This is a genomic window from Herbaspirillum sp. ST 5-3, assembly GCF_004804275.1.
Classification (GTDB): Bacteria; Pseudomonadota; Gammaproteobacteria; order Burkholderiales; family Burkholderiaceae_D; genus Noviherbaspirillum.
In genome coordinates, this window is the sequence record NZ_STGI01000015.1 from 1 (window position 1) to 55,937 (window position 55,937).

58 protein-coding genes (1 of these 58 running past the window's edge) are annotated in these 55,937 nt (G+C 59.6%); 29 read left to right on the top strand and 29 right to left on the bottom strand.

The genetic code is table 11. The features are described 5' to 3' along the window. Positions 1–382: 382 nt before the first annotated feature. The gene (locus E6W33_RS22490) at positions 383–601 is read right to left on the bottom strand and encodes a hypothetical protein (protein ID WP_136419615.1); all 219 of its coding nucleotides are present in this window, start codon (positions 599–601) and stop codon (positions 383–385) included. Between the two features lie 233 nt (positions 602–834). Between E6W33_RS22490 and E6W33_RS22495 the strand changes: the two genes are divergently transcribed. Next, a complete protein-coding gene (locus E6W33_RS22495) occupies positions 835–1,671 on the top strand; it encodes a type IV pili methyl-accepting chemotaxis transducer N-terminal domain-containing protein (RefSeq protein WP_168798723.1) in 837 nt (278 codons plus the stop codon). Positions 1,672–1,691: 20 nt separating this feature from the next. Here the strand turns inward: E6W33_RS22495 and E6W33_RS22500 are convergent, their stop codons facing one another. Then, entirely contained in the window at positions 1,692–1,907 is a 216-nt protein-coding gene (locus tag E6W33_RS22500; protein WP_136419617.1) for a hypothetical protein, read from the bottom strand. A 132-nt stretch (positions 1,908–2,039) separates the two neighbouring features. Between E6W33_RS22500 and E6W33_RS22505 the strand changes: the two genes are divergently transcribed. Next, the gene (locus tag E6W33_RS22505) at positions 2,040–2,267 is read left to right on the top strand and encodes a hypothetical protein (protein ID WP_136419618.1); all 228 of its coding nucleotides are present in this window, start codon (positions 2,040–2,042) and stop codon (positions 2,265–2,267) included. Between the two features lie 170 nt (positions 2,268–2,437). On the opposite strand, the gene E6W33_RS22510 is transcribed toward E6W33_RS22505, so the two are convergent. Next, on the bottom strand, positions 2,438–2,671 hold the full coding sequence (locus tag E6W33_RS22510; protein WP_136419619.1) for a hypothetical protein: 234 nt from the start codon (positions 2,669–2,671) through the stop codon (positions 2,438–2,440). 197 nt (positions 2,672–2,868) lie between these two features. Between E6W33_RS22510 and E6W33_RS22515 the strand changes: the two genes are divergently transcribed. Further along, positions 2,869–3,414 carry a YbhB/YbcL family Raf kinase inhibitor-like protein gene (locus tag E6W33_RS22515; RefSeq protein ID WP_136419620.1) on the top strand — a complete coding sequence of 182 codons (546 nt, stop codon included), beginning with the start codon at positions 2,869–2,871 and terminating at the stop codon, positions 3,412–3,414. 169 nt (positions 3,415–3,583) lie between these two features. Beyond that, complete coding sequence (locus tag E6W33_RS27145) at positions 3,584–3,754, top strand: hypothetical protein (RefSeq protein ID WP_168798724.1); 171 nt, start codon at positions 3,584–3,586, stop codon at positions 3,752–3,754. Positions 3,755–3,793: 39 nt separating this feature from the next. Here E6W33_RS27145 and E6W33_RS22520 read toward each other — a convergent pair whose 3' ends face one another. Continuing rightward, on the bottom strand, positions 3,794–4,474 hold the full coding sequence (locus tag E6W33_RS22520; RefSeq protein WP_136419621.1) for a class I SAM-dependent methyltransferase: 681 nt from the start codon (positions 4,472–4,474) through the stop codon (positions 3,794–3,796). A gap of 185 nt (positions 4,475–4,659) precedes the next feature. Between E6W33_RS22520 and E6W33_RS22525 the strand changes: the two genes are divergently transcribed. Together E6W33_RS22525 and E6W33_RS22530 are read left to right on the top strand one after the other, a co-directional pair. Next, a complete protein-coding gene (locus E6W33_RS22525; RefSeq protein WP_211097408.1) occupies positions 4,660–4,878 on the top strand; it encodes a hypothetical protein in 219 nt (72 codons plus the stop codon). 146 nt (positions 4,879–5,024) lie between these two features. Beyond that, positions 5,025–5,309 carry a hypothetical protein gene (locus tag E6W33_RS22530; RefSeq protein WP_136419623.1) on the top strand — a complete coding sequence of 95 codons (285 nt, stop codon included), beginning with the start codon at positions 5,025–5,027 and terminating at the stop codon, positions 5,307–5,309. Positions 5,310–5,323: 14 nt separating this feature from the next. Here the strand turns inward: E6W33_RS22530 and E6W33_RS22535 are convergent, their stop codons facing one another. The 4 genes from E6W33_RS22535 to mprF are packed head-to-tail and all read right to left on the bottom strand — an operon-like array spanning position 5,324 to position 10,683. After that, positions 5,324–6,094, bottom strand: coding sequence for an ABC transporter permease (locus E6W33_RS22535; protein WP_136419624.1), 771 nt, complete (start codon positions 6,092–6,094; stop codon positions 5,324–5,326). A gap of 3 nt (positions 6,095–6,097) precedes the next feature. Beyond that, positions 6,098–6,946 carry an ATP-binding cassette domain-containing protein gene (locus E6W33_RS22540; protein ID WP_211097409.1) on the bottom strand — a complete coding sequence of 283 codons (849 nt, stop codon included), beginning with the start codon at positions 6,944–6,946 and terminating at the stop codon, positions 6,098–6,100. A gap of 21 nt (positions 6,947–6,967) precedes the next feature. Beyond that, on the bottom strand, positions 6,968–8,110 hold the full coding sequence (locus tag E6W33_RS22545; RefSeq protein ID WP_136419625.1) for a metallophosphoesterase: 1,143 nt from the start codon (positions 8,108–8,110) through the stop codon (positions 6,968–6,970). Continuing rightward, complete coding sequence (gene mprF / locus E6W33_RS22550) at positions 8,095–10,683, bottom strand: bifunctional lysylphosphatidylglycerol flippase/synthetase MprF (RefSeq protein WP_168798725.1); 2,589 nt, start codon at positions 10,681–10,683, stop codon at positions 8,095–8,097. Before mprF ends, E6W33_RS22545 begins: the two co-directional genes overlap by 16 nt. Positions 10,684–11,023: 340 nt before the next feature. Here mprF and E6W33_RS22555 point away from each other — a divergent pair, with 340 nt between their 5' ends. Both E6W33_RS22555 and lpxO read left to right on the top strand, forming a co-directional pair. Further along, on the top strand, positions 11,024–11,329 hold the full coding sequence (locus tag E6W33_RS22555; RefSeq protein WP_136419627.1) for a hypothetical protein: 306 nt from the start codon (positions 11,024–11,026) through the stop codon (positions 11,327–11,329). A gap of 121 nt (positions 11,330–11,450) precedes the next feature. Then, positions 11,451–12,350, top strand: coding sequence for a lipid A hydroxylase LpxO (gene lpxO, locus E6W33_RS22560; RefSeq protein WP_136419628.1), 900 nt, complete (start codon positions 11,451–11,453; stop codon positions 12,348–12,350). Between the two features lie 471 nt (positions 12,351–12,821). On the opposite strand, the gene E6W33_RS22565 is transcribed toward lpxO, so the two are convergent. From E6W33_RS22565 to E6W33_RS22580, 4 genes are read right to left on the bottom strand one after another with little or no spacing between them, the layout of a single operon-like run. Further along, on the bottom strand, positions 12,822–13,634 hold the full coding sequence (locus E6W33_RS22565) for a hypothetical protein (protein ID WP_136419629.1): 813 nt from the start codon (positions 13,632–13,634) through the stop codon (positions 12,822–12,824). Positions 13,635–13,663: 29 nt separating this feature from the next. Next, positions 13,664–14,332: a hypothetical protein gene (locus E6W33_RS22570; RefSeq protein WP_136419630.1), complete on the bottom strand. Its 669-nt coding sequence runs from the start codon at positions 14,330–14,332 to the stop codon at positions 13,664–13,666. Further along, a complete protein-coding gene (locus E6W33_RS22575) occupies positions 14,329–16,131 on the bottom strand; it encodes a hypothetical protein (protein ID WP_136419631.1) in 1,803 nt (600 codons plus the stop codon). The genes E6W33_RS22570 and E6W33_RS22575 overlap by 4 nt, the downstream gene beginning before the upstream one ends. Continuing rightward, positions 16,124–19,093, bottom strand: coding sequence for a type VI secretion system Vgr family protein (locus tag E6W33_RS22580; RefSeq protein ID WP_136419632.1), 2,970 nt, complete (start codon positions 19,091–19,093; stop codon positions 16,124–16,126). The genes E6W33_RS22575 and E6W33_RS22580 overlap by 8 nt, the downstream gene beginning before the upstream one ends. A 150-nt stretch (positions 19,094–19,243) precedes the next feature. Here E6W33_RS22580 and E6W33_RS22585 point away from each other — a divergent pair, with 150 nt between their 5' ends. Further along, complete coding sequence (locus E6W33_RS22585; RefSeq protein ID WP_136419633.1) at positions 19,244–19,828, top strand: molybdopterin-dependent oxidoreductase; 585 nt, start codon at positions 19,244–19,246, stop codon at positions 19,826–19,828. A gap of 1 nt (position 19,829) precedes the next feature. Here E6W33_RS22585 and E6W33_RS22590 read toward each other — a convergent pair whose 3' ends face one another. Together E6W33_RS22590 and E6W33_RS22595 are read right to left on the bottom strand one after the other, a co-directional pair. Next, positions 19,830–20,999, bottom strand: a complete 1,170-nt coding sequence (locus tag E6W33_RS22590; protein ID WP_136419634.1) for a zinc-dependent alcohol dehydrogenase — start codon at positions 20,997–20,999, stop codon at positions 19,830–19,832. Then, a complete protein-coding gene (locus tag E6W33_RS22595) occupies positions 20,996–22,039 on the bottom strand; it encodes an SRPBCC family protein (RefSeq protein WP_247869744.1) in 1,044 nt (347 codons plus the stop codon). The genes E6W33_RS22590 and E6W33_RS22595 overlap by 4 nt, the downstream gene beginning before the upstream one ends. Before the next feature lie 311 nt (positions 22,040–22,350). Here E6W33_RS22595 and E6W33_RS22600 point away from each other — a divergent pair, with 311 nt between their 5' ends. Then, positions 22,351–23,844 (top strand): methyl-accepting chemotaxis protein, encoded by a 1,494-nt coding sequence (locus tag E6W33_RS22600; RefSeq protein WP_211097410.1) that lies wholly within the window; start codon positions 22,351–22,353, stop codon positions 23,842–23,844. On the opposite strand, the gene speG is transcribed toward E6W33_RS22600, so the two are convergent. From speG to E6W33_RS22620, 5 genes are all read right to left on the bottom strand, one after another. After that, positions 23,845–24,387 (bottom strand): spermidine N1-acetyltransferase, encoded by a 543-nt coding sequence (speG, locus tag E6W33_RS22605; protein WP_136419636.1) that lies wholly within the window; start codon positions 24,385–24,387, stop codon positions 23,845–23,847. It abuts the gene before it with no gap. A gap of 208 nt (positions 24,388–24,595) precedes the next feature. After that, the gene (locus tag E6W33_RS22610; protein WP_136419637.1) at positions 24,596–25,171 is read right to left on the bottom strand and encodes a hypothetical protein; all 576 of its coding nucleotides are present in this window, start codon (positions 25,169–25,171) and stop codon (positions 24,596–24,598) included. Positions 25,172–25,329: 158 nt separating this feature from the next. After that, positions 25,330–25,632, bottom strand: a complete 303-nt coding sequence (locus E6W33_RS22615) for an antibiotic biosynthesis monooxygenase family protein (RefSeq protein ID WP_136419638.1) — start codon at positions 25,630–25,632, stop codon at positions 25,330–25,332. Positions 25,633–25,718: 86 nt separating this feature from the next. Beyond that, positions 25,719–25,859: a hypothetical protein gene (locus E6W33_RS27150; protein WP_168798726.1), complete on the bottom strand. Its 141-nt coding sequence runs from the start codon at positions 25,857–25,859 to the stop codon at positions 25,719–25,721. Positions 25,860–26,077: 218 nt separating this feature from the next. Continuing rightward, on the bottom strand, positions 26,078–27,214 hold the full coding sequence (locus E6W33_RS22620; RefSeq protein ID WP_247869745.1) for a sensor histidine kinase: 1,137 nt from the start codon (positions 27,212–27,214) through the stop codon (positions 26,078–26,080). A gap of 297 nt (positions 27,215–27,511) precedes the next feature. Between E6W33_RS22620 and E6W33_RS22625 the strand changes: the two genes are divergently transcribed. Then, the gene (locus E6W33_RS22625) at positions 27,512–28,990 is read left to right on the top strand and encodes a diguanylate cyclase (protein ID WP_136419640.1); all 1,479 of its coding nucleotides are present in this window, start codon (positions 27,512–27,514) and stop codon (positions 28,988–28,990) included. Between the two features lie 61 nt (positions 28,991–29,051). Here E6W33_RS22625 and E6W33_RS22630 read toward each other — a convergent pair whose 3' ends face one another. Beyond that, positions 29,052–30,176: a branched-chain amino acid ABC transporter substrate-binding protein gene (locus tag E6W33_RS22630; protein ID WP_136419742.1), complete on the bottom strand. Its 1,125-nt coding sequence runs from the start codon at positions 30,174–30,176 to the stop codon at positions 29,052–29,054. A 249-nt stretch (positions 30,177–30,425) separates the two neighbouring features. On the opposite strand from E6W33_RS22630, the gene E6W33_RS22635 reads away from it, so the two are divergent. The 4 genes from E6W33_RS22635 (at position 30,426) to E6W33_RS22650 (ending at position 34,138) form a co-directional block, all read left to right on the top strand. Next, a complete protein-coding gene (locus E6W33_RS22635) occupies positions 30,426–30,746 on the top strand; it encodes a cupin domain-containing protein (protein ID WP_136419641.1) in 321 nt (106 codons plus the stop codon). 64 nt (positions 30,747–30,810) lie between these two features. Then, positions 30,811–31,692 (top strand): ion transporter, encoded by an 882-nt coding sequence (locus tag E6W33_RS22640; RefSeq protein ID WP_136419642.1) that lies wholly within the window; start codon positions 30,811–30,813, stop codon positions 31,690–31,692. A gap of 24 nt (positions 31,693–31,716) precedes the next feature. Continuing rightward, on the top strand, positions 31,717–33,006 hold the full coding sequence (locus tag E6W33_RS22645) for an amidohydrolase family protein (protein ID WP_136419643.1): 1,290 nt from the start codon (positions 31,717–31,719) through the stop codon (positions 33,004–33,006). Between the two features lie 28 nt (positions 33,007–33,034). Next, positions 33,035–34,138, top strand: a complete 1,104-nt coding sequence (locus tag E6W33_RS22650) for a DUF748 domain-containing protein (RefSeq protein WP_136419644.1) — start codon at positions 33,035–33,037, stop codon at positions 34,136–34,138. A gap of 5 nt (positions 34,139–34,143) precedes the next feature. Here the strand turns inward: E6W33_RS22650 and E6W33_RS22655 are convergent, their stop codons facing one another. After that, entirely contained in the window at positions 34,144–34,812 is a 669-nt protein-coding gene (locus tag E6W33_RS22655; RefSeq protein ID WP_211097411.1) for a hypothetical protein, read from the bottom strand. 248 nt (positions 34,813–35,060) lie between these two features. Between E6W33_RS22655 and E6W33_RS22660 the strand changes: the two genes are divergently transcribed. Continuing rightward, a complete protein-coding gene (locus E6W33_RS22660; protein ID WP_136419645.1) occupies positions 35,061–35,591 on the top strand; it encodes an OmpA family protein in 531 nt (176 codons plus the stop codon). Positions 35,592–35,742: 151 nt separating this feature from the next. Here E6W33_RS22660 and E6W33_RS27325 read toward each other — a convergent pair whose 3' ends face one another. Next, positions 35,743–35,994, bottom strand: coding sequence for a hypothetical protein (locus tag E6W33_RS27325; protein WP_211097412.1), 252 nt, complete (start codon positions 35,992–35,994; stop codon positions 35,743–35,745). A 97-nt stretch (positions 35,995–36,091) separates the two neighbouring features. Between E6W33_RS27325 and E6W33_RS27330 the strand changes: the two genes are divergently transcribed. Further along, positions 36,092–36,547, top strand: a complete 456-nt coding sequence (locus E6W33_RS27330; protein ID WP_211097413.1) for a hypothetical protein — start codon at positions 36,092–36,094, stop codon at positions 36,545–36,547. A gap of 137 nt (positions 36,548–36,684) precedes the next feature. On the opposite strand, the gene E6W33_RS22670 is transcribed toward E6W33_RS27330, so the two are convergent. Beyond that, positions 36,685–37,374, bottom strand: a complete 690-nt coding sequence (locus E6W33_RS22670) for a helix-turn-helix transcriptional regulator (RefSeq protein ID WP_136419646.1) — start codon at positions 37,372–37,374, stop codon at positions 36,685–36,687. Between the two features lie 70 nt (positions 37,375–37,444). Between E6W33_RS22670 and E6W33_RS22675 the strand changes: the two genes are divergently transcribed. Both E6W33_RS22675 and E6W33_RS22680 read left to right on the top strand, forming a co-directional pair. Continuing rightward, the gene (locus E6W33_RS22675) at positions 37,445–38,020 is read left to right on the top strand and encodes an antibiotic biosynthesis monooxygenase (RefSeq protein WP_136419647.1); all 576 of its coding nucleotides are present in this window, start codon (positions 37,445–37,447) and stop codon (positions 38,018–38,020) included. A gap of 6 nt (positions 38,021–38,026) precedes the next feature. Then, entirely contained in the window at positions 38,027–39,160 is a 1,134-nt protein-coding gene (locus E6W33_RS22680) for a cytochrome P450 (protein WP_136419648.1), read from the top strand. On the opposite strand, the gene E6W33_RS22685 is transcribed toward E6W33_RS22680, so the two are convergent. Both E6W33_RS22685 and lon read right to left on the bottom strand, forming a co-directional pair. Continuing rightward, a complete protein-coding gene (locus tag E6W33_RS22685) occupies positions 39,148–39,501 on the bottom strand; it encodes a hypothetical protein (protein WP_136419649.1) in 354 nt (117 codons plus the stop codon). The genes E6W33_RS22680 and E6W33_RS22685 overlap by 13 nt on opposite strands. Next, complete coding sequence (gene lon / locus E6W33_RS22690; protein WP_136419744.1) at positions 39,498–41,849, bottom strand: endopeptidase La; 2,352 nt, start codon at positions 41,847–41,849, stop codon at positions 39,498–39,500. Before lon ends, E6W33_RS22685 begins: the two co-directional genes overlap by 4 nt. A gap of 308 nt (positions 41,850–42,157) precedes the next feature. On the opposite strand from lon, the gene E6W33_RS22695 reads away from it, so the two are divergent. Next, complete coding sequence (locus E6W33_RS22695) at positions 42,158–42,760, top strand: type 1 glutamine amidotransferase domain-containing protein (RefSeq protein WP_136419650.1); 603 nt, start codon at positions 42,158–42,160, stop codon at positions 42,758–42,760. Between the two features lie 99 nt (positions 42,761–42,859). Here the strand turns inward: E6W33_RS22695 and E6W33_RS22700 are convergent, their stop codons facing one another. The 3 genes from E6W33_RS22700 to E6W33_RS22710 form a co-directional block, all read right to left on the bottom strand. Then, the gene (locus tag E6W33_RS22700) at positions 42,860–43,063 is read right to left on the bottom strand and encodes a dodecin family protein (RefSeq protein WP_136419651.1); all 204 of its coding nucleotides are present in this window, start codon (positions 43,061–43,063) and stop codon (positions 42,860–42,862) included. Positions 43,064–43,200: 137 nt separating this feature from the next. Next, positions 43,201–43,944, bottom strand: coding sequence for an MgtC/SapB family protein (locus E6W33_RS22705; protein WP_136419745.1), 744 nt, complete (start codon positions 43,942–43,944; stop codon positions 43,201–43,203). Between the two features lie 67 nt (positions 43,945–44,011). Next, entirely contained in the window at positions 44,012–44,698 is a 687-nt protein-coding gene (locus tag E6W33_RS22710; RefSeq protein ID WP_136419652.1) for a Crp/Fnr family transcriptional regulator, read from the bottom strand. A gap of 220 nt (positions 44,699–44,918) precedes the next feature. Between E6W33_RS22710 and E6W33_RS22715 the strand changes: the two genes are divergently transcribed. From E6W33_RS22715 to E6W33_RS22750, 8 genes are all read left to right on the top strand, one after another. Beyond that, positions 44,919–46,874: an AMP-binding protein gene (locus E6W33_RS22715; RefSeq protein WP_136419653.1), complete on the top strand. Its 1,956-nt coding sequence runs from the start codon at positions 44,919–44,921 to the stop codon at positions 46,872–46,874. A gap of 2 nt (positions 46,875–46,876) precedes the next feature. Then, positions 46,877–47,665 (top strand): ABC transporter ATP-binding protein, encoded by a 789-nt coding sequence (locus E6W33_RS22720; RefSeq protein WP_136419654.1) that lies wholly within the window; start codon positions 46,877–46,879, stop codon positions 47,663–47,665. Between the two features lie 152 nt (positions 47,666–47,817). Further along, positions 47,818–48,720 (top strand): branched-chain amino acid ABC transporter permease, encoded by a 903-nt coding sequence (locus E6W33_RS22725; RefSeq protein ID WP_136419655.1) that lies wholly within the window; start codon positions 47,818–47,820, stop codon positions 48,718–48,720. Between the two features lie 93 nt (positions 48,721–48,813). Beyond that, positions 48,814–49,872, top strand: a complete 1,059-nt coding sequence (locus E6W33_RS22730) for a branched-chain amino acid ABC transporter permease (protein WP_136419656.1) — start codon at positions 48,814–48,816, stop codon at positions 49,870–49,872. A gap of 54 nt (positions 49,873–49,926) precedes the next feature. Continuing rightward, on the top strand, positions 49,927–51,228 hold the full coding sequence (locus E6W33_RS22735) for an ABC transporter substrate-binding protein (RefSeq protein WP_136419657.1): 1,302 nt from the start codon (positions 49,927–49,929) through the stop codon (positions 51,226–51,228). A 125-nt stretch (positions 51,229–51,353) separates the two neighbouring features. Next, complete coding sequence (locus E6W33_RS22740; protein ID WP_136419658.1) at positions 51,354–52,205, top strand: ABC transporter ATP-binding protein; 852 nt, start codon at positions 51,354–51,356, stop codon at positions 52,203–52,205. Between the two features lie 140 nt (positions 52,206–52,345). Next, entirely contained in the window at positions 52,346–53,593 is a 1,248-nt protein-coding gene (locus E6W33_RS22745; protein ID WP_136419659.1) for an AMP-binding protein, read from the top strand. A 142-nt stretch (positions 53,594–53,735) separates the two neighbouring features. Beyond that, entirely contained in the window at positions 53,736–54,191 is a 456-nt protein-coding gene (locus tag E6W33_RS22750; protein WP_136419660.1) for a cache domain-containing protein, read from the top strand. Between the two features lie 82 nt (positions 54,192–54,273). Here the strand turns inward: E6W33_RS22750 and E6W33_RS22755 are convergent, their stop codons facing one another. Then, on the bottom strand, positions 54,274–54,531 hold the full coding sequence (locus E6W33_RS22755) for a hypothetical protein (protein WP_247869746.1): 258 nt from the start codon (positions 54,529–54,531) through the stop codon (positions 54,274–54,276). A 315-nt stretch (positions 54,532–54,846) separates the two neighbouring features. Here E6W33_RS22755 and E6W33_RS22760 point away from each other — a divergent pair, with 315 nt between their 5' ends. Next, on the top strand, positions 54,847–55,937 hold the start of the coding sequence (locus E6W33_RS22760; protein WP_168798728.1) for a PAS domain S-box protein. Its footprint extends 1,399 nt past the window's final position; the window shows 1,091 of its 2,490 coding nt (coding positions 1–1,091); it begins with the start codon at positions 54,847–54,849; its stop codon lies beyond the right edge, outside the window.

Below are 55,937 nucleotides of genomic sequence, written 5' to 3' on the forward strand. Positions count from 1 at the left end.
TAAGTTCGCAATCTCTATTCTGTTTGGATCATGCGGTTTTTACTTGGCAAACGGCGGCGTCCATGTAAGGCTCTTAGGGCAGCCCTCTCGCACAAAGCCGCTGCATCCCTTCGTTCGGGCACTTGTCGCGCCTGCGATGCGCGACAGGAATTCTCGATTGATTGACGCCGGCTGCGCCTTTTGTCTGGGGGCCGTACATGCACAGCACCATCAGTGTTCGGGATTTCCCGATAGGGCAATCTGACCCTCGTCAAGCATCCATGCCGCACTGCGTCTCGCCAGCCAAAGTCGCGGCATGGACGCAACACTTCATGTGCGCCCCGAAGGATTTCCCGTATCTCCTTGCACGCGATTGCAAAAGCGCAATGAGGCCCGCACCGACTCACCACAACTCGCCAAGCATGCGATTGGCCAGCACCTTCGCTTCCACCAGCGCTCCTTCCTGCGTATCGGACACATCGCCCGTCCGATGCACGGCCTGCTCTGAAATCGGCAGCCCTTCATGCAGCAGCAAGACCATGCCCTGGAATTGCCAGCTCGCCAATTCGTCAACCTGAATGTCGGCTCTCCAATGCACTGTGCGATAGGTCGCGGTTTTCATCGTCGCCATTTTGCCCGTGCGTGCCCACGGCCTCGCGTGAGTTCGTGAGTCCGTCTCCGTCATCGGCAGGTAAGCAAGGCCCACAATCCGCCTTGCATCGCTGCCGGGAGGAAATGAATGTGGATCAATGTTCGGACGATTCTGCAATAGTCCAAGCTGCATATGGTCGGCCGCCATGCGATCCGGCACCATACGCTCGCATCATGCCGTCCATACGAAAGGAGAATTCATTTATGTTGCGTCAGGTGGTCAGTGCGCTCTCGCTGGCAGTTTCCTGCTCGTGCGTCTTCGCAGCCAATCCGCCCCCGTCGCCTGTCTCGGTGTCGCCGCGCGCGTCCATGCCGGATGCGGGCGAGCTGATCAATGAAGCGGGGCGGCTTCGGATGCTCGCCGAGCGTATGGGCAAGGCTTATGCACAGCTCGCGCTGAATCTGATGCCGGACAAGGCGCAGGAGCAACTCGTCCAGTCGCAGAAGCGCTTCGAGGAAAACCTGAGCTTCATCAACCGCGGGCCGCTCCCGCCGCTTGCCAAGGTGGCACTCGACGCCATTGCCGCGAGTTACCGCTCCTATGCGAAGGCGCTTGCCCTGCCGCCGAACAAGGCGAATGTGCTGGCCGCCCATCGATTGACAGACAAAATCGTTACCGACGCCGAGAATCTGACTGCCGTGTTCGAGGGACGCGCGCTGTTACAAAATGCCGGCGTGGTCAATGCCTCGGGGCGCCAGCGCATGCTGTCGCAGCGCATGGCCCGTCTGTATTTTTCAGCGGCGCTGGGCAACGGCAAGGCCGGCACCGAGCCGTATCGCGCTGAGTTCAAGAACACGCTGGCGGCATTGGAAGCCTCGCCATTAAGCAATACGCAGATCCGTCGCGAGATCGAACTGGCGAAGACGCAGTGGGTATTTTTCGAGCAGGCGCTGCTCGGCCACGGGGACACGGCGAGCAACCTGAAAAACGTCGCCACCAGCAGCGAGCGCTTGCTGGAGACCATGGACAACCTCACCTCACTCTACAGCAAGGCATTGCGCGCGGTGCTTGGCAATCTGCAACTCGACGCAGCAAACTAGCCTGAACCGGTTTCCGGTGTTCATTCTTCCATGCCGCTGAGCGCCTCGATGTCCGCGATTGCCATGCGCAGCATCAGGTCCGGAGTGGCCTCGTGCGGCGCCATGCCGGACGCCATCGCATCGGGGAAGGATTTCTTCATCTGTCCATCGCGATGAATGAAATATTCCCCTTGATCGTACTCAATAGTGTAGGTGTATTGTTTTCCCGCGCGACGCGTATATTCATAAACTGGCATTTGTTCCCCCGTATGAAACCCTGATTTCCTGCCCTGCTATCAGACTAGCACCGCGCCCGGAAAGGGAATGCGCGTTCCGTCAAGGGGGTGATGAATATCCGCATGTATCCGCATGAATAGCCGGAGGCCGCGATGGCGCAGGAGACGATAGGTGAATTCGACATCGAATATTCGGGTATCCGGCTTGCCGATGTCGAAGGCTGGGGCGCCTATGTGACGATCTACGGGCCGTCTCACAACCCGATGCACAGGAACGAAGTATTTCCGCATCAGCGCGTCGCGGTGGAGACCGTATTCCCGACCGAGCGCGCCGCCGAGGAAGAGGCACGCAAGATCGCGATGACGCTGCTCAAGCACTAAGTACCTGCTCATAAAAAACTGTGAGATGGATGTGGTCCATGTCGAATGCGATGCAAGGCGCCTGACGCGACGCAGTGCGAGCACTGCCAGGGGCGGGCAACGCAGTAGCGCGCCGACTTGGGCCACAGACAATCACCGTGTTTTATGAGCAGGTACTTAGCCTTCGATGTTCAATCGACCACGCCCTGATCGCGCAGCCACGCCACCAGTTTTTGCATGTTCGGCTGATTGATTGAAATCGAGTTCGACACCAGTTCTCCGTCCGACACCTCTTCCTTGATCTGGATATCGACCATGGAATCGTTTCCGGGATGCAGGGTCACGACCAGTTGCTCGTTGTCTATCGCCGTCGTGTTCCGAATCACGGCTTGACCTGAATCGGACGCGTGGAATGTGGATTGCATAGGATTCTCCTGTGAGGATGGCGCGCTTCGGTTCATGCGCCTGAAACAATATTTCGCTGCAAAATGGCGCGGGTGGACTCGCGCATCGCCCTTCATGCATGGTCGAAACCTTTGAGAACAGATTAGCCTTTTTTGAGACGATTGCCAGAACCGCGTCCCGCCCCTGCCGCGGCCGATCAATGTGAAAGGAGCCACGCATGCGATACCTGACCTCTGCTTTTTTTCTGTTCGCTCTCCTGGCCGGCGATGTCCTGGCGCAGGATTTTCATGTTCGCAGCGCAGACATCCGCGACAACGCGACGCTCAAGTCCGACCAGGTTTATCGAGGCAGAGGCTGCGAAGGCGACAACCGTTCGCCGCAGCTTGAATGGTCCAGCGCGCCGTCGAACACCAGGAGCTTCGCAGTGACCATGCATGACCCGGACGCGGCGAACGGCAAGGGTTGGTGGCACTGGATCGTGATCGATATCCCCAACTCGGTGACCCGTCTCGACAACGGCGCCGGCAAGAAGGGCAACCTGCCGGATGGCGCAAGGCATGGCCGCAATGATTTCGGCAGCTTCGATTTCGGCGGCGCCTGCCCGCCAAAGGGCGACAAGCCGCACCACTATGTGCTCACCGTGCACGCGCTCGACATCGACAAGCTGCCTGTCGCCGCCGATGCGCCGCCTGTATCGATCGCATCGGCCTTGCATGCCCATCAAATTGCGGCAGCAACATTGACTGGCATCTATGGCCGCTGATCTCGGAGACCGATGCAAAGGAAACGTACTGCCAACATCAGCGTTTGCGAGCGGAATGCGAATGCGCAGCACCTTTGCGCCACATCACGCGCCGGCCATCTTGCCGATCACATGAGGGAGGTGCGCCGCCTATATTGATACCTCGTTTGACGCACGTTGGAGGCTTGCAATGAAATCACTCATGATCACAGTCACGGTTGCGCTACTGGCCGGTTGCTCCGGCATGGGTATGCATCGCGACACAAGCGGCAGTTCCGGGACGACGGGTGCGCAGTCGGGCGCATCGGGCAATGCGGATTACTATCAACGCGATGATGGGTTCCATTCCTGGATCAATTGATGTTCCGCGCAAATGCATGAGGTCCATGTTGCATTGACCTCAGCTTTTCTCCTTCCGGACCATCAGAAAAAAATGCGCCTTGATGCCGAAGACGCGTTTATGTCCGACATCATGTTCCGGCTTGCCGGGTAGCAGACTGGCAAATTTGTACAGCGCGGCTGCGTCCACCAGGTTGAGTTTCGATGCGGCCGCCGACCTGGTTCTGCCTGTCCACTTCAGCACACGCCACCACCACTTGTGCGGCAGCCAATGCAGGAACGGCAAGCGCGTGTTGAATTCGATCGGATAACGCCGATTCGCGGTCGTCACGAACAAGCCCTTGCCGGATACGCGAGCCAGCTCCTGCACCAGCGCAAACTGTTTCCCGAAGTCGCCCGTGCGCTCGATCACTTCGTTGCACACCACCCAGTCAAACTCGCCGTCGCCATAAGGCAGGCGCATGTCGCCCGACGGTTGCCGCCGAGTGCCGGCCGGCGCACCGAGCTGGAAGGTGGTGATGTTGGCGCGCTGCTGCGGGCCGCTCCAGGCAAACAGATAATCCCCATGATCCGCCGCGTCGTCAGGCAGCGCGATGCGCACGTTCAGTACGCTTCCATTGTTGTCGCCCTGCTTGAAGGCCGTGAAAGCGTCGAACAGCTTGCGCCGCTGTGAAGAGAGGATCTTGTCGATAAATCCGCGCGGCGGCGCGACATCATATTCCGCGTTAATCGCGTTTTTCAATTTGCATCTCCCTCGGCACGTGGAATTGGGATCGTTGCGTATTATTCAATGCGCCGGCACAGTCATGTTTTGTGCGAACACAACTTTCATGTCGGAGGCCTCGCTTTTCCCGTGGCGTAACAGATTTACAGCAGGGAACATTGTCATGCGGAACCTGTCTACCGGGAACAAGGCTTCTCGAGAGGATGGAAATGCGCAAGATACAAGTCGGCGATACGGTGGCGTTCCGGCGCGAGATCGTCATGAAATGCAACGCAAGGGGTATCACCGAGTTTCGCGCCACCGTCACCCAGGCCTGCGACGGATGGCTGTTTCTCAGAGCGGCCGACGGCCGCGAGAAAGTCATGCCGGCAAACAGCATGTGCAAAGTCGGGCGCAACGGCGCGGTCCTCGAACTCGTCTGACCGGCAAATCCTCTCTTGCATCCGCGCTTATTCCACATCAAGAAATTCCGATTTTCCCCATGTCGCGGCTGCGCTCGCGGCCATGCAAAGATGTAATCTTTTCTTGAGCAGAATCGCTCTGCCATGATCTTGCATCCATGGGAACCATGCACACAAGCGCATGCGACGAATGCCTCAAGTTGCCCTCCTTTGACGAGAGCCAGTGTCAACGCTGCCCACTTTTCCTGCTATTGACGCCGGATGCGCAGGACACGGGCACGACACCCAGTCCCACCGCAGCGGGAAAGCTGCGGCCGCTGCTGATCCTTGGCGTCGGCGTGATCAGCGCCGGCATCTGCGCTGCCATGCTCGACCTGGCAATGATCGCAGGCAGCCTGATCACCTTCGGCTTCGGCGCCTGTCTCGCAGACCATCTCCTGCACACGTCCTGAGTACCGGGCACGGATCAGCGAGCCAGCCCCGGATAAAGCCTGGACGCGATGGCCAGAAGCACGGCGAAGGTCAACACCATCACGCTGAAACTCGTGCTTTGGGCGTAGGCACTTCTTCCGCCGACAATCATCACGCCGCGCAATGCGTCCACCAGATAGGTCAGCGGGTTGAATGCGGCAATCGATCTCAGCCAGGCCGGCATCAGCTCCAGCGGATAGATTGCATTCGACGCAAAGAACAAGGGCATCGTGAGCACCTGGCCGATGCCCATAAACCGTTCGCGCGTCTTGACGATGCAGGCGATGACCAGCGAGAACGTCGAGAAAATGCATGACCCAAGAAAAACGGCGGCGGCCATGATAAGTATCTGCTTCAACTCCCAACGTACGGCCACGCTCAGGGCAATCGCCACGAGATAGACCACGGTTGCCTGCACCAGCCCCCTCAAGCCCGCTGCCAGCGCCTTGCCAAGCACCAGCGCGCTGCGGTGCGCCGGGGTCACCAGCAGCTTGTGGACGATGCCCAGATCACGCTCCCAAATGATCGCGATGCCATAGAAGATCGCACTGAAGAGAATGCTTTGCGCAAGAATCCCAGGCGCCATGTAATCCAGGTAGCGCAGGTTCCCGGTCGGTATACCCCTTACCTGGCTGAAGACCTGACCGAAGACAGCCAGCCACAATACCGGTTGCACGGCGCGCGACAGAAGTTCGGTAGGGTCGCGCAACAGCTTGTGCATCTCGGCTTTGGCGATGGCGGCGGTCTCGTAGAGGAAATCGAGCATGTCTTATCCCAGCCGCTGAATGGTGCCGCGGCTTTCACGTATATCGCGGAAGTTGCCGCCCTGATCGATCACGGCGCCGCTGAAATGAACAAACACGTCCTCCAATGTGGCCTGAGGTCCGACCTGCGCCTTGAGCTCGGCAGGTTTGCCCAGGGCCGCCAGTCGGCCCTGGTGCAGAATAGCCAGTTCATCGCACAGGATGTCGGCTTCCTCCATGTCGTGCGTGGTGATCAGGATGGTCATTCCCTTGGCTTGACGCAGATGCTTCAGTCTTTCCCACACGGCGCGCCGGGCGACCGGGTCCAGGCCGATGGTCGGCTCATCCAGAAACAAGACCTCCGGGTAATGCAGCGTCGCCTGCGCAATCTCAAGGCGGCGAATCATGCCGCCGGAGTAGGTTCGCACCAATTTTGCCGCCACCTCCTGCAAGCCGGAAAACGCCAGGGCTTCGCTGATGCGCTCTTCGCGCCGGGCACCGCGAAGTCCATACAGGCTCGCAGACAGGCAAAGGTTTTCGTAGCCGGTCAGACCGCCGTCCGCGGACACCATCTGCGGCACATAGCCGATATGGCGCCGCACATCGACCGGCTTCTTCGCGACATCGTAGCCGGCCACTACGGCCGCCCCGGAACTGGCGTCGAGCAAGGTGGTGAGGATCTTGATCGTCGTACTCTTGCCGGCGCCATTCGGGCCCAGGAGCCCGAAAATCAAGCCGCGCCCCACAGTCAGGCTTAGTCCTTCAAGCGCGGTGAAGCCATCGAAGCGTTTGCACAAATCGACGGTGGCAATGGCGGCATCTTCCGTGTCATTCATCACGATCTCTTCATTGTTCCATGCGCGCTCGCGCAGCATGCAATCAACATCATCCGCTCTTCAGGTCATATGCGCCGTGAGCTGAAGCAAGGTCAGTTCGGGTTCAGTGCCGAAGCGCACCGGCGGCCCCCAAGTCCCCGTACCCGCATTGACATACACCCACATCGAACCAAGCCGCGACAACCCGGCAACATGCGGCGCATGCACCAGGCGCACAGCAATCGTCCAGGGAAAGAATTGCCCGGCGTGCGTATGTCCCGACAACTGCAGGTCGAAACCGGCTTCCTGCGCGCGCGAAGCCAGGGAGGGGTTATGCGCGAGCAATATGCGCAGTGCGCGCCCAGCCTGCGGCGCCACGGCGAGATCAGGGCGCGGCTTCTGCTCCGGATCGGTCAAGCTCAGTGCCGGATCGACGACGCCGCCGACCACGACCTTCGCACCGTCGCGCTCAAATATCCGATACTCGTTGAGCAAGACTTCCATCCCGAGCGATCGGAAATGCGCGATCCATGCCTGCGCGCCGGCATAACAGTCGTGGTTACCGAGAATGAAAATGCTTCCGTGGCGCGCCCTCAATTCGCCCAGCGGCGCCACATGGCGTGCCAGGCGGCTCACAGGGCCGTCGACGATGTCGCCGGTGAGCACGATGAGGTCGGCGTTCAACGCGTTACTCATCTGCACCACGCGTTGCACGTAGCGCTCGCCGATCGTTGGCCCGACATGGAGATCGCTGATCTGGACGATGCGCAAGCCGTGCAGCGCGGGATGAAGACCGTCGACCGGAATCGTCACCCGACGCAGATGCGGCCCGCGGAAAGCGGCCAGCAATCCGACCGCCAACGCGGCAAATGAACCGGCAAACACCAGCGTCGGGCCGGCGTCATCAAGCAAGCTGAACAATGCTTGCGCGTGAAGCGCCCATGCCGCCGCAAGAAGAACGTCGCGTGCCAGGGCAAGCAGCACCAGAAAATTCAACCACCCCATGCAGAGGTAACTGGCGGCATGCACCAGTTCGTCCGCCGCAGTCGAACTTTCGCGGTCGCCTGCCCAGTAGACTGCGGGCACGATCCACACCATGAGGAACGGCAGTGCAAGCAAACAGCGCTGCGGCCAGGTCGCGCCCAGGCGAAATGCGACGTAGATGTACCCCGCAATGAGGATGACACTCAAGGTCAGCACGAAGGGGCTCAGAAATCGTCGCATGATCGTTTTTGCGCAGCAGTGCCACGCTTCGAAATGATGCCTGGGACGCTGCCCGCCATCAGCGCAGCGACGTCGACAAGGATCGCGGGCAGGGCCACGCCACCTGGCGAAGCAAGATACAAAGGCCGCCAGACGGGATTGAACTTGGCTTTATAGTGACGCAAGCCCGCGAAGTTGTAGAAGTGCTCGCCATGCCGATACAACAAGGTTCCGAGAGAGCGCCATATCGGCATTTGCGCGTACTCGGCCAGCCCGGACAGGGGTGCCATGCCCAGGTTGAACCACTTGAATCCTTCCTTGCGCCCCCATAGCATCAATTCGCAGAACAGCAAGTCCATGGTGCCGTTCGGTGCGGACGGCAAGTGACGCATGAGATCAACCGACAACTCTTCCTTGCCCGCGCCGAGCCACAAATTGGCGAAGGCGATGATTTCCGTACCGCTTCGCACGACTCCCACCGGAAACTGCTTGAGGTAATTCGCGTCGAACGAGGCGTTCGAGAATCCTTTTTCATGTGTCGCCTTGCCGGCCAACCAGGCATCGGAAATCTGCGCCAGCGACGGCAGCATCGCAGGCACTGCCTCGCGCGGGAGAATGTCGAAGCTGTAGCCTTGGCGCTGCATTCGTGCTCGCGCCTGACGCAGTCTCTTGTGCGCCGACGTGTCGATGTCGAAGTCGGTCAGCGCGACACGCGCTTCCTCGCCGAGCGGCGTCAGCCCAAGCCCCAGTTCGGCATACTGAGCACGCCACTTCTTCCCCACCTCGAAGAATACGCACCAGCCATCGAACCGGTCGCAGAGATCATGGAACTGCCAGAGCAGCTCGCGCGCACCATCGTCCGCGCCGACGGGATCTCCCATCGCGATCCAGCTGCGGCCTCTGCGCCCATACATCAGAAATGCATCCTGTGCTGCACTGAACAGCACTGCCTTGTCGCCCCGCAGGACAAGGTTCGCATAGGTCGCCGTCGAACGTTCAACAAGAGGACGCACGCGCTCCAGGTCGCTGATGTCCGGTAATGGTGGCATGGGCTGCATCGGCCCCAGCAGGCGATACAAGGCGAACATGGCGATCAGCACCATCGCACCGACAGTAGCGCGGAGCGAGCGCGAGGCTTCGGCGTGCAGTGCGAAAGTCCACCACGATTGTTCTGAATACGGAGCATTGCCGTATGCGAAGAACAAGAGCCAGGAGGATGCAGCCATCACTATCACGATGGCAGCCGTCCACGCTCCGCTGAACGGTTCTCCCAGCAGAGAGGACTTGCGATAGAACTGGCGGCGCAAGGACAGCAGCGCAAGGCATGCAAGGACGAGCACGCTTGCCTCTTCGAAGTCCCAGCCTTTGGATAGCGACAAGGCAGCTCCTGCGCCGAGCAACAGCACTGCAAGATGCCAGGCCGCGTCGAGGCGCCGCTGTAGCGCACGTGCGAGCAGCAGCAATACCGCCCCAGCAAGGCTTGCGACAAAGTGGGAAGCTTCGATCAGGGGCAGCGCCAGGACATGATTCAATGTTTCCAGCCGCCCCGCCGCTGCCGGCACCGATCCGGAAAACAGCAACACGGCACCCGCGACGAAGACCGTGGCCGCCAATAATTGCGGCGCTACCGCGATGAGCAAACGTGAGCCTTTCGCCACCATGCCGCGCAGATGCCATAGCGAACCCGCGCGCGAGCGTATGGCCGCCAGCGCTGCCGCGACAACCAGCGGCGCGACGAAGTAAATCAGGCGAAACATCAGCAACGCACCGGCGAGGTCGATGGCGGCGACGCGCCGCCCGAGAAGCAGCACCACCGCCGATTCGAAAACACCCAGGCCGCCCGGCACGAGACTCACATTGCCGGCCACCAGGGCGACGAGAAACACCGTCAGGCAACGGGCGAATCCAATGTCGGCCGATGACGGCAGCAAAGCGTAGAACACAGACGCCATCAGGCACAGGTCGAGGGACGCAACCATGATCTGGCCTAGCGTTAACGCAAGCGATGGCAAGACGGTGTTTCGCCACGCAGGCATTAATCGCTTGCGCATCGCAACCAGTACCAGATAGGCGGCAAGCAACGCAAAGAAGACGAGCCCGAGTGGCCGCGTCGTCGCTCCTGCCCATTCGATTGCAGCGGGCAGATTCACCGGAAAGAGCACGAACACCGTTCCGCCGACAAAGAGAAATCCCAGCCAGAAACCGACGCTGCAGAACAGCACGACTCGCGCGATTTCGGAAGTCGACAGACCCGCAGAGGTGTAGATCCAGTAACGCACGGCCGAACCGGTGATCAAGGTATTGCCGAAGTTGTTTCCCAGCGCATTGGCAATGAAAGACGTCGCGGCGGCGGTTGGCACGGTCAGCCGCCGGCCGATGAATCGCAGGCCCAGCAAATCGTAACCGGTGAGTACCCCATACCCGGCCACTGCCAGGATTGCGGCCTGCACAAGCGAGAGCGCCGGCAGCGCGGACAAGGCCGCCTTCAGTCCCAGGTAGGGCTGTGTGCGCAGCCAATCGTGCAAGATCAGCAACGCCAGCCCGAAGACAGCGAGGCCGACAAAGGGGCCTATTCTTTGCAGAAGGCGGGGCACGATGGCGACCCAAAAAGTTCCTGCGTCGCACGTGTGCGTTCAGTGTGGTTTGAGCCGCGAGCTTGCATAAGATTGCTCCCTTTTGGGTTCAGTATAAGAAGGTCAACGTCTTATCCACTGGCGCATATCGCAAGAAGTCAACCGACAAGAATTGACAAAGCTCAATCGCGTCGAGGCTTGGCTGGGAGCCCAGGCGAACCAATGTCGCGCCTCTACAAAATCGGTTACAACTTTCTTCGCAAAAATGTTTTCCGGCTGCAAATCGACCGTTAGAATCGTCGCTGCGGCGTCTCTTTGGCAGACGATGCATTCGAATCAACAGTGCTTTTGTCGACGGAAAATGATGGAACAGGTGTTAAGCGTCTTGTACGGCGCATCGGGCATTGCAGCGTCGGCCTTGTACGTGCCTCAGATCCTGAAGTATCACCGCGACCGCGACGCCCGCCTATCCATCTCGCTGCTGGCGTGGGGCGGATGGATTGCCATCGCGGCAATCGCTGTCTTGTACGCACTGTTTGTTGTCAGGAATTCGCTGATTGCAATGGTTGCCGGACTGAATATTCTCGCCCAGCTGACCGTGCTCTTCTATGGCGTCAATGCACGCATGAGCAAGGGCGCCGGAGCCCTCTCCTCCACGAAACCCTAAGCACTCCTCTGCGCAGGCAATTTGCGTTTGCATAAAGCACACGCCTTGTCGATACGGTATTCATGCAGATCGCCGGCCGCACCCGCCATGCCGGCATGTTTTTCCTGCATCGAGTCGTGCCATGAAATGGGCTGTCGTTTCTCTCTACCTGCTTTCGATCCTCCACATCCACTTTCGCGGAAAGGTGCGCCTGCCTTTCATGCGCCAGTTGTTCGACCATTCGTCGTTCATGGCGCCGATCAATCTGTTCATGCACCTGTTCTCGCGCGTACCATCCACGCCGTATTTTTCGAACGACGACTTCAGGGAACTCAAGCCGCTGGAAGATCAGTGGGAAACGATTCGAGCGGAAGCCTTGAACCTGATCGCGCTGCAGAAAATCAAGGCGGCGGAGAAGAACGACGACGCCGGTTTCAATTCCTTTTTCAAATATGGCTGGAAGCGCTTCTACCTCAAATGGTATGAAGCCAGCCACCCCTCCGCGGAACGCCTGTGTCCGCAAACGGTCGCCTTGCTACGCGTGATACCGTCCGTGAAAGCGGCGATGTTTGCCGAATTGCCGCCGGGAGGAAAACTCAACATGCACCGTGACCCGTTTGCCGGATCGCTGCGCTATCACCTCGGGCTGGTCACGCCCGACAGTGAGCGCTGCTTCATCGAAGTCGACGGCCAGCGCTACAGCTGGGCCGACGGCAAAAGCGTGATCTTCGACGAAACCTACATCCACTGGGCAAAGAACGACACCGACTGCGATCGCATCATCCTGTTCTGCGACATCGAGCGGCCGATGCGCTACCGCTGGGCGCAGGCAGTGAACCGCTGGCTTGGACGCACCATGATGACCGCCGCGAGCTCGCCGAACGAAACTGGAGATCAGCTCGGCGGCGTCAACAAATTGTTCCGTTTCGTCTGGATGGCGGGACAATATCGCCGACGGTTCAAGGCCTGGAACAGGAACGCGTATTACGCGACGAAGGTGGTGTTGATTGTGTCTGCGGCGGCGTTGATTGTGGTGGTTTAGCGTAGGTACATTAAATGTGGTGATGCCGCGCATTTTGGCGAGCGAGCTTAAGAGACCAATTCATCGCTTGGGAAACTGAATGGTGTTTCGTCGTAGATGTATATAAGATCACGTGCGACGACAAACGTTTTCTCTTTGCTTTTTGGGCTTGGCCGGCCGTGAAAATAACCTCGTTTTGCACGGACTACACTGACGCCTGACCAACTACCGTCTTCATCAAGCGAATCTCAAATTGCGTTCCTTTTTCAAGGACAGCAGGTTCGCCGAGAGAACCTAAAATCCAGCCACAGTTTCCCGCTGCATCGGTATGACTGACAACTATGGCAGCGTTTTTGCGGCTTTGTTTAATTAGCCCGGGTGCAAATGCCTCAGGAGAAGGTCGCGCTGTTGAAAGTGGTGCGGTAGCATCAGCTATAAGCAACTCTGACGCCGGGGGAATCAAGAAAACGAAAATGGTGAATGTTCATGTTTTTAATTTCTTATCCCAAGTAATAACTTTCCATTCCTTTCCTCCACAATAACTTCGAGAGTGCGATCTGGATTCTTTACGTCAACCGCCCACGAAGCATATGATGCTTTGCCTCCCTTGCTGCTGTTCCATTTGAATTCTGCCTCGCAAGCTGCGCCTGGCTTTAGCTCAATAATTGCGCAGTGGTTCTTAATAAGAAGAATATTGTTTTGCTCATCGGTGGCAGACCACTTTTCAATTGCCAAAATTGAGTTGCCGCTATTGATAAATTTGACTTTAGCACTGCCGGCGGCCGCTTCTCCCAATTCGAGACCAGATACGGGTTTTTCGTTAAGAAGCGAGCTAAGCCAACCAGTCTTCAAATTGCCAACAATCCTTTCTGGGGCTCGAACGTTAGCAGGGAGGTAATCTTTGTTTAGCAGCATCAAAGGGTAGTTAAATGAAAAACTACCCGGTCCGAAGTTGTGTGCGTTTAAGCCAAATCTTGCTTCAAAGATTGCAAATCCCCGGCAGGAAAAAGCGGCTTCACGTAGCTCGACACTAAACCCAATAAGCGTTGGCATCGCGCCGTCTGAGTATTCCTTTGGGGCTACGATGTAGTATTTGATTCCCGAGTAATCGAGGTCGTCCCATGATGCAGAAATGGTTCCTAGGTTAATTTCGCCGTTGACTTGGTTGAACTTCTCGTCGGTTAGATATGCTCCGCTCTTTAGGGATTTGCATACTTCTGAATTTGATTTTGAAGCGCTGGCAATAGGGCAAAACGCTAGCGTTAGCGCGAAAATGACAAACGATGGAATGAGTTTATTTTCCATGCCGTTGTTGATCGATCGCTTGCCAAAAACTATTTGAAATGCTGAGGAATCTTCAAGGATTTTCTGTTGTATGTTCCATCCCACTCTGGATTGGCCACGCTAGGATAGCTGTCGATCAGTGAACGGAAACCACTCAGATAATAACTATCAAAATTTGACACTTTCCATACGCCTCCAAGCCTAGTGAGATAGACGATTGTCCCTTCATGATCTTGATCAATCGGATCCTTTCCGGGCTCCAGATAAGTCCAGAATCTCACTCCCACCGTCGCTTTGTCGTTAGTAATTTCTGGAGTTTCAATGCGGACCAATTTGTATTTCTTATCGCTCCAATAATCAGGATCGTTGAGTGGCATATCAGTATCATCGAGCACCTCAAAACCATATCTGGCACCTCCGACGACCTCGCACGCTTTATTGTCTCGAAAAAATTCATTGATGATTTGTTCGGAGAAATAAGGACTGAACTTTTTAACGAAATTCCCCTGTACATTTTTACCCCCCCAAACGCAGACGAAATCACGCGAGCTAAATTTATAGACTTTTTGAACGGTGTCGAGCACTGCTTTCTCGTCTGGCGTAGTGGCCTTGCCTACTGTGACTATGCGTGCCTTCGAAGAATTCTCTCCTGCTTCCGCCGATCCGCTGGCTATCCCAAGGCAAATCAAGAAAACGAAATAAAAGGAGCGCATGTTCATTTGATGGTTAACTCCGCTAAGAATTTTTCGTAATTAGACATCATTTCCGAAACACTGTATTTTTTTGCCTCTGTGCCGCCTGGCAATGACGTCCATTGATATGGAGATCTGGTTGCTAAAAGATTGGCCGCTTTTTCGATTTCACCTTTTCGCACCAAACCCAATTCTGTTATTCCTTTATTGGCAACATAGCCTTGCCCAAGGTGAAGCTCCATGATTGCGGTAGCAATACGATCCTGAACTGCAGGGCTGAATTTAGGAGCGTTCCCAAGTATTGGCACGCGCGGGTGGGGCGTTTTGGAATCCGGGAGTGCATATCCCTTCCATACACTAGGTCGAATGCCGTAGGCGCCGGAAGCAGAAAACTTGCTTGCGCTTCCTTCAAAAGGATGGGTGTTAAAGCTGTCGAACATTAAGCCCATATTCGCCGCCAAAGGCAACGCACGGTATGTTGCTTGGTCACCGTATTTTTTTGCAACAGTTTCTGCTTCACGATAGCGAATGACTTTAAGAAATGCGAGCATTCGCAGTTCCGGCATCGGATCAAAATATTTGCGATAAATGCCGGTTACCCGAAATTTGGAATAGGGCAAATAAGACTCGAAAAAGTCGCTCAAATAGCCATCATATGTGCGGATGTCTATGTGTCCCACGTAATGAGGATCGTCGATTTTTTCGTAGACGATAATGTCTCCTGGTGCTGCCCATCGCGCGTCCGGAATCTGAGTGGTGATATCAGTAAAGCCAGCGTTAACCAAGGCTGCCCCCATGTCTTTGGCCGCAGCAATGAGCGGAGCAATATCGCCGTTGTTATGACTGTACCCGGCTTTCCAAAGAGCGATCTTCACATACTTGTTGCATCTATGAACGGATGCACCAAATCCGTTGGCGTTCTTCGTCCCGGCAATCTGATATTTGCCGCTCTTCATTTTTTCAATGATCGTGGCACTCGTATCAGCGGTGTGGACCCATCCCGCTTGTTCCATTCCAAATTCAATCAGGGCTTTCACCTTGTCCAGATCGCTTTTGCCGGCGTTTGGCACCGGGGTGTAAAAGGCATGCTGTCCATACATGTTCTGTAGGCCATCTTTCACAATCGCCGTTGGATGGCCACTCTCATTTCGGTCTTCAAGAACAGTTGGCTTGACGTCGGGGTTTCGTGAAATATTGGGTTTCGCCTCCGGTTTTTGGTTATGGCTTTTAATGGTGTCTTCTTTCCTCTTATCTGCCTGACCGGCACTTCCATTGTGAGTCAGCGTGCTGAATTCAAAGCGTACCTTGGGGCTTTGCAGGCATGCAGTGTTCTCTTGTGCGGCAATGGGGCCAATCGCGGCAAATTTGTAACTACCATCGTCCTTTTTGACTTGCACTTCAAAGCGCGTGCCGACTTTTAGACCGGAAATCAACGGGGCGCGGCCTTTTGTGTCGGTTGTCCCTTTGAATACTTCTTTCGGGGTTGGAGTCGCGCGTCCCGGAGAGAGCCTCGGGCCAAGATCCAGTACGCGGAATGCCAGATTCGGTATCGGATCACCGTGCGCGTCACGCATGTAAAGGTCGAGCGTCGCGTTGTCACAATCATTTTCCTGCTCTACAGAAGTCGTTGTGGACGCAGGGGGCTGTTCGCTCGCTGACGATCCCGTGGATGCCGCTTCGTCATCCGTGGGATGCTTCGAAGTGCTTTGTTCGGCTGATGGAGATGTTGGTGTGCTTGGCGCAGTTGGCGCCGAAGGGAGATCTGAATCGTTATTTGTATTCTGTGTGTTGGTCACAGAGATGTCGTTTGTATCGAAGTTATCCATTCTTGTTGTCCTCGGATATCTTGTGAATGCAGTCGAGGGAAAGATTCCATTCGCCGTCGCCAACGTAAAGCACGATGTCTTCCGGTTTTTTTGTATAGATTCGCGCGGTGTCGCCTAATTGATCAGTGCTGCCATGCGCCATGACTTCGCCGGATTTCCTGCGGAATTCGTACGGCAAGTTTGCGATTGCTTTTTTCGTTTCAGGGTCCATGCCGATAAAGTCGCTTAAGTCAATCTGCACGCTATAGCGGCGAAGATGCTCAGGCAGAGGTAAGACTGGCAAATCGATTTTTTTCTTCGCCGGCCCATCCAGCACCTTCATCCCCGCCTTGAACTCCACCTTCCCCGGCGCATGAATCTCGATGTTGCCGCCGGCGATCTTGATATATGCCCCGCCCGCCGTCAGCATCACATGTTCCTTCGCCGCGACTTCTACCTTGGCGCTGGTGCTGTCGATGCCGACATTCTTGTCCGCCGCGATCTTCACTTCGGCGCTCTGCGCCTGGACATCCACCTTGCCTTGCGCCGCGTGCAGCTTGATGCCCTTGTCGCCCTGCTCCTTGCGCGCGGCTTTGGCATCGCCGCAGGTGAACAGGCTGATGCCTTCCTTCACGGCGAGCGACAGGTTGCGGCCGATGGTCGCGCTGACGTCGGTGCCGCCCGTGATGGTGATTGCGCCGGCCGCTGCATGAACATCGGCGGGTGTGAGCAGCGCAATGCCGCCCGGTGCGCTCATGACCAGATCGGGGCGGCCGAACGCGTGGACCGTGCCCGCTCCGCCGCCGTCGGCCGTGCCGATGCCCTCTGCGGTCTGCGCGAGAGAATCAAGCGCTCGCGCAAGGACCGTTTCCGGCTGCGTGTGCCGTTCCTTGTCGAGTGTCTTGCCGGTGAAGGCATTGTGCTTTTCTGCGGTGTCGCTCAGGCTCTGTTGCAACTCGTGGGCCTGCGTCAAGTGTTGGTGTGCTTCTTTCACGTCCATCTGCGCCGAGCCGGCTTGCGGACGCTCGTCGGCTGAAATGAGCAAACCCTGGCCGGCGCGCGCAGCACCGTAGGCGGCGGTGGTGAGTTCCACGCCATGACCATGGCTTTGCTTTCGTGCGTTGTCGCGCTGTCGCTTGATGTGGCCGAGGTTGAGATGGGTGGCATGTTGCGTGGTGTGCAGGCGGGCTCCGACCTGGCCAGTGCTGTCATCGAGGATCAGCGCGTTGTGGCCGCCCTGCCCATCCTGACTGTGGCCGATCTCCTGGGTCTTGAAGCCGGACAGGATGGCGTTGTGCGCATGCTCGGCGCTGTTGCCGGCGAACCAGGCGGGAGCGTTGCCGATAGCGGGGCCGGCGCCTTGCGCGACCTGGTTGCCTTGCGCATCGTCCATGCCTTTGCCGTTGTACAGGCTGCCGATGACAACGGGTCGGTCGATGTCGCCTTCGAGGTAGTCGAGGATGACTTCTTGTCCGACGCGCGGGAGAAAGCTGCTGCCGAAGTTGGGCCCGGCGGCGGCTTCGGCCACGCGTACCCAGACGTAGGCGCCATCGTTGCCGGGCGCATTGTCGTCGCCTTGCGGATGTGGCAGACGGCTGTGACTGCGCGCGCCGCGCTGCCAGTGCATCTGCACCTTGATGCGATGGTCGCGCTCGGTAGCGATGTCCTGACCGGGCGTGCCGACGACGATGGCGGTATGCACGCCGTGGACGGCGGGTTTCGGATGCAGCAGGGCGCCATGGCCGTCCTCGGTCAGGGTGCGCCACGGGATGTCGGCGCGCAGTGCGGTGAAGCGGTTGCTGTAGATGGCTTCTTCTTGCACTGGTGCTGATGCGGTATTGGCGAACAGGCCGTCGATGAGTGCGCGTGCGTCAGAACCGAGATTGTTGCGTCCCCGGTGCTGCACGCTGATGACGGCGAAGGTGGCGGCTGCGTCGCCCTCGCTGTGACGCGCAGCGTCGTGGATGGCGTGTTCGGCCAGGAGGAAGGTAGTGCCGGGTGCGAGGGTGCGTACGGTGCTCTGGCCGGCATACATCTTGTTGCGCGCTTCCAGCGCTTCCAGTTGCAGGCGGGCGCTGCGTTCGACGGCTTCCTGGTCGCCGAAGCGTCGAACGCCAGGATGGTCGATGCTGACCAAGCGTGGGACGTCGCCGTTGTCGTGGGCACTCTGGAATTCGGTATCGAACAGTCTGGCCTGCGTTTCATGCCAGCTGCCGAGAAGGATGGTATTGGTACCGATTCTGCGCTCGCCATGCCATGCGGTGATGCTGTCGCTGTGTTCGACGGCACTGGCGCGGTGATAACGGATGGTCGCTTGCGCATTGGCGGTGAAAGCGCCGTTGTGATCGGCGATGACGAGGGTGTGGCTGCCAAAGTGTTCGTCGTGCGTGTCGCCGATGTGTTCGAACCAGTAGAACAGGCCTTCCTCGGCAAGCAGGCGCTCGACGAAGGCGAGATCGCTTTCCTCGAATTGGCTGCAGACCTCGCGCGGTTTGTACTGGCCGGGATCGGCGAGCGCGGTACGCCATGCGGGTGCCAGCATTCCCTTGTCCTGATAGTCACTGAAGATCTCGGCGATGATGTCGAGGACGTTCTTGCCTTGCCATACGTAGCTGTCGCGACGGTGACGCAGGAAGGCAAGCCAGGGTTCGAGCGTGAGGCGGTAGCGTGCGAAGCCGCCATCGGCGCCGAGACGCTCGAAAGCGGTGACGTGGCCGTGTATGGGGCGCAATTCGCCTGATTGCGTGAGCAGTTGCAGCAACGCGGGCTGACCAAGCAAAACAGAAAGGTCGAGATGCGCGTCGGTACACAATACGGTGATGGTAAAACACCAGGTTTCGCTCAGCGCTTCGCGGCCGTCGATGTGTTCTACCAGCAGCTTGTCGGCACCGAGCGAGGTGCACAGGCGCAGCAGGCGGGTATCCTGGGTGAATTGGGCCAGGAGCGCACGCAGAGACTGCGCGGCATGCATTGCATCGATCATGCTTTTCCCTGAAATCGTTATCTTTTAGTTAACGATATTTCAGCATGGAATTGCATGATTGACAATGAATTTGAGAGATGATTAACTCGTGGACGGCAAATATCATTGCGCAGGTGTATTGCCATTGCGCACAACTTCGGAGAATCCGCTTTGAACAAACGTGAATTCCTTGCCGCCGCCGCAGTCGGCTCGGCGACGCTTCCCTCAATCGCGCACGCCAGGAAAGCGGCCGGGCCCTTGAACGGGCCGGCGCTGCTGACCGTGACCGGCGCAATCGGCAAAGGCAACCGCGGCGCACTCGATCCGGCGCTCGACCAGATGATGAAGAAGCAGGGGCTCAAGTTCGACAAAGCCCATGCATTCGATTTTGCGGCCATTGCCGCTCTGCCCGCTATCGAGATCAAGCCGACGCTCGAATACGATGCCAAAATCCATGCGCTGCGCGGCCCCTTGCTGACCGAGGTGATGAAAGCAACCGGCGCCGCAATTTCCGATGGCGGCAAGCTGGTGCTGAGGGCGATCGACGGCTATGCGGTGTCGATGCCGATCGCCGAAGCACGCTCGCGGCGCTTCATCGTCGCCACCCATCTCGATGGCAAGCCGATGCCGCTGGGCGGCCTCGGCCCCTTGTGGGCAGTGTATGACGCGGACCGTTTCCCCGACATGGCGGCCAAGCCTGTCAACGAGCGTTTCGGCCTGTGCCCCTGGGGGCTGTATCACATCGACGTGCAATAGATCAGGGTCGCAATACGACCTTGATGCACTCGTCCTGCTTGTCGCAGAAAATCTCGTAGGCATAAGCCGCATCGTCGAGCGCCATGCGGTGGGTGATGACCACGGCCGGATCGAAATCTCCGTTGCGGATGCGTTCCAGCAGCGGCTGCATGTAGCGCTGCACATGCGTCTGACCGGTCTTGATCGTGAGCGAGCGGTTCATCACCGCGCCGAACGGTATCTTGTCGAGAAAACCGCCATACACACCGGGGATCGACACCACGCCGCCGTTGCGGCATGACATGAGCGCCTGGCGCAAGGCAACCGGCCGATCGGTTTGTGCGGCCATCGCCTGCTTCACGCGGTCGTACGCACCCATGATGCCCATGCCGTGCGCTTCCATGCCGACCGCGTCGATGCAGGCGTCCGGGCCGCGTCCGCCGGTCATGTCCTTCAAGGCATCGGCGATATCGACCTGTTCGTAGTTGAGCGCGATCGCTTTCGATTTGTCATAGGCCATGCGCAGCCGTTCCGGCAAGCGGTCGATGGCGATCACGCGCTCCGCGCCGAGCAGATAGGCGCTCTGGATCGCGAACTGCCCGACCGGGCCGCAACCCCAGACGGCGACCGTGCTGCCGGGCTTGATCTCGCAGGCTTCGGCCGCCATGTAGCCGGTCGGCAGGATGTCCGACAGGAACAGCACCTGTTCGTCGCTCATCCCGTCGGGGACCTTCAAGGGCCCGACATCGGCAAACGGAACGCGCACATACTCTGCCTGCCCGCCTGCGTAGCCGCCGGTGAGATGCGAATAGCCGAAAATGCCGGACGGCGAATGGCCCCACATCTTTTCCGCCATCCACGCATTCGGGTTCGAGTTTTCGCATACCGAGTACAACTTCTCCTGGCAGAAGAAGCAATTGCCGCAGGCGATAGGAAACGGCACGACGACGCGGTCGCCGACTTTCAGGCTGTGCACCTCGTCGCCGACGTCGACCACTTCGCCCATGAACTCATGACCGAGGATGTCGCCCTTCTCCATCGCGGGCACGAAGCCGTTGTACAGATGGAGATCGGAACCGCAGATCGCAGTTGAAGTGACCTTCACAATGGCGTCGCGCGGATTGATGATTTCCGGATCCGGCACATTGTCGACGCGCACGTCCTTCTTTCCGTACCAGCAGGTCGCTTTCATCCCGGTTCTCCCTTCCTGAAAAGAAGACGATTGACGACGCCACGGGTGCCGGAGGGCTGGCCGATGGTGGTCGGGATTTCGCCGGTTTCGATCAGCCATTTGAAGCGGCGCAAGTCTTCCTCGACCTGCTGCGAGGGTTCTTCGCCGAACAGCTTGGCGATCACCGCGCCCGCCTTGCCGCCCGGCGGGCTGTATTGCAGCGCGACGCGCACGATGGTGCCGCGCGCTCCGGGTGCGGGCTCGAAACGCACGCTGCCCGCATTGTCGACCTCCGAACCTTCTACCGAACGCCAGGCGAGATAGCGGCTCGGCTCGTCGGCGGTGAGTTCCGCGTTCCATTCGATGCTGAGTCCGGCCGGCCCCTTGGCTTTCCAGTGCATGCGGTTGTCGCCGGTAATGCGCACCGACTCGACATGCTTCATGAAGCGCGGGAAGCTTTCAAAATCGTGCCAGAAGCGATAGCAGTCTTCGGGCGACCGGTTGATGATCAGACTCTTTTCGACATGCAGGGTGGTGGGCTCAGCGGTTTCGTACGTCTGGCGCTGGCTCTGGATGCTCGACAGCACATCGAGTGCGGTGACGCCGGCGACCGCCGCTGTCGCCAGATTCAGGCGCCTGCGTTCGCCCGTCGCCCCACGGCCGGCCAGCGCCAGCAAGGCCAGATCCATGGCGTCGCCCGCCACGCGCGCCCACAACCATCCGGACTGGCGCGGGCGCGCCAGGATGCCGATACCGCTGGCAATCTCGCGCACGCCCAATGCCCGCATGGTGCGCGGACGATGGCCCACGCCCGCCGCCTGCGCGACACCACGGGGGGCGAGCAATTGCGCAACACCCAGGCCGATGCTGAACCAACCGAGCATCCTGGCGAGACGTTCGGCGCGCTCGGCATCTTCAGAGCGCTGGCGGGCATCGGCGGAAGAGGCGTAGGAAGAGGATCGGACTGGCGGGGAGAATTCGTGATACGGCTCATTCGTCTGCGGCAATTCATGCACCGCGGCACCCGGCATGGCGGGGCTTGCTACCTGGTCCTGCATCATGTTTTTCCTCCGTTGCACTCGTCACGCAGCAAGGCGCGCGACAACAATTGGCGGAGCCGGCGGCGATGCCCGGCGCGAAAACCTCAGGGGGTCAGGTTAGTCAGGGTTTTCAGCACGGGAGTTCCCGCGCCTGCGAGTGCGAGGCGGGGCGGGCGGATACGCAACAAGTGCTGGCGGAGCAGACTTTGTCGATGTATTTTAATATTGCGTACAGGAAATTCGACTGCATGCCAGGAGTCCGGAATTCCGTACACATATCAAAATTACAATCACGCGCACTCGCGCGTTGCGGGTTACGCCCCGGAGGGACTATGTTCAATCGCCTTGCCAAGCTGCGGATCGCTTCGTTGCTGTCGTTGAATGTTGCCGTGATTTTCGTCGCGGTTGGAGCCATGACGGTCATCGCCGGGCTAAGCATGACTGGCGGGGCGGGCATTGCGGTGGTCGCCCTCGGAATAGCGGCGCTGGCACTGAATCTGTTCTTCGCATGGTGGATCAACCGCAGTCTGGCCCATCCGCTGCAGGAAGCCGTTACGCTGGGTCGCAGCATCTCCGCCGGCGATCTGACGGCATCTTTCAAGGGACAGGCTACCGGCGAGGTGGCCGAGATCCTGCATGTATTCGAGGACATCAAGGACTCCCTGTCCGTCATCGTGCGCGACGTGCGTGGCGGCTCGATCGCCATCGACACCACCGCGGGGCGGGTCAAGAACGACACGACTGCATGGTCGAGCCGGAATGAAGAGCAGGCCGTGTCGATCGAAAAAACCGCCGCCTCGATGGAGCAACTGACTTCCATCGTCAAGAACAACGCCGACAATGCGGCGCAAGCCAACCAACTGGTCGCGTCGACTTCCGATCTGGCGCTCAAGGGTGGGCATCTGGTGAAGGACGTCGTGAGCACGATGGACGCGATCAAGCAAAGCTCGCACAAGATCGTCGACATCATCAGCGTCATCGACGGTATTGCATTTCAAACCAATATCCTGGCGCTCAATGCGGCGGTGGAGGCGGCGCGTGCCGGCGAGCAGGGACGCGGCTTTGCCGTGGTGGCCGCCGAGGTGCGCAGTCTGGCGCAACGATCGGCCGAAGCCGCCAAGGAGATCAAGCATCTGATCACCGACTCGGTGGAAAAGGTCAACTCCGGCGGGCAGCTGGTCGATGCGGCCGGACAGACGATGGAAGAAATCGTCACCTCGGTGAAGCACGTCGCCGGCTTCATGTCGGATATCGCCAGCGCAAGTCAGGAGGAAAGCGCCGGCATCAGCCAGATCAGCGAATCGATCATCGTCTTCGACAAGACGGCGCACGAGAGCGCGGAGCTGGTGGCACAGGCGCTGACATCGGCCGTCAGCCTCAAGGACAATGCGTCAACGCTGTCTCAGTCGGTATCGCATTTCAAGATGGGATCCGAGGTCGGCAATGCGGACGAAGCGCTGGCGCTGGTCAAGAAGGCGGTCAAGTTCGCCGGCGAAAACGGGCTCGAGGGCCTGCTTGAAGATGTCAACAAGCTGAACAAGGGACATTTCATTCACAAGGACCTGTACATCGGCATTTACGACGACAAGGGCGTTGTCAGGGCGCATGGCGCCAATCGCCATTTCCTCAACTCGGAAGCCATCAACATGCTGGACCCCGACGGCAAGCCGTTCATCCGCGACATGATTGCCACCGGCATGGGGAATGGCTCGGGCTGGGTGAATTACAAATTCGCCCACCCCGTGACGCAGGAGATCAAGCGCAAGTCGGTCTATGTCGAACGAGTCGGCAACATGGTCGTGACCTGCGGCTGCTATGCTGCCTGATCAGGTCCTTGGTTCCCGTGTCGCCAGGTATTTCGTCTGAAACACGCACATGCGGATCGCATCCCGGTAGACGCCGTTCACGAAGAACTCGCCCACCAGTTCCCCTTCCGTGACGAAGCCGCATTTCTCGTAGATGTGGATCGCCGCCACGTTTTCCTTGTCGACCAGCAGATACAGCTTGTACAGGTTGAGCACGCAGAACGCATATTCCACCGCCATCTGCGTCGCCCTCATGGCATAGCCCTTGCCCTGCCATGAGGGCGCAATGATGATCTGGAATTCGGCGCGGCGGTGGATGTAGTTGATCTCGACAAGCTCGACCAGGCCGACCAGTTCTTCCGCGTCGTTCTCGATGATGAAGCGGCGCTCGCTCTGGTCATGGATGTGGCGATCGTAGAGCTGCACCAGTTCGACATACGCTTCGTAGGGCTCTTCGAACCAATAGCGCATGATGTTGCTGTTGTTGTTGATCGTGTGGACGAAATGCAGGTCGTTGCGCTCCAGCGGGCGGAGCTTGATATTGGGTTGCGAAATGGTAGTCATGCTGATTCCGGATTGACGGTATAACGCGACAGGATCGGTGCATTGCGATGCGCAATGCGTCGGAACCTGTTTGAACATCGTGGCGAGCGCACCCGCCAGGATGTTCAGACGGGCTCTTGTATCCTATGCTGGGGTGTGCGGAGAAACTTGTCCAGCGGAGAACGAAATGGCGTCGCGCGAATGACACTGGCGCGCAGCGGGGCGAAGCTTATTCCTCGCCCTTCTTTTCCTTGCCGATGGTGGCCACCTGCTCGAAGGTTTCCCACGGGATTTCGGTCACTTCCGGTTTGGGAATATGCCGGTAATGTTCCAGGCCTTCGTTGATGTATTCGTCGGACAGCTCATCCGATTTCTTTTCACCGCCAGCCTCGGTGTTGTTCCCGCCTGCATTGTCGTTGCTGCTGCCGTTGGCGTCCGCCACGGCGACAGCCTGGACCGCGTCCTTGATCGGGAAGCGCCAGTAGATCTTGTCGAGTTCCAGGTCACATGCCTTGCGCACATGTTCGCGCACGGTCATTTCGATGATGTGCGAAAGACGGAATCGCTTCATCGGCTCCGACTCGACAACGGCGGTGAAGCCTGCCGCACTGCGGAAGCAGTCGGCCGACACTTCCACACCGGTGCGCCGGAAATAGTCAATGATGATAGCCCTGATGGCAGCGATGTCCCGTTGCTGCCGGCGCGCCTTGATTTTGTTGGCAGTTATATAAGCCAGCACAGCCAAGACGATTGCGGCCAGTAAGATGGCGAGCATCAGGATGACGGCATCAGCATTGAATGACATTATTGTTTGACCTCACTGGCAGCAGCAGTTGATGGCATGGGTTTGACTCGATTCAAGATCATATCACCGCGGGCCGCAAAACGATTTGAATTCATGTCTCAAAAGCAACATTGCGCCCCGACGACCATGCCTTCAAGCTTCAAATCTGCAACGTAAGCTCAGTCGGACTTCGCCAGCAAGCTGAAATGCTCGACCGTGGGCGGCACCGCGAAATAGGGGCCGACGATGCCCCGCCATTCCTGGAAAGCCGGCGACTGGCGGAAATCGACGGTATGGTTTTCCAGCGTTTCCCAGAATATTGTCAGCACATAGCGTTCCGGCGACTCGATGCCCTTGTTGATCTTGTAACCGCGAAAACCCTTGGCCTTCGAGATGACCTGGGCAAGACCGCGCTGGATGGCGTCGTCGAATTCGGCTTGTTTGCCGGGCTGGATGCGAATGTCGGCGAGTTCAAGAATCATCTGTTTTCCGTCCGTTGAAGATGGTTGAAATAAAGGCACGACAGGATTATTGCATCTTCCGATGGTGTCGCGCGACTGAATATATTTCAGCGACGGCGTGCCTTCCGGCCCTTGACCGCAGTCCGTTTTTTTTGCGGCGGCTCCGGTCCACGTTCGAGCAGGCGCCGCTCCTGCAAGGCGTGCAGCATGCTGCCGTCGAGGTAGGAGTCGATGATCGCCGGACGCACATGACATTTGCGGCAGATGGACGGCGTGTTGCCGCGTTTGTCGGCGATCGATTCGATGGCTGCGCATGGGAATCGACCTTTTCATATTCCTGCGGCGCGAGCGCCTTGATGCGGCCCAATGCTCCGCTGTGCTTGGCCATGGCAAACTCTGGCGAACAATGATTCGTGGAATTTACGTGTTCGACCGGAACAAACCGTGACCAAACGCAAATCCCTGCCTATGTGCTAAACGCCGTCGTGAGCGTCTGTTTGCTGTCGAGCGGAACGGAAAGCTGCAGCACGGTACCTTTACCGAGACGGCTGTCGATCGTCAGTTCGCCGTTGAGCATCTTGACGCGCTCCTGGATGCCGACCAGGCCGAAGCTGCGCGGCTTGCGGCGGTCGCCGGGGTACATGCCGACGCCGTTATCCCGGACCGTCAACAGCAAGCGATCACGTGCAATGGTCAGGGCGATCTCGACATGGTTGGCATGCGCGTGGCGGCCGATGTTGGTGAGCGATTCCTGCAGAATGCGGAAGATCGCCGTCGCCTGGGCATCCTGCAGCGTCAGGCCGTCCTCGTTCATCACCAGGTCGCATTTGATGCCGTTGCGCTGTTCGAATTGCCGCACCTGCCACTCGATTGCGGCATGCAGGCCGAGATCCAGCACCGGCGGTCGCAGATTGTTCATGATGCTGCGGATCGACTTCATCGTGGTGTCGATGTAACCCAGCGCCTCGGCCGCTCTCTGGCGCAGCAAAGGATGACGATCGCCGGCGCGCGCGTGCAGGCCCGAAACATCGAGCCGCAAGGCCAGCAGGTTCTGTCCCAGTTCATCGTGAATTTCCCGGGCGATGCGCTTGCGCTCGTCTTCGCGTATGCGCTCCTGGTAGGCCGCCAGTTCGCGCAAGGTCTCTTGCGACTGCCGCAATGCCTCTTCCACGTTCTTGCGCTCGTCGACCTCGTGTTCGAGCTGTGCGATCACCTTGCGTAATTGGGAAGAACTGGGCTGCAGCAGCATCTTCGGCACCGCCGGCCACAAAAGAATCGCCGCCGTAGCGGATGTAACCGCAGTCAGCGCCTTCAGGCTCGCATCCAGCCCGTACACCGGCTGCCAGATGGTCCAGATGGCAACGAGATGCGATGTGCCGCAGGCGAAAATGAACAGGGCGAAGCTCAAATACAACGCATGGAAACGGACGTTGCCGCGCCGCTTCACGAAATACAGGAGCGCGATCGCAATCGCGTAATAGGCGACGCCGATCGTCGCATCCGAAATCAGGTACGTCCAGAGCAACTCGGGGGTCCACAAATAGCAATGCCCATGGGGCATGAAGCTGTCATTCACAAACCACTGATCCAGTAGATCGGGCACATTCGCCTCCCATGTTGTCGAACCGGGACTCATTGCATGAACGCGGCCACTTCCGCCATCGAAGGAATGAGTTCCAGAACTGTCTTTTGCTGCGCCGCGCATCGGGCGCCGGCAGCGCCAGTTTAGCAGGGTGTCGCCCCAATATTGTCAATGTGGCACGCAAAGTCAACAGGCATTCCTGCAACACCATATTGCATGGCGCGGTCGCGATGCCCCATACTTGGTTCAGGGCGCGCTCGCGGCTAACGACAACAATATGCGAAGTGCAACCGGCCACGACCGTCATCAGGGAGCGCCATGCAGTCATTCCTCCAACCTTATCGCGCCATCGTCTGGATCGCCATCCTGCTGCTGGGCGCCGTGTTCGGCACAACCGCCGCCGGCTACTTTGCCGCCAGGACTGCATTGCAACATGATCTCGCCGACCGCCAGCTGCCGCTGATCGGCGACCATGTCGCATCCGTGCTGCAAGCCGAGCTGCGGCGGCCGGCAGCCATCGCATCCATGATGGCCAACGACAGCTTCGTGAGGGACTGGCTGCTCAATGGCGAAAGCGATCCGGATTCCATCGTGCGCTATCTGGCCGATGTACGGCAACAGCAGGGGGCGGTCACCGCCTTCCTGGTGTCCGAGCGCAGCCGCAAATACTATTACGCCGACGGCACGCTCAAAGGCATCCAGGAAAACGATCCCCAGGACAGCTGGTTCTTCCGTGCCAGGGATGCACACACGCCGTCCATCGTCGATGTCGATAGCGAAAACATCAATGCAGTGACGGTGTTCGTCCACCACCGGATGCTCGACCATGACGGCGCCTTCCTTGGCGTGACCGGCGTCGGGCTGAAGGCGGAAACGCTGGGCGAACTGATCGAAGACACCCAGCGCCGCTTCGGCAGCCGCGCCTATTTCGTGGATGCGCAGGGAACGGTGGTGCTGGCCGGCAGTACGATGAGGCAATTGCACGGCTCGCTGCACAAGGCGCCCGGGATCAGCGACATCGAGCACCAGCTCCTGCACAAGGACAGCAAGCCGGCCTGGTTCGAATACCGGCGCGACGGCCGGCGCATCCTGGTCAGCTCGCGCTTTTTGCCGACATTGGGATGGCATCTTCTGGTGGAGCAGGACGCGGGCGCGGTTGCCGCTCCGGTGCGGCGCGCATTCCTGCTCAATCTGGCGATCGGCATCGGCATCACGGCGCTGACATTGTCGCTTGTGCTGCTGACCTTGCGCCGCCACCGCCGGCAACTGGATCGGATGGCGGGCAGCGATGCGCTGACGGGGCTGCTGAACCGACAGGCATTCGACCTTGTGTTTCATCATGCCAGGCTGGATGCGGAGCGCAGCGGAAGGCCGCTGTCCGGCATCCTGTTCGACATCGATTTTCTCAAGCAGATCAATGAAGCGCACGGCTACCAGGCCGGCGACGAGGTGCTGCGCAAGGTAGCGCAACTGGCAAGAAGTACCGTGCGCGAGAGCGACGTGCTGGCGCGCTGGGGCGGCGAGGAATTCATCGTCCTGCTCAAGGACTGCGCGCTGGAACAGGCCGCATCGGTCGCGGAAAAGCTGCGCGAGGCGATTGACCTGCATGATTTTTCCAGCATCGTGCCGGACCGCCACATCACCATCAGCCTCGGCGTCGCGCAACATGAAGCGCAGCAGACCGGCTGGGCATTTTTTTCGCGCCTGGACGAGGCGCTTTCCAAGGCGAAAGGCAACGGCCGCAACAGGCTGCAGGTTGCGCCCGCGATCAACGATGCCGCGCCCGAACCGGCCTGAGGATAAAAAAAGGGAAGCGTTGCCGCTTCCCTCTTCATTTCTCCCGGATTGAACAGCGCGATCAGTAGCTGGTCAGCGGAGCCGGTTGGCCATTCTTGAAGGTGAACACCGTGACCGGCGACTGCTTCATGTTGCCCTTGTCGTCGAACGCATAGGTGCCGGCGACGCCCTTGTAGGAGCCCTTGTAGATTTCGGCGCCGACTTTCGCGGGGTCGATCGAATTGGCCTTCTTCATCGCATCGGCGTACATCATCATGCCGTCATAGAACGAAGCCGCGTAGACGTCCGGCTCCTGGCTGAAGCGCTTCTTGTACTTTTCCTTGAATGCCGGGCCGTTGGCGGCCTTGTCGAGGATAGCGCCGCCCTGTGCGCACAGCACGTTCTCGCCCACTGCGTCGCCGCCGAGCTTGCCCATCTCCGTCACGCAGATGGTGTCGCCGCCGAGCAGTTTGGCATTGATGCCAAGCTGCTTCATCTGGCGCGCCATCGGGCCGCCTTGCGGAGCGTAGCCGCCATAGAAAATGGCTTCGGCCTTCTTGGCTTTCAGGTTGGTCAGGATGGCTGTGAAGTCGGATGCCTTGTCGGTGGTGAACTCATGCCCGACCACTTTCATGCCGGATGCCTTCGCCTGCTTCTCGAACTCTTCTGCAACGCCCTGACCGAAGGCGGTACGGTCGTCGACCACTGCCACGTTCTTCAGCTTCAGTTCCTTGGCGGCGTACAGCGCCATCTTGGAGCCGAGCTGGGAATCGCTGGCGTTGACACGGAACAGGTTCTTGTAGCCTTGTGCCGTGATCTTCGGATTGGAAGCCACGGTCGCGACCAGCACGCCTGCTTCGCTGTAGACGCGCGATGCGGGAATCGTGACGCCCGAATTGTACGGACCGACCACGAACTTGACGCCGCTGTCGATCAGTTTCTGCGCGACGTTGACGCCCGACTTCGGATCGGCCTGGTCGTCTTCGCTGACCAGTTCGAACTTGAGCTTCTTGCCGCCGACGGTAATCGGCTTCGCGTTCAGTTCCTCGATGGCCAGGCGCACGCCGTTTTCATTGTCCTTGCCGGAAAAGGATTGCGAGCCGGACAAGGGGCCGCTGTGGCCGATCTTGACGACCGTCTCTTGCGCAGACACCGCGCCGGCCAGGCCGAGCAATGCAAGTGCGCCGATAATCTTGTTCAGTTTCATCATTGTTGTTCCTCGTTGAAGTATCTCCAAGGCGCGAGCGATTATGTCGCGTAACGCCTGCCTCTGTGAACGGGATAGGTCACGGATGGGGATTATGGGGAAGTTCGGGGAAAATTATCTTGCGTTCTTTTCACGGAATATGCCGGTTCGCAGCAATTTATTTCCCGCCAACCGGCATTATCGAATTTAATTCGGTCTGCCCTCGGGCGCGAAAAACAGGCAGACCACACCATCAACAGGGGCAAGATCATGGAGACAGGCAATTTATACGGACGGATTCCGACGCAACTGCCGGAGGAGTTCGTTCAGGTACTCGCGACGGGACATGGCACGCGCATCGAGAAAATCGTGTCGAAGGGTCATTGCTCGCCGCCCGGCTTCTGGTACGACCAGCCGGAAAATGAATGGGTGCTGCTGCTCAAGGGTGAGGCGGGCTTGCGTTTCGAAAAGGATGGCCGCGTGATGCATTTGACCGAAGGCGCCTATGTGAATATTCCGGCCCACGAGAAGCATCGCGTGGAATGGACTGCGGAAAACACGGAAACGATCTGGCTTGCGGTGTTTTATTGAAATTGCATCTCCTCACTTCTTGCAGTAAGGTCTGCTACACGCCGTCCTGAACCACGCATTCATCATGAATCAACAAAGCACTTCCACCGCCCCCGTGGTACCGCAGCCGCACTTCGGCAGGCCCGACAGCGGCTGGCGCTTGCGTCTGTATACGATCATTTTCGAGGCCGACACGGTCGCCGGGCGGCGTTTTGACCTGTCGCTGATCGTCGCCATTCTCTGCAGCATCCTGGTGGTGATGCTCGACAGCGTGCATGCGATCAGCCAGCCGTACGGGACGCTGATCGATACGCTCGAATGGGCGTTTACGATCCTGTTCAGTATTGAATACCTGGCCCGCCTGGTGTGTGTGAAACGTCCGCTGCAATATGCAACAAGCTTCTTCGGCATCATCGACCTGCTGTCGGTGCTGCCGACTTACCTTGCGTTTTTCATTCCCGAAGTGCACCTGCTGCTCGATGTGCGCATCCTGCGCCTGATCCGCATCTTCCGGATCCTGAAGCTGACCATGTATATGCAGGAATACCAGGTGCTGGTCGATGCCGTGCGCGCGAGCCGACGCAAGATCATGGTGTTCCTGTCTATCGTGATGATGGTGGTGCTGGTGATGGGTACCGTGATGTATGTCGTCGAGGGGCCGAATAACGGATTCACCAGCATTCCGAAGGCGATGTACTGGGCGATCGTGACGATGACCACGGTCGGCTATGGCGATATCACGCCGCATACCGAGTTCGGCAAGGCGATCGCATCGGTGATGATGCTGCTCGGCTGGGGCGTGCTGGCGGTGCCGACCGGGATCGTCACGGCGGAGATGACGACCCAGCGCCTGACGCGCGTCGTCACCACGCGCACCTGTCCCAATTGCCTGAGTGAAGGTCATGAACCGGGCGCGCAGTATTGCAAGGATTGCGGCACTCGCCTGCCGCCGTATCAACACACGTAAATGCATGGGAAAAGGACGCTCCTGATGGATCTGCTCATACGCAACGCTTCCCTGCCGGATGGCTCGCGCAACATCGATATCGCCATTGAAAACGGTCGCATTGCTGCCCTCGGCCCTGGCTTGCATGTGCATGCCCTCCAGGAAATCGACGCTGCCGGAGATCTGGTGACGCCACCCTTCGTCGATGCGCATTTCCACATGGATGCGACGCTCAGCTACGGACTGCCGCGCGTCAATCAGTCCGGCACCCTGCTCGAAGGCATTGCCTTGTGGGGCGAGCTGAAACCGTTGCTGACGCAGGAAGCGCTGGTGGAACGCGCTCTGCAGTATTGCGACTGGGCGGTGGCGCGCGGCCTACTGGCGATTCGCACCCACGTCGATGTGTGCGACGACCGCTTGCTGGCGGTGGAAGCCTTGCTGCACGTGAAGAAGCAGGTTGCGCCCTGGCTGGACCTGCAACTGGTGGCGTTTCCGCAGGATGGCTTGTTGCGCAGCCCTTCCGCCTTCGGCAATCTGAAACGTGCGATCGCGATGGGCGTCGATGTGGTCGGCGGCATCCCGCATTTCGAACGCACGATGGCGGACGGCGCGGAATCGGTGCGCCTGCTGTGCGAGTTCGCGGCGGACAAGGGTTTGCGCGTGGACATGCACTGCGACGAATCGGACGATCCGCTGTCGCGCCATATCGAGACGCTCGCGTATCATGCGCATCGCCTCGGCATGCATGGGCGCGTGACCGGTTCGCACCTGACCTCGATGCATTCGATGGACAATTATTACGTCAGCAAGCTGCTGCCGCTGATGCATGAAGCCGGCGTTGCCGCGATCGCCAATCCGCTCATCAATATCACCTTGCAGGGGCGGCATGACAGTTATCCGAAACGACGCGGCATGACACGCGTGCCGGAACTTCTGGCGGCCGGCATCGATGTGGCCTTCGGTCATGATTGCGTGATGGACCCATGGTACAGCCTCGGCTCCGGCGACATGCTGGAGGTGGCGCACATGGGCCTGCACGTGGCGCAGATGACGGGGCAGGAGGCGATGCATGCGTGCTTCATGGCAGTAACGGAAACGCCGGCGCGCATACTCGGCTTGGAAGGCTATGGCCTGAAAGCCGGCAGCCATGCCGATCTGGTGATCCTCGACGCGGGCAGCACGATAGAGGCGATCCGGCTGCGCGCGGCGCGGCGCTATGTGATTCGCCGGGGACGCGTCGTCAGCCGGTCGCCGGCGGCGCGCGCAACGCTCGATCTGCCGGGGCGTTCGGGAGAAATCGATTTCCGGCTCAAACGACAGGATCGTGGCTTATGATCGGGTTCCGGCATGAAATAGGTGAGGAATGAAAAGCAAAACCATCAAACGCCTGATCGCTGTCACGCTCATTGTCGTCGTGGCACTGGGGGCCGCTGCCTCGCTCGGCCTGCATTTCGCAACCAGTGCGCTGAAGAGCCAGGTGGAACAGGCGCTGGGGCCGGAGAGCGAAGTCGCGGAGATCGTGGTCGGCTGGTCGGCGATCGAGCTGCGCGGCATGCGCATTCGCGCACCGAAGGGCTGGCCGGCCGAGGATGCCTTGCGCGCCGAGCGCATTGTGGTGAAGCCCGATCTGCTCGGGCTGATCTCGGCGCGCGTGCATGTGCCTCGCATTTCGGTGGAAAAAGCCTACGTGTCTGTCCTGCGCGCACGCGACGGCAAGGTGCATCTGTTGCCGAGCCTGATGGAAGCCCCGGCCAGGGACGGCGGCCAGAAAACGTCAACAGCATTGCCGGTGTCCATCGGGACCATCGAGCTGCATGACGGCGTGATGGAATTCTTCGACGCCACGGTACGCCAGCCGGCGCACAAGACCCGGCTCGACCAGTTGCATGCGCGAATCGACGACCTGCAGCTTCCCGCCCTGAATGGCCGCACCCGCATCCAGCTCGATGGCAGCGTCAAGGGCGTGAATCGCAACGGCAAAGTGATGATCGACGGCTGGGCCGAAGTGGCGGACAAGAATTCGGAAATCACCACCAAGCTGCAGGGAGTCGACATGGTCGCGCTGCAGCCTTACCTGATCAAGGCCTCGGAAACCGGCGTGCGCCGGGGCACGCTCGACCTCAAGCTGAAATCGACCGTGCGCAACAACCGGCTGCATGCGCCAGGCACGGTGACACTGACCGGCCTCGAACTGGCACCCGGCCAGGGCCCCTTCGGCACCTTCATGGGTGTGCCGCGCCAGGCGGTGGTGGCCGCGCTGAAAAACCGCAACGGTCAGATCTCGATCGACTTCACGCTGGAAGGCAATCTGAACGATCCGCAATTCTCGCTCAATGACAGTTTCGCCAGGCGTGTCGGGTCCGCAGTCGCGGAAACCCTGGGCATCAGCCTCGAGGGGCTGACGCGCGGCGTAGGCGGCGCCGCGGAAGGCATCGGCGGCGTGGTGAAAAAACTGTTCAGGAAGTAAGGGGTTTAGTACGTCCGCTCCGGTTTGCCGTAGAACGGCGGCCGGCGTCCCACCAGCGCTTCCAGCATGATCAGTTCCGCGTCGCGATGATTGACCACATGCGCTCGCGTGATTGCGGATTTCTCCATGCCGATGTAGAGCGGCCGCTCATGGTGGCTGGTGCGCAGCACGCGCGGACGGGCAATATCGGCAAACGGCGTCAGCACCGCGTGGCCGTAGCAAAGGCAGAAGTAGGTACGCGCTTCTTCCGCTTCGATGTAACAGGCAGTGCCACGAATGCCGATAGTGGCAGTCGGCGTGATGAGTTTCTTGCGCCCTTTGCCGAACACGCTCAGGATCTTGCCGCTAAGGTAGCGCAGGACGACAACGCCGGCCTCGCGCTCGATCCTGAAGCTGCTGTCTTCGCGCTGCAGAAAGGCATCCTTGCCGATCACGAAAACAGCCTCGCCGCCAGCGCCGGTAGTGACCGTCTGGCCCGGCAGAATCGTTTGGCCAAGTGTGGCCGGCTTGCCGTCGACATGCACCTCGCCCTTGATGTTGCGCATTCCGCCTTCCGGGCCGGACGCGATGGCCTCGCGCAGCAGTGCCAGCATGCCGCTGCCGGCTGCACCCGCAAGTGCCAGCCGACGCAACATGGCGCGGCGCAATGCCGAAGTTTGCCGTTCCTTGCTCATTTTCTCCCCTCCCTGTCAACGACCTTTCCATGGGTTTGCATGTCGCAATCGCGGCTGGAACGCCAGCTTTTCCGGACGGCAGTCCCGATTTTGATACAATGATTGACGTTGTTTTTATATTAACAGCCTGTGCAATGGGAGCCGCTGACACCTGAATAAACAGGACTGCGGACAGGCACACAGTTTTCATTCACCGTCGTACAGCATACCCGCGTTGTTGCACGGCGGACTACTTCAAGGGGAAATTCATGTTTTCGAAATTGACCGCCGCCACACTCGCGGCATCCTTCATTGCACTCGCCGGCTGCGCGCAAATGGAAAACGGCAACGGCGACAGTCAGGCGCAAAGCGCGTTGGAAGCACAGCCGCAGGCAAACACCGCCAAGCCGGCCGACAACAAGGCTGGCACCGCCGCGCCCGCCGCCGACAACGGCGCGCAGGCCGCGCTGACCAATCCGGCGATCGTTGAATTCGACGCGCAAACCGTCGAGCTGAACAGCGACGCGCAGGCGTTGATTGCGAGGCTCGCAACGAACGCGAAGCGCTCGAAAAAGATCGTGATTACCGGCTACTGCGACAAGCACAAGACCGGGAAGGCCAAGTCGATCGCCCTGTCGCGCGCGATCAAGGTCAAGAACGAGCTGATCAAGAACGGCGTCGCTGCCAAGACCATACGCGTGAAGTACATCACCGACCAGGCCAAGAATCTCGCCAAGGTCGACCTCGGCGGTGAACCGCTGCGCGTCGAGAACGGCGCTGCCGCCGCTCACAAGCACTAAGGTCTTTGCACAGGAGCGCGGTTCTCGCCAGCCGCGATCACTCACCGCTCCGCCGCATCCGTCCGGCGGACACATTTCACTACCGAACTGCGCCCGCCACCGACAAACATGCCGGAGGCGGGCGTGTCAATGCGATAGCGGGTGCTCTGCCCTATTTCGTCGTCGAGCTGTCGTCCCGACGCATTTTTTCCTTCGAGGGATCGCTCGTCCCGCTGGACGAATCCGAACCGGAGGGCGCAACGTAGGAGCCGCTGCCGCCGCTTCCGCTGGTCGACTGGTCCGTCGATGACGTACCCGAGGACGTGCCGGAGGTCGAACTTCCGGTGCCGGAGCTGGTACCTGAGCTTGTACCTGAACCGGTGCCCGAGGTCGACGAGTCCGTTCCGGAGCTGCCCGATCCCATGGTGCCACTGCTTGAGCTGCCCGCCGCTCCCGAGCTTCCGTAATCCGGTGTCGGCGGAACCTTCAGGCCGGCGCCGCCCGCACCGCTACTTGAATCGGTGGAGGAAGAACCGGTCGTGCCGCTGGTGCCCGAGGTTCCCGACGTATCGGTACTGGTGCTCGGCGTGGTGCTGGTGCTCGGCGCGGAACTCGTGCCCGAAGCTCCGCTGCTGCTCATGCCGGAAGAACCGGACGTTCCACTGTCGCTGCTGGATGGCGGCGTTTTCGTAGTCGTGGTGGTCACCGTGCTGGGGGTGTCGGCGGCACCGGAGCCGGATGTTCCGGACATGCCGGAGGTACCAGAAGTGCCGGAGGTACCAGAAGTGCCGGATGTGCCGGATGTGCCGGCCGTGGCGCCCGATGCTTCCGGGGTACGCTTGCTTGGATCAACGGTCGTGGTGGTCGTGGTCGTGCTCTGGGCCACCGCCTGCGTCGCCATGCCGATCAGCGACAGAAATATAACAATGGGTAATTTCTTCATACTCGCTCCTTCAATTGGAATGTCGGATGTTTGAAAAACGGCCAACGGTCAGTTTTAGACCCGAATTTGTTAGCAGGTTCTCAGCTTTTTTAATGACATCTTCGAAGGAGCGGCATTTCCAAAGTGAATGCGTACGCGATTCGCTTTCACGGCAGCAAATTGCCGGCATGTCTATGCAATGAAATTGAATGCCTCACGCAAACCATCCCTGCCTTTTTGCGTCAGTTGCAGCACCCGCGTTTTCTGCACGCGCAGCAACCATGCACGCTGCAACATCGCATCCATCAAGGCCGCACCCAGTGCGCCGCCGAGATGGAACTGGCGTTCGCTCCAATCAAGACATCCGCAGGCGAATTGCCGCTTGCTTCGCCTGATCCCGTCCAAGTCGAGCCCGAGTTGCGCAAAGGCCTTTTCTCCCTTGGCGGACAGTTCGAAATGTTTTTCATTGCGCACGAGCAGGCCTTTCTTTTCGATCTGCAGCAGCAGGCGCACTGCAAGTTCGCCTGCAAGATGGTCATAGCAGGTCCGCGCGAAACGCATTGCCGGCGGCGTCGATTTTGATTCCGGCAATACTCTTGCGCGCGGCGGCGGATCGATCGCGGTCAGCGATTCCAGCGCAAGCGCAACCGAGTGGTCGGCCAGCCTGTAGTAGCGATGCCGCCCCTGCGTTTCGACGCAGAGCAGATGCGCGTCGACCAGTTTTGCCAGATGGCCGCTTGCCGACTGGGCAGACACGTTTGCCGCAAACGCGAGTTCTCCGGCTGGGCGGGCACGACCGTCCATTAGCGACCACAGCATGACGGCGCGTGCAGGATCGCCAAGCAGGGCCGCCATTTTCGCGATGCGCATTGCGGATTCCATGTTTCACCTCTCAATGAAATATCCCGTGAACGGTCATCGTATCATGGCCCCATCGTCATTGGAGGACACCATGTTTGCTGTTGTCTTTGAAGTGTTGCCGTCGGAAAGCGGATACCAGCGCTATCTTGATCTTGCAGCCGCGCTACGCCCGAAACTGGATGCGATCGACGGTTTTCTGTCGATTGAGCGCTTCGCCAGCATGAGCGATCCGGGCTGGATATTATCCTTGTCGTGCTGGCGGGATGAGGCCGCGCTCGTCGCATGGCGGCGTGACGGCGAGCACCATGCGGCGCAATCGCAGGGACGGCAAGGCATCTTTTCCGACTATCGGCTTCGCGTCCTGCGAATACCTGGCGACGATGATGCCGATGTCGGCCGGGAACAAACACAGCTCGGCCTGTGGGAATACCCCGATGCGAGCCTGGCGGGGTGCAAGCGCTTGCGCAGCCTGAGCAATCCAGACAAGCAGATCGCGCTGATCGATTTCACCAATGCCGCAAGCGCACGCGCCTGGCGCGAGGAAACGGCGCGAGAAGCCGTCTCGCCATCGCGTGTTCTGTGCGGCACGATCATCCGCGACTACGGAATGTTCGACCGTGAGCAGGCGCCGCAGCGCTTTCCTGCCATCGGACATGGAAAGGAATAGGACAGCATGGAAAATATTCTGTTTCTGCAATCCGAGGTCGATGACCCGTATGCGCTCTATGCGCGCATGCGTGCCGACCATCCGGTCTGTCACGATGAACGCACGGGCATATGGGCCGTGTATTCGCATGCGGGATGCAAGCGCATCCTTGCGGCGAGCACTGCCCATATTCCTGCTCCAGCACCGACGACGACAGCGCTCCTGAATGCGCCGGCGGCGATGCTGGCGGCGAATCTCGCTCGCCTGGGCAATCCGCCCGAGCATGCGGCGCGCAGGGAGGCAGTGTTGCGGCTGTTTCGCATGATGCAGCCGTTGCCCGCATCCGAGCTGCTAGAGGCTCTGCTTGGCAGAACGCGCTCCGCAGAAATCGATTGGGTGGACGCGGTCTGCAAGAAGCTGCCGGCCTTGGCGGTAATGACGGCCTTCGGTTTTCCGGTGTCTGCGATCGAGCGGATACTGCCGCGGATCGCTGCGCTGACGAAGATCATGCTGCCTCATCCATCGCAACAGCAACTCGCTGAACTCAATGACGCGGCGAGCGAGGCTTTCTCTCTGGTGGAGCAGCATTTTCAGGAGACCGATGCCTTGCGTTCACTGGCCGACGACGACGCATGCAGAGCATTGTATGTATCCAACCTGATCGGTCTGCTGATCCAGAGCCATGATGCCGGGCGCGGCATTCTCGGAAACAGCTTGCTGCATGCCCTGCAGCATCCGGACATCGTGCAGGGCCGCCATTGGCAGCAAATGATTATCGAGACGCTGCGCTTTGATTCACCCATCCAGAATACACGGCGCGTCCTGACCGAAGCCATCGAGATCGACGGCATCGTCATCCCTGCCGGGCAGCCGGTGCTGGTGGTGCTGGCGGCCGCGAATCGTGATCCGTCCGTCTTCGCGCATCCCGATCAATACGACATCGCGCGCAGCAATAACGGTGAACACCTCAGCTTCGGCGCGGGAGCACATCTGTGCGCCGCGCAGCATTTCTCGGTGCGGCTTGCCGCGGATGTGCTGGCCTCGCTGTTTGCCGGTGACCGGCGCGTGCATCTGCTGCAATCGCGGATGGCCTATGAGCCGATGGTCAACGCACGCCTGCCGAAACAGTTGATGATCGCGATCGACTCTTATTCGTCGTAACGCCGCCCGCGCGAGAACGGCAGATACAACAGGCGAGCAAAGTTCGCCATCTGGTTCAGGAAATAGCCCTGCGCTTCGTTCACCATGCGGTCGTAGGCCTGGCGATCGAGCGTGCCTTCGCATTCCTCCGATTTCAGCCGTCCATCCTGGTAGCGCGTTTCCTTCATCTTCACATGCAGGTTGCCGCCTTCGGAATAGATCTCGATGGAGGAATAGCGGAAGGTGAAAAATCCGCTCGGCTGCGGCATCAGCGCCGGCAAAGGTTTTTCCCGCTGATCGGCCTCACCGCTTTTCGCGAGGGGAAAGAATGCATTGCGCACCTTGTCAAGATCTCTGCTCATGAGGCATCTCCAATAATCAGGTTTCCAATGGATTCGCGCATTGCTTCGTCTACCGTTTCCAGCCAGACGAAGCGCAATTGCTTGCGCGCCTCTTCCGGAATTTCGTCGAGTTCCTTGCGATTGCGCGCCGGCAGCAGGATGGTCTTGATACCGGCCTGCAATGCCGCCAATACTTTTTCCTTGATGCCGCCCACCGGCAGCACCAGGCCGCGCAAGCTGATTTCTCCGGTCATTGCACAGTCGTTGCGCACCGGCTTGTCACGCACCAGCGATGCCAGTGCGACATAGATCGCCACGCCGGCGCTCGGCCCGTCCTTGGGCATGGCGCCGGCGGGCACATGGACATGAATGTCATTTTTATCGAAGACATCTGCGGCGACCTGGAGTTCATCGCAATGCGCCTTCACCAGCGTCAGCGCGGCCTGCGCGCTTTCCTTCATGATTTCGCCCAACTGTCCGGTGAGAATCAGCTTTCCGCTGCCCTGCGTGCGGCTGGCTTCGATGAACAGGATGTCGCCGCCCACCGGCGTCCATGCAAGTCCGGTAGCGACGCCGGGCAGACTGGTGCGCATCGCGAGTTCGCTCTCGAACTTCAGCGGGCCGAGGATATCCGCCAGGTCGTCTGCGCCGATCTGTACATTTTCCGCGCTGCCTTCGGCAACCCGTACCGCGACATGCCGCATGAGGTTGCCGATTTCCCGCTCGAGGTTGCGCACGCCGGCTTCACGCGTGTAATCGTGGATCAGCGCATGCAAGACTTCGTCGCTCAGCACGCATTGCTGCGCGTTCAGTCCCGCGGCCTCCAGTTGCCGCGTGACCAGGTAGCGGCGCGCGATCTGCATCTTTTCTTCTTCGGTGTAGCCGGGCAGGCGAATCACTTCCATGCGATCGAGCAAGGGACCGGGGATGGCATCGAGCATGTTGGCGGTGCCGATGAAAAACACTTTCGACAGGTCAAATGGCTGGCCGAGATAATGGTCGCGGAAGCTGACGTTCTGCTCGGGGTCCAGCACTTCGAGCATCGCGGAAGATGGGTCGCCGTGCATGCCGGTACCGAGCTTGTCGATCTCATCGAGCATCAGTACGCAATTGTGTGTACCCGCCTTGCGCACCGCCTGGATGATATTGCCGGGCAAGGCACCGACATAGGTGCGGCGGTGGCCGCGGATCTCCGCTTCGTCATGCACGCCGCCAAGGCTCACGCGGACGAACTTGCGGCCCGTGGCGCGCGCAATGCTGTGGCCGAGCGAGGTCTTGCCGACGCCGGGCGGGCCGACGAAACACAGGATCGGGCTCTTGCCGTTGGGGTTGAGTTTGCGCACCGCAAGATGCTCGAGGATGCGGCGCTTGACCTTCTGCAGGCCGAAGTGGTCTTCGTCGAGGATGCGGCGCGCCTCGGCGATGTCGATGCGGTCTTCGATGGCGGCCGACCACGGCAGTTCGCTCATCCACTCGAGCCAGGTCGAGAGCATCGCGTATTCCGCCGACGCTTCGGACATGCGTTGCAGGCGCTGCAATTCCTTGCGCGTGTTCATTTCCACGTCTTCCGGCATCCGGGCGCGTGCAATGGCCTCGCTCAGCTCATCCAGTTCGTCGAGCATGCCTTCGGGCTCACCCAATTCATTCTGGATGGTCTTCAATTGCTCGCGCAGCAGGTATTCGCGCTGGCGGTCGTCGATACGCTCCTTGGTCTGTTCATTGATCTCCTGCGACAGGCGCAGGACCTCGATGCGGCGCACCAGGAAGCAGAGCACCTTGTCCAGGCGCTGGCGCAGGTCGGGGGTTTCGAGCAGGTCCTGCTTTTGCTGCAGCGGCAAGTCCATCAGGCCGGCAACGAAGTCCGCCAGCGCGGAGGCCGATTCGATGTTTTCCGCGGCGCCGGTCAACTCGCCGGAGACTTGCGGCAGCAGCTCGATGATTTCCGCCGCCCGCTCCTTCACCTGGATCATGCGCGCCTGGATTTCGGCCGAATGTTCTTCCGCATCCTGCAGCTGCTGGATGCGCGCGGCATGGAAAGGATAGCCCTCGAGGAATTCAATGACTCGAAAACGCCGCTCGCCCTGGCAGACCAGATAGTTCGCGCCGTCCTGCCCGGCGATAAAGCGCAGCACGCTCGCCATGGTGCCGGTACGATACAGCTGCTCCGGCGTCGGCGCATCCACCTCGGCATCGTGCTGCAGCACCAGGCCGACCGGAAGGTCGCGCCGCACCGCTTCGCGCGCGGCCGCAATCGAACGCTCGCGTCCGAGATTGATCGGCGCGATCATGCCGGGAAACAGCACCAGCGAACGCAGCGGAATGATGACAACCGCATCCGGCGGCAGCTTCGGCGTATCGGCGGACGGCATCGCGAGCGCTTCGAACCCTTCGGCAGGATCGCTGCCCAGGTCTATGCCGCGCGTCGGATCCTGTTCGGTGTTCATGATGCGGCAACCTTTCCTGTGCGCGCCGGCTGCGCGCCATGAATCGCCATGATGGGCGACACCTGAATTTTCACTTGGACATGACAGACAAGAAGACTGTTCCGCGAATCCATCACATTGGGATTTCTTGTACGTAGTACGGCGCTTCAGAACTAAGCCGATGCGTCCCAGTCGAACCTGACCTGCCTCGAACTGCCGCATGCGCGGTTCACGTCAACGAAAGGAAAAGCATCATGGAACAACAAGCTCTCTCGGGCATCAATGTCGCCATCCTCGTCACCGACGGCTTCGAGCAAGTCGAATTCACCGACCCGCGCCAGGCACTGGAACAGCAAGGCGCGATCACCAGTGTCATTTCAAGCAAGCACGGCAAGGTGCAAGGATTTCACCACGATACGAAGGGCGATCAGTTCGACGTCGATCTGACTTTCCAGGAGGCCGATTCGAAGGAGTTCGACGCGGTCCTGCTGCCGGGCGGCGTGATGAACGGCGACCAGATCCGCGTCATTCCCGAAGCGCAACGCTTCGTGCAGGAAATGGATGAGGACGGCAAGATGATTGCCGCCATTTGCCACGGCGGATGGCTGCTGGTATCGGCGCGTCTGGTCGAGGGCCGCACCATGACGAGCTGGCCGACGCTGCAGGACGATATTCGCAATGCCGGCGGTACCTGGGTCGACCAGGAAGTCGTGGTGGACGGCAATCTGGTTACCAGCCGCAAGCCGGGGGATATTCCGGCCTTCAATCAGAAAATGATCGAGACGATGTCGCAGCGCATGACCGAAAGCGCGCGCAGAACGCGCAGCGAGCAGGCGGGGATCGGGATCAGCGGCTGAAGTACTCGCTTGAAGTACTCGCCGATGTGGGCGAGAAGATAGACGGCGCGCGGAACTCCGTTGGGTACTGCACGGAGTTCCGTATCGCTGCATGCAGTTTCAATCGACTTCGAAGGTCACCTTGGCATTGATCCGATAATTGATGACTCGATTGTTGTCGACCTGCGCTTCGAAATTCTTGACGTAAACAGAACGTATCCCATGCACCGATTCGCTCGCCTTGACCACTGCGGCGGCAACGGCATCTTCCCAGCTGGTCGGCGATTCGGCCAGCACTTCGATCACTTTCATTACATTCGACATGGCGTTCTCCATTGGTAACGGTTAATGTTTCAAGGAAGGAAGCGCAGCACGATGGGGGCGCGACGCGCCTGATCGATGTTAGGAGGAACGGGCAGGTCCGGCCTGAGCAATATCAAGCCGACCATATTGCGGCGCCTTTAATTGCGCGCGTGGGAGAGATGGAAGGCGTCCAGTCCTTCGAACTGCGACATCTCGCGCGCGAGATCGCTGATCGGCGCGCCGCTGTTCTTGTCGAAGGCGACCGCGACAAAATGCCACTCGGTCTTGCCTTCCTTGACGGCGATCGAGATCGTGCCGCCGGCAATTTCATATCCCCGCTTCACGGCTGCTTCGCGCAAGCGGTTTTCGGATGGCGAGAATCCCTCGCGAAAACGCATTTCGATGGCGATGGCGGCGCGTGACGGCAGCCAGCTCGCCACCTTCGGCACCCAGATCATGCAGATGGCCGACAGCAACGCAAGCAGGATCGCCGACAGATAAAAGCCGACACCCACCAGCACACCAATCACCGATGCCGCCCAGATGGACGCGGCCGTGGTCAGGCCGCTGATGTTGAAGCCTTCCTTCATGATGACGCCGGCGCCGAGGAAACCGACGCCGGTGACGATGCCCTGGATGATGCGGGTCGGATCGGCGCCCAGGCCGACCATGACCTGTCCGCCGTACCAGTCGCCCGGATAGCCGGCGATGACGGTCAATGCCGCCGACGCCATGCAGACCAGTCCATACGTGCGCATGCCGGCGGCGCGGCCGCGATAGGAGCGTTCGTAGCCGACCAGCAAACCGAGCAGCAAGGCGCCGAACAGGCTCAGGAACACGATCAGGTTGGTGGCCAGCACCGGACCGGACCAGAACGCGGCAAGGGTATCGAAGGTAGGCAGATCCGCGGAAAGCTTGTCCATGTGGTGAGTCGTTGTTCCGTCAATGATGAAAAATCGCGCCTGAGGCTCATGCCTGGAAGCGCCGCAAGCCTTCCAGATCAAGGATCCGGATGCCGCCGTAGTCGACCTTGAGCAGCCCTTCCTTTTCCAGCACCTGCAGCGCCTGGTTGGCGCGCTGGCGCGACGCGCCGGATAGATAGCCGATCTCTTCCTGTGACACCTGCAGGAACATGTCGGTGCCCGGATAGAGATGATTGTTGAAGAGCGCTGCAAGGCAGCGCGCGACGCGCGTGTCGACGTCCAGCAGGCGATCGAATTCGACCATGCCGATGAACTGGCCGAGGCGTTCGTTCAACTGCATCAGCAGAAAACGGGTAAAGGGCAGGCTGGTATCGAGCAGCCACATGAACGTCTTGCTCGGCATGCGCGCGATGCGGCTGTCGCGCAGCGCGACGACATCATATTTGCGTATCTCCTGCTTGAGCAGCGTGCCCTCGCCGAACCAGCTGCCGGTCGCAATGCCGGTAAAGGTGACGGACTTCCCTTCGGGAGAAAGCGTGTTGATCTTCGCGAGGCCGTCGATGATGCCGAACCAGGCGTCGACCATTTCGCCCTTGCGGCAAATGTAGCCTCCCTTCGGCACGAATTGCTCGACCGTGTCGGCTTCGACGCGTTCCAGTTGAGCCGGAGTCAGGTCTTTTGCCCAGATAGTCTGGCGCAGCAAGTCCTTGAGGGAAACTTTCTCTGAATTCATTGTGCGTCGCACCAACGATAGTTTGGAAATAACAGGTGATTGTCAGTCAAATGACAGCGCACAAAAATTGAACTGTCTAGTATCCTGATTACAAAAATTACGGAGACATTGTAAGCCCAGATGATTGCCGCGGATATACCCGAGGCAACGCTTGGCTTCGCCCACGCAGGCGCTCCAGTCCATCCACGACGGTTAGAACCTGTTATAAGAGAGTGGGACGATGGCAGACACGATAAAGTCGGGCGAACGGACGTTCCCCCGCATGCTTCTGCAGCACGCGCAAACCAAGCCGAACAAGCCGGCCTTTCGCGAAAAGGATCTCGGCATCTGGCAAACCTGGAGCTGGGCACAAGTCGCGGATGAAGTGCGCGCCCTGGCCTGCGGCCTCGCGGCCATGGGCTTCAAGCGCGGCATGAGCCTCGCGATCATCGGCGACAACCGTCCGCGCCTGTATTGGGCGATGGCTGCCGCGCAATGCCTCGGCGGTGTTGCCGTGCCGCTGTATCAGGATGCGCCGGCGACCGACATGGCCTATGTGCTGAACGACGCGGAAATCGATTTCGCGGTGGTCGAGGATCAGGAACAGGTCGACAAACTGTTCGAGATCAAGCAAAACCTTGATCGAATCTCGCACATCATTTACGACGATCCGCGCGGCATGCGCCATTACCATCAGCCGGAACTCGCATCGCTTGACAAGGTGCAGCAGCTCGGCCGCGATTTCGACAAGGCCTATCCGGATTTCTTCATGAACGCGGTCAATGCAGGCCGCGGTGACGACACCGCGGTGATGCTGTACACCTCCGGCACCACCGGCAAGCCCAAGGGCGTGTGCCAGACGCACGCGTCCTTCATCGCCGCCGCGGAAGGCGGTGTCGGCTTCGACAAGCTGACCTCGGACGACGACATCCTGTCCTACCTGCCGATGGCCTGGGTGGGCGACCACCTGTTCTCGTTCGCGCAGGCGCTGGTCGCAGGCTTCACCGTGAACTGCCCCGAATCCGGCGACACGGTGATGACCGACTTGCGCGAGATCGGGCCGACCTATTACTTCGCACCGCCGCGCGTATTCGAAAACATGCTGACCACCGTGATGATCCGCATGGAAGACGCGAGCGCGATCAAGCGCAAGATGTTCCATCACTATATGGACGTCGCGCGCCGCGTCGGCTCCGACATTCTCGACGGCAAACCGGTCGGCTTCATGGACCGCATCAGTTATGCGCTCGGCAACATGTTCGTGTACGGCCCCTTGAAGAATGTGCTCGGCCTGTCGCGCGTGCGCGTGGCCTACACCGCGGGTGCGGCGATCGGTCCCGACCTGTTCCGCTTCTATCGTTCGATCGGCGTGAACCTGAAACAGTTGTACGGTGCGACCGAGACCTGCGCCTACGTCTGCCTGCAACCCGACGGCAACATCAAGTTCGACAGCGTCGGCCTGCCGGCGCCGGGCGTGGAAGTGAAACTGGCCGACAACGGCGAGGTGCTGGTGAAGTCCGCCGCGATGCTCAAGGAATACTACAAGCGTCCGGATGCGACCGCCGAAGTCATCGACAGCGACGGCTATTTCCATACCGGCGATGCCGGCATCTTCGACGAGCAGGGCCACCTGAAGATCATCGACCGTGCCGCCGATGTGGGCAAGATGAACACCGGCGACATCTTCGCGCCGAACTACATCGAGAACAAGCTGAAGTTCTTCCCCTTCATCAAGGAAGCGGTCGCCTTCGGCAATCAGCGCGACATGGTGTGCGCCTTCATCAACATCGACATGGAAGCGGTCGGCAACTGGGCCGAGCGGCGCGGCATTCCGTACTCGGGCTACACCGATCTGGCCGGCAAGCGCGAAACCTACGAGCTGATCGCGGAATGCGTCGAGAAGGTCAATGCCGACCTGTCCAGCGAAGCCCTGATGTCCGGCACCCAGATCCATCGCTTCCTGGTGCTGCACAAGGAACTCGACCCGGACGACGACGAGCTGACCCGCACCCGCAAGGTGCGCCGCCGCTTCATCGCCGAGAAATACAAGGTGCTGATCGACGCGCTCTATTCAGGAAAGCTTTCGCAATACATCGAGACCCAGGTGAAGTTCGAGGACGGCCGCCAGGGCGTGGTCTCCGCCGACCTGCGCATCGTCGATGTGAAGACATTTGGTGAACTGAAGAAAGCCGCCTGACAATGAATGAAAACCGAAAAATCGGCGACGTGATTCTGGACCTGCAGAACATCTCGCTATCGTTTGGCGGCGTCAAGGCGCTGACCGATATTTCCTTCGATGTGCGCGAACACGAGATCCGCGCCATCATCGGCCCCAACGGCGCCGGCAAGAGCTCCATGCTCAACGTGATCAACGGCGTGTACCACCCGCAGCAGGGCGAGATCGTGTATCGCGGCAAGCACCGCAAGGACATGAACACCTACAGGGCGGCCAAGAGCGGCATCGCACGGACCTTCCAGAACATCGCGCTGTTCAAGGGCATGTCGGTGCTCGACAACATCATGACCGGCCGTAACCTGAAGATGCAGACCAACTTCCTGCTGCAGGCGATCTACTGGGGTCCGGCGCAGAAGGAAGAACTGGCGCACCGCAAGAAGGTGGAAGAGATCATCGACTTCCTCGAGATCCAGCACATCCGCAAGACACCCGTCAGCCGCCTGCCGTATGGCTTGCAGAAGCGCGTCGAGCTCGGGCGCGCACTGGCGGCGGAGCCGGAAATCCTGCTGCTGGACGAACCGATGGCCGGCATGAACGTGGAAGAGAAGCAGGACATGTGCCGCTTCATCCTCGACGTGAACGACCAGTTCGGCACCACCATCGTGCTGATCGAGCATGACATGGGCGTGGTGATGGACATCTCCGACCGCGTGGTGGTGCTCGATTACGGCAAGAAGATCGGTGACGGCACGCCGGACGAGGTGCGCAGCAACCAGGATGTGATCAATGCTTATTTGGGAGTAGCGCATTAAGGAATGGGCGTCTTTCTCCTCGCAAGGGAGCAAGACCGGGATGGGGGCAGAGCGGTTGCGCCGCTTGCAACGATGCTTCAACCACTCTGCCTCCGCCCTCGCCCTCCCCGCTCCGGAGAGGGCATCCGCAACGCGCTGAACAGGGACAAACCATGGATTTAAGTTTCTTCTTCGAAGTACTGATCGGCGGCCTGCTGGCCGGCGTGATGTACGCACTGGTCGCACTGGGCTTCGTGCTGATCTACAAGGCTTCCGGCGTCTTCAACTTCGCACAGGGCGCGATGGTGTTTTTTGCGGCGCTGACCTGCGTCGGCATCTCGGACAAGCTCGGCGTTTCGCTCTGGATCGCGATTCCGCTGACGATGGTGGCGATGGTGATTCTCGGCCTGGTCACCGAGCGGGTTGTGCTGCGCCCGCTGGTCAACCAGCATGAAATCACGCTGTTCATGGCGACCATCGGCCTGACCTTCTTCGTCGAAGGACTCGCGCAACTGCTCTGGGGTTCGCAGGTGCGGCGGCTGGAAATCGGCATCGAGGACGTGCCTATCCAGTACCTGCTCGACAACTTCAATATTTCGATCTCGCAGTTCGACGTCATTGCCGCCGGCATCTGCGCGGTGCTGGTGATCGGCCTGGCGCTGTTCTTCTCGAAAACGAAAATCGGCCGTGCCTTGCGTGCCGTCGCGGACGACCATCAGGCCGCACTCGCCGTCGGCATTCCGCTGCAGCAGATCTGGGGCATCGTATGGGCGGTGGCCGGTTTCGTCGCGCTGGTCGCCGGCCTGCTGTGGGGTGCGCGCAATGGCGTGCAGTTCGCACTGACCTTCGTTGCGCTGAAAGCCTTGCCGGTGCTGATCCTTGGCGGCTTCACCTCGGTGCCGGGCGCGATCCTCGGCGGACTGATCATAGGCGCTTCCGAGAAACTGGCCGAAGTGTATATCGGCCCGATGGTCGGCGGCGGCATCGAAGGATGGTTCCCGTATGTGCTGGCGCTGCTGTTCCTGCTGGTGCGGCCGGAGGGATTGTTCGGCGAGAAGATCATCCGAAGGATCTAGAAAAGGTTACTACATGCGTGTTCCTTCCCCCTTGCAGGGGGAAGGAACCAGTAGGCGAATCACAAACAGAATTAACCGAATCAGGAATACAACATGTTCTACCGTGAAGCAGGTCAATTCAAAGCGACTTACCAGGCCGACAGCCAGATCTTCCCGATCCGGCAGGACCGCATCGGCATTGCCCTGTTGCTGGCGATCGCCTTCGTGGCGGTGCCCTTTCTCGCATCGCCCTATATTTTCTCGGCGATCCTGATTCCGTTCCTGATCTTCTCCCTGGCCGCGCTGGGGCTGAATATCCTGACCGGTTATGCGGGCCAGCTGTCGCTCGGAACAGCGGCCTTCATGGCGGTCGGCGCCTTCGCATCGTATAACTTCATCCTGCGCATTCCCGGCATTCCGGTGCTGCTGGCCTTCATCCTCGGCGGCATCTGCGCGGCGCTGGTCGGCGTCGCATTCGGCCTGCCCTCCCTGCGCATCCGCGGTTTCTATCTTGCCGCCGCGACGCTGGCGACGCAATTCTTCGTGGTGTGGTGCCTGACCAAGATCTCCTGGTTCACCAACAACAGCTCGTCGGGCGTGATCACCGCACAGCCGATCACCATCTTCGGTTACCACTTCGACAGTCCGGCCAGCAAGTATCTGCTGACGCTGTCCATCGTGTGCGTGATGGCGCTGATGGTGAAGAACATGGTGCGCACCAATGTCGGGCGCTCGTGGATGGCGGTGCGCGACATGGACGTGGCGGCCGAAGTGATCGGCTTCCGCCTGATGCGCACCAAGCTGCTCGCGTTTGCGGTGAGTTCCTTCTACTGCGGCGTGGCCGGCGCGCTATATGCGTTCGCCTACCTCGGCACGGTGGAGCCGGAAGCCTACAGCCTGGATCTGTCCTTCCGCATCCTGTTCATGATCATCATCGGCGGCGTCGGTTCCATCATCGGCGCCTTCTTCGGTTCGGCCTTCATCGTGCTGCTCCCCATCCTGCTCAACATCGTTGCGCATGGACTGGAGCTGCCGACCTCGGTCGCATCGAACCTGGAATTGATGGTATTCGGCGCGCTGATCATTTTCTTCCTGATCGTCGAGCCGCATGGTCTGGCGCGCTTGTGGCAGATCGCAAAGGAAAAGCTGCGCTTGTGGCCGTTCCCGCATTAATCGGTACGTTGGTTTAACAGTCGTCATTGCTGTCTTATAACAAGGAGGAGCACCATGAAGTTGATCAAGTCAGTCCTGCTCGGCGCCGCACTCGCCGGCACAGTCAGCGTCGCTGCAGCACAGGAACAGTACATTCCGATTCTGTCGTATCGCGTCGGCCCCTATGCAGCAGGCGGCTCCGGTTTCTACGGCGGCGCCATCGACTACTTCAACCTGATCAACGCGACCGGCGGTATCAACGGCGTCAAAATCAGCTGGGAAGAATGCGAAACCGAATACAACGCCTCGCGCGGCGTCGAGTGCTATGAGCGCCTGAAGTCGAAGAACGGCGGCGCTTCGCTGGTCGAACCGCTATCGACCGGCATTGCCTACGGCATCCTGGACCGCGTCGCTTCCGACAAGATCCCGCTCACGACGCTCGGCTACGGCCGTTCCGACGCCGCCAACGGCAAGGTCTTCCCCTACGTCTTCCCGCTGATCACCAGCTACTGGAACCAGGCGGCTGCGATGGTTGCCTATCTGGGCAGCCTCAACGGCGGCGTGGAAAAACTCAAGGGCAAGAAGATCGTCGACCTGTACCACGACTCGGCATTCGGCAAGGAGCCGTTCCCGGTTCTCGATGCGCAGGCAGCGAAGTATGGCTTCGAGCTGATCAAGATTCCGGTCGCACATCCGGGCAACGAACAGCAGTCGCAATGGCTGCAGATCCGCCAGGCCAAGCCGGATTACGTGATCCTGTGGGGCTGGGGCGTGATGAACGCGGTGGCGATCAAGACCGCGCAGCGTAACGGCTTCCCGCGCGAGAAGATCCTCGGCGTGTGGTGGGCAGGTTCGGAAGAGGACGTGATCCCGGCCGGCGATGCCGCCAAGGGTTACACCACGATGACCTTCAACACGCCGGGCAACTATCCGGTGCTCGACGACATCCGCAAGAAAGTCTATGACGCCGGCAAGGGCAACCTCGACGACAAGAGCCGCCTCGGCTCCGTGTACCACATGCGCGGTGTGACAGCCTCCATCCTGTGGGTCGAAGCGATCCGCAAGGCGCAGGAAAAGTACGGCAAGGGCAAGGTGATGACCGCTCAGCAGATCCGCTGGGGCTTTGAAAACCTGAACATCGACGAGGCCCGCCAGAAGCAGCTCGGCGCGCTCGGCATGTTCCCGCCGGTGAAGACCTCCTGCGACGACCACGAAGGGTCGGGCGCGGTCAAGGTGCAGCAATGGAACGGCAGCAAGTGGGTGCCGATCTCCAAGACCTGGGTGACCGGCGACAAGGCGCTCACGCGCAAACTGGTTGACGAATCGTCTGCCAAGTACGCCGCCGAGAAGAACATCACTCCGGCCTGCGCAAGCTGAGTATCTGAGTATCGAGAATGGGCCACTCCTGCGGGAGTGGCCTCGCGCGAAGGCTTCCCCGCAGGTCCGGAGCCTTTGCGCGAGACACCTCCATTCCGTTTGAAACCGATTCAAGAAGAGACATCATGACAACGCAAATCGGAACGCCGGCCGCCAATGGCCAGTCCACGGCCGGGCGCCCTTATCTGTCCGTCAACAACATCGAGGTCATCTACGACCACGTGATCCTGGTATTGAAAGGCGTTTCGCTGCAAGTCCCGCAAGGGAAGATCGTTGCGCTGCTGGGCGCCAACGGCGCCGGAAAATCCACCACCATGAAATCGATCTCGACGCTCTTACGTGGCGAGCGCGGCGACGTGACCAAGGGCAGCGTCGAGTTCAAGGGCGAACGCGTGGATCAGCTCACGCCGAACGAACTGGTCAAGCGCGGCCTGTCGCAGGTGATGGAAGGCCGCCACTGCTTCGGCCACCTGACGATCGAGGAAAACCTGCTGACCGGCGCCTACACGCGCAGGATCTCGCGCACCGAACTGAAGGATTCGCTGGAAATGGTTTATCACTATTTCCCGCGCCTCAAGCAGCGCCGCATGTCGCAGGCCGGCTATACCTCGGGTGGCGAACAGCAGATGTGCGCCATCGGCCGCTCGCTCATGGCCAAGCCCTCGATGATCCTGCTGGATGAACCGTCGATGGGTCTCGCGCCGCAGATCGTGGAAGAGATCTTCGAGATCGTGAAAGATCTCAACAGCAAGGAAGGCGTGTCCTTCCTGGTGGCCGAGCAGAACACCATGGTGGCGCTGCGCTACGCCGACTTCGGCTACATCCTGGAGAACGGCCGCGTCGTGATGGAAGGCGACGCCAAGGATCTGGCCTCCAATGAAGACGTGAAGGAATTCTATCTCGGCGTGTCGGGCGCGGGCCGCAAGAGCTTCCGCGACATGAAGTTCTACCGTCGCCGCAAGCGATGGCTGGCCTGACGGACTGATGCAAATCCGGGCGCATTTCATGCGCCGGAACCCGCAGGATTCGCGCAAACGCTTGCGCGAAGCGCCCTCCCTACAACAACAAGCAGACCACGTGCGAAAGAATTTGCACATCAGATACCGATAGGCTCGCCATGACTGACATCATCGATCCCCTGGAAACCCGCGATCCCGAGCGACGTGAACGCGAGCTCATGGCTCGTCTTCCGCAACTGGTCAAACGCGCGCAGGGCGCGCCGGGATGGGCGCACATCCTGCAGGGCGTGAACGCGTCGGATATCCATTCGCGCGCGGCACTGGCACAATTGCCGGTCACGCGCAAATCGGACCTGAAGGATCTGCAGGCGAAAGATGCGCCCTTCGGCGGGCTGACCACAACGCCGGCGCGACAGTTGCGCCATCTGTTCATGTCGCCCGGCCCCATCTTCGATCCCGAAGGTCATGACAAGGACTGGTGGCGTTTCGCCCGTCCGATGGCCGCGCTCGGCCTGCGCGCAGGACATGTCGTGCAAAACTGCTTTTCCTATCACTTCACGCCGGCCGCTTTCATGACCGAAGGCGGCGCCGCGAAGCTTGGCTGCCCAGTGATCCCGGCCGGCACCGGGCAGACCGAAATGCAGGTGCAGGCAATGGTGGAGCTCAAGCCGGATGCCTATGTCGGCACGCCCTCCTTCCTCAAGATCATCATCGAGAAGGCGCAAGAAATGGGTGCCGACATCAGCAGCGTCACGCGTGCGCTGGTCGGCGCGGAAGCATTGCCGCCCTCATTGCGCAAGTGGCTGCAGGACAATGGCGTGCAACATGTGCTGCAGATGTACGGCTCCGCCGACATCGGCAACATTGCGTACGAAACGCAGACCGACGGCGAAGTGAATCCGGGCATGATCCTCGACGAAGACCTGATTCTCGAAATCGTTCGACCAGGAACGGGCGACCCGGTGCCGGAAGGCGAAGTGGGCGAAGTGGTCATCACCTCGTTCAACCCCGATTATCCCTTGATCCGTTTCGGCACCGGCGACATGTCGGCAGTCATGCCGGGCGTCTCGCGCTGCGGCCGCACCAACACCCGCATCAAGGGCTGGATGGGACGCGCCGACCAGACGACCAAGGTGCGCGCGATGTTCGTGCACCCCTCTCAGGTGGCGGAAGTCGCGAAGCGTCATCCGCAAATTCGCAAGGCGCGCCTGGTCGTGACCGGCGAGATGGCGAACGACATCATGACGCTGCATTGTGAAGTGGACGATCCTGCTTCAGTGGCAGTGGCGTCCATCGTCGACACCATCCGCGAAGTCACCAAGCTGCGCGGCGAAGTGCAACTGGCTGCGCGCGGTTCGCTCCCCAATGACGGCAAGGTTATCGAGGACGCGCGCAAGTACGAATGATGCGCGCGCCATGTGATCATTCTTCCGTCATCGGAAAATCGACAGAGGGTGAAGGAAAAGCAGCGGCAGGCACGGTAAAAATTCTTACAGGAAATGGTTTGCTGCCTATAATGAAAAACCATTTTTATAAAGAGGTTGTCGTATGAACAAATTACTTGCCGTCCTTGCTTTCGGACTGGCCGCGTTCGGTTTCATCCAGTCGTCGGTCGCAGCGGAAAAGGGAACCAAGGAAGAAGCTGTTGCACTTGTACAAAAAGCGGTCGCTTACATCAAGGCCAATGGCAAGGAAAAAGCCTATGCCGAATTCACCAACGGCACGCAGTTCAAGGATCGTGACCTCTACATCTTCGTCATCAAGTTCGATGGCATGGCGGTGGCGCACGGCGCCAATCCCAAGCTTGTCGACAAGAACATGTCCGAACTGAAAGACGGCGACGGCAAGCTCTTCGTCAAGGAATTCATTGACGTCGCCAAGGCCAAGGGCAAGGGCTGGGTCGACTACAAATGGCCGAACCCGGTGACCAAGGTCATCGAGCCGAAGTCCAGCTATGTCGAACGGGTCGACGACACGGTCGTCGCCTGCGGCATCTATAAGTAAGGCATGACCCAAGGCATGGACGCTCGTCCATGCCTGTCGATGCCTTGCCCGTCATCAGGACGGATCGATTCCGCCTCTCAGGTCAGAAGGCCTTCTTGACCACCTTGTCCAGTGATTTCCCAGGGCGAGAATTCACCACCTCGTCCACCCCACCCGTTTCGCGCAGGTCCGTGTCCACCTGCCCGTTCTGCAGATCAAGATAAGCCTGCTTCATATCATCCCGCACCACGCTTTCCTGGCTGTCATCGGATTCGTCGCGTTCATGCGGCAGGCGTGGTGTCGGTTCCTGTTTGACGGGCCGTTTGGTCTTGACCTGATGCTGCTTCAATGCGGTTTTCATGGCCTTCCCCCAAGTAATGGCGTGCAATAGAGCTTCGAGCGTGCCCCTCCACAAAGATTCCCCGCAGGCTCGCGGATAAGTTTCTGCACGGAGAGGCAACATTGCCGCCGGCCTATTCCATTTCGCCACTCTGCATCCGATCAGCAGCAAGTGCGGGAATCATGCCCGCGCACCTGAGTCCAATCAACTGGCGATGTGCGCTGGGACATGTTTCGGCCAAAGAAGAGCGCTCTACTGGCAGTGCCCGCATCGACGCTCCCCCCGCAAACGACCACGTCGGTTACTGCATTCCCGAAACTCGGGATGGTGAAAGTGATGCAAGACTTTTCAGGCGGCAAAAACGATACGGAGGAACGCGCACTGTTGCGCTCCATGTTGTCCACGATGCTGGATTCCGTCATCGTGATCAATGAACGTGGCATCGTGGAAACGATGAATCCGGCCGCGGAGAAAATGTTTGGCCTTGATGTTGGCGAAATGGTGGGCCGCAATATCAGCGAATTGATGCCGTCACCGCACCGCGAAAACCACAACGAATATCTCGCGCGCTATCTGCGCACCGGCGAAGCGCGCATCATCGGCAAGAATCGGGAGATGATGGCGCTGCGCAAGGACGGCACGGTGTTTCCGATCGAGCTGGCGGTCAGCGAAATGATGATCGGCGGCCAACGCAAGTTCACGGGCGTGATTCGCGACATTACCGAACGCAAGCGCAGCGAGGAAGCGCAGGCGGATCTGGACCAGCGCTTTCGTGCCGTCTATGAAAACGCTGCAATCGGCATTGCCGTGCTCTCGCCTGAAAAGCAATTCCTTTATGTCAATCGCAAACTCACCCAGATCGTCGGCTATTCGCAGGAGGAAATGCTGGGCCGATCCACCGATGAGTTCGCGTATCCGGACGACATCGTGATGGGCGAAGAGCAGCGCCGTCGCTTGCTGGCGGGCGAAGAAGACAGCGTCCAGGTCGAGAGGCGCTTCCGGCGCAAGGACGGTACAACGATCTGGGTGGACGCCAACGTATCCTGCGTGCGCAAGACGAACGGCGATCCGGCCTACATGATCGCAGTCATCGAAGATGTGAGCATGCGCAAGTCCGCCGAAGAAGCGCTGCAGAAGAGCAAGCAGGACCTGGACGTGGCGCTCGAAGGCGCGAATGTCCATTTATGGCATCTCGACTGCGCCGCACGCGTGGTGCATTACCTCGACAAGTTGCCAGAGGCGCTTGGCCTCACTCAGCAGGATGCGCGTCCCGAACTGGACTTCTGGCTGGCGCTGCTTCATCCGGAAGACCGCGAGCATATCCTGCATTGCCTGGCCGAGGTCGGCCATGCGCCGCCAGGCCCGATGGACAAGGAGCTTCGCGTGCACTGCATGGATGGCAGCTGGAAGTGGATGTTCGTGCGGGC

Coding starts and splice junctions, on each gene's coding strand:
- E6W33_RS22490 (WP_136419615.1), bottom strand. CDS start 601: ATGAAAACCGCGACCTATCGCACAGTGCATTGGAGAGCCGACATTCAG.
- E6W33_RS22495 (WP_168798723.1), top strand. CDS start 835: ATGTTGCGTCAGGTGGTCAGTGCGCTCTCGCTGGCAGTTTCCTGCTCG.
- E6W33_RS22500 (WP_136419617.1), bottom strand. CDS start 1,907: ATGCCAGTTTATGAATATACGCGTCGCGCGGGAAAACAATACACCTAC.
- E6W33_RS22505 (WP_136419618.1), top strand. CDS start 2,040: ATGGCGCAGGAGACGATAGGTGAATTCGACATCGAATATTCGGGTATC.
- E6W33_RS22510 (WP_136419619.1), bottom strand. CDS start 2,671: ATGCAATCCACATTCCACGCGTCCGATTCAGGTCAAGCCGTGATTCGG.
- E6W33_RS22515 (WP_136419620.1), top strand. CDS start 2,869: ATGCGATACCTGACCTCTGCTTTTTTTCTGTTCGCTCTCCTGGCCGGC.
- E6W33_RS27145 (WP_168798724.1), top strand. CDS start 3,584: ATGAAATCACTCATGATCACAGTCACGGTTGCGCTACTGGCCGGTTGC.
- E6W33_RS22525 (WP_211097408.1), top strand. CDS start 4,660: ATGGAAATGCGCAAGATACAAGTCGGCGATACGGTGGCGTTCCGGCGC.
- E6W33_RS22530 (WP_136419623.1), top strand. CDS start 5,025: ATGCACACAAGCGCATGCGACGAATGCCTCAAGTTGCCCTCCTTTGAC.
- E6W33_RS22535 (WP_136419624.1), bottom strand. CDS start 6,094: ATGCTCGATTTCCTCTACGAGACCGCCGCCATCGCCAAAGCCGAGATG.
- E6W33_RS22540 (WP_211097409.1), bottom strand. CDS start 6,946: ATGCTGCGCGAGCGCGCATGGAACAATGAAGAGATCGTGATGAATGAC.
- E6W33_RS22545 (WP_136419625.1), bottom strand. CDS start 8,110: ATGCGACGATTTCTGAGCCCCTTCGTGCTGACCTTGAGTGTCATCCTC.
- E6W33_RS22555 (WP_136419627.1), top strand. CDS start 11,024: ATGATGGAACAGGTGTTAAGCGTCTTGTACGGCGCATCGGGCATTGCA.
- lpxO (WP_136419628.1), top strand. CDS start 11,451: ATGAAATGGGCTGTCGTTTCTCTCTACCTGCTTTCGATCCTCCACATC.
- E6W33_RS22565 (WP_136419629.1), bottom strand. CDS start 13,634: ATGGAAAATAAACTCATTCCATCGTTTGTCATTTTCGCGCTAACGCTA.
- E6W33_RS22570 (WP_136419630.1), bottom strand. CDS start 14,332: ATGAACATGCGCTCCTTTTATTTCGTTTTCTTGATTTGCCTTGGGATA.
- E6W33_RS22575 (WP_136419631.1), bottom strand. CDS start 16,131: ATGGATAACTTCGATACAAACGACATCTCTGTGACCAACACACAGAAT.
- E6W33_RS22580 (WP_136419632.1), bottom strand. CDS start 19,093: ATGATCGATGCAATGCATGCCGCGCAGTCTCTGCGTGCGCTCCTGGCC.
- E6W33_RS22590 (WP_136419634.1), bottom strand. CDS start 20,999: ATGAAAGCGACCTGCTGGTACGGAAAGAAGGACGTGCGCGTCGACAAT.
- E6W33_RS22595 (WP_247869744.1), bottom strand. CDS start 22,039: ATGATGCAGGACCAGGTAGCAAGCCCCGCCATGCCGGGTGCCGCGGTG.
- E6W33_RS22600 (WP_211097410.1), top strand. CDS start 22,351: ATGTTCAATCGCCTTGCCAAGCTGCGGATCGCTTCGTTGCTGTCGTTG.
- speG (WP_136419636.1), bottom strand. CDS start 24,387: ATGACTACCATTTCGCAACCCAATATCAAGCTCCGCCCGCTGGAGCGC.
- E6W33_RS22610 (WP_136419637.1), bottom strand. CDS start 25,171: ATGTCATTCAATGCTGATGCCGTCATCCTGATGCTCGCCATCTTACTG.
- E6W33_RS22615 (WP_136419638.1), bottom strand. CDS start 25,632: ATGATTCTTGAACTCGCCGACATTCGCATCCAGCCCGGCAAACAAGCC.
- E6W33_RS22625 (WP_136419640.1), top strand. CDS start 27,512: ATGCAGTCATTCCTCCAACCTTATCGCGCCATCGTCTGGATCGCCATC.
- E6W33_RS22630 (WP_136419742.1), bottom strand. CDS start 30,176: ATGAAACTGAACAAGATTATCGGCGCACTTGCATTGCTCGGCCTGGCC.
- E6W33_RS22635 (WP_136419641.1), top strand. CDS start 30,426: ATGGAGACAGGCAATTTATACGGACGGATTCCGACGCAACTGCCGGAG.
- E6W33_RS22640 (WP_136419642.1), top strand. CDS start 30,811: ATGAATCAACAAAGCACTTCCACCGCCCCCGTGGTACCGCAGCCGCAC.
- E6W33_RS22645 (WP_136419643.1), top strand. CDS start 31,717: ATGGATCTGCTCATACGCAACGCTTCCCTGCCGGATGGCTCGCGCAAC.
- E6W33_RS22650 (WP_136419644.1), top strand. CDS start 33,035: ATGAAAAGCAAAACCATCAAACGCCTGATCGCTGTCACGCTCATTGTC.
- E6W33_RS22655 (WP_211097411.1), bottom strand. CDS start 34,812: ATGAGCAAGGAACGGCAAACTTCGGCATTGCGCCGCGCCATGTTGCGT.
- E6W33_RS22660 (WP_136419645.1), top strand. CDS start 35,061: ATGTTTTCGAAATTGACCGCCGCCACACTCGCGGCATCCTTCATTGCA.
- E6W33_RS27325 (WP_211097412.1), bottom strand. CDS start 35,994: ATGGGATCGGGCAGCTCCGGAACGGACTCGTCGACCTCGGGCACCGGT.
- E6W33_RS22670 (WP_136419646.1), bottom strand. CDS start 37,374: ATGGAATCCGCAATGCGCATCGCGAAAATGGCGGCCCTGCTTGGCGAT.
- E6W33_RS22675 (WP_136419647.1), top strand. CDS start 37,445: ATGTTTGCTGTTGTCTTTGAAGTGTTGCCGTCGGAAAGCGGATACCAG.
- E6W33_RS22680 (WP_136419648.1), top strand. CDS start 38,027: ATGGAAAATATTCTGTTTCTGCAATCCGAGGTCGATGACCCGTATGCG.
- E6W33_RS22685 (WP_136419649.1), bottom strand. CDS start 39,501: ATGAGCAGAGATCTTGACAAGGTGCGCAATGCATTCTTTCCCCTCGCG.
- lon (WP_136419744.1), bottom strand. CDS start 41,849: ATGCCGTCCGCCGATACGCCGAAGCTGCCGCCGGATGCGGTTGTCATC.
- E6W33_RS22695 (WP_136419650.1), top strand. CDS start 42,158: ATGGAACAACAAGCTCTCTCGGGCATCAATGTCGCCATCCTCGTCACC.
- E6W33_RS22700 (WP_136419651.1), bottom strand. CDS start 43,063: ATGTCGAATGTAATGAAAGTGATCGAAGTGCTGGCCGAATCGCCGACC.
- E6W33_RS22710 (WP_136419652.1), bottom strand. CDS start 44,698: ATGAATTCAGAGAAAGTTTCCCTCAAGGACTTGCTGCGCCAGACTATC.
- E6W33_RS22715 (WP_136419653.1), top strand. CDS start 44,919: ATGGCAGACACGATAAAGTCGGGCGAACGGACGTTCCCCCGCATGCTT.
- E6W33_RS22720 (WP_136419654.1), top strand. CDS start 46,877: ATGAATGAAAACCGAAAAATCGGCGACGTGATTCTGGACCTGCAGAAC.
- E6W33_RS22725 (WP_136419655.1), top strand. CDS start 47,818: ATGGATTTAAGTTTCTTCTTCGAAGTACTGATCGGCGGCCTGCTGGCC.
- E6W33_RS22730 (WP_136419656.1), top strand. CDS start 48,814: ATGTTCTACCGTGAAGCAGGTCAATTCAAAGCGACTTACCAGGCCGAC.
- E6W33_RS22735 (WP_136419657.1), top strand. CDS start 49,927: ATGAAGTTGATCAAGTCAGTCCTGCTCGGCGCCGCACTCGCCGGCACA.
- E6W33_RS22740 (WP_136419658.1), top strand. CDS start 51,354: ATGACAACGCAAATCGGAACGCCGGCCGCCAATGGCCAGTCCACGGCC.
- E6W33_RS22745 (WP_136419659.1), top strand. CDS start 52,346: ATGACTGACATCATCGATCCCCTGGAAACCCGCGATCCCGAGCGACGT.
- E6W33_RS22750 (WP_136419660.1), top strand. CDS start 53,736: ATGAACAAATTACTTGCCGTCCTTGCTTTCGGACTGGCCGCGTTCGGT.
- E6W33_RS22755 (WP_247869746.1), bottom strand. CDS start 54,531: ATGAAAACCGCATTGAAGCAGCATCAGGTCAAGACCAAACGGCCCGTC.